The organism is Salipiger mucosus DSM 16094, assembly GCF_000442255.1.
GTDB lineage: Bacteria > Pseudomonadota > Alphaproteobacteria > Rhodobacterales > Rhodobacteraceae > Salipiger > Salipiger mucosus.
The window spans coordinates 111,125-164,178 of sequence record NZ_KE557281.1 but is presented as its reverse complement, the minus strand read 5'-3'; the positions used below and the strand labels follow the sequence as shown (position 1 = coordinate 164,178).

56 protein-coding genes, 5 tRNA genes and 1 pseudogene (1 of these 62 cut by a window edge) are annotated in these 53,054 nt (G+C 60.9%); 22 read left to right on the top strand and 40 right to left on the bottom strand.

The annotated features are described in order from the left end of the window. The 11 genes from iscB to SALMUC_RS20750 all read right to left on the bottom strand — a co-directional run. Positions 1 to 434, bottom strand: the beginning of a protein-coding gene (gene iscB / locus SALMUC_RS20790; RefSeq protein WP_037372484.1) for an RNA-guided endonuclease IscB. Its footprint begins 856 nt before the window's first position; 434 of the gene's 1,290 nt are visible here — the first part of the coding sequence; it begins with the start codon at positions 432 to 434; the stop codon falls past the left edge of the window. A 547-nt stretch (positions 435 to 981) separates the two neighbouring features. Beyond that, positions 982 to 1,065, bottom strand: a tRNA-Cys gene (locus SALMUC_RS20785). Between the two features lie 14 nt (positions 1,066 to 1,079). Next, a tRNA-OTHER gene (locus SALMUC_RS30070) sits at positions 1,080 to 1,217 on the bottom strand. Positions 1,218 to 1,223: 6 nt separating this feature from the next. Then, a tRNA-Lys gene (locus SALMUC_RS20780) sits at positions 1,224 to 1,298 on the bottom strand. 10 nt (positions 1,299 to 1,308) lie between these two features. Beyond that, a complete protein-coding gene (locus SALMUC_RS20775; RefSeq protein ID WP_020042904.1) occupies positions 1,309 to 1,884 on the bottom strand; it encodes a hypothetical protein in 576 nt (191 codons plus the stop codon). Between the two features lie 26 nt (positions 1,885 to 1,910). Then, positions 1,911 to 1,984, bottom strand: a tRNA-Lys gene (locus SALMUC_RS20770). Between the two features lie 107 nt (positions 1,985 to 2,091). Next, a tRNA-Asp gene (locus tag SALMUC_RS20765) sits at positions 2,092 to 2,166 on the bottom strand. Positions 2,167 to 2,537: 371 nt separating this feature from the next. Next, positions 2,538 to 2,705: a hypothetical protein gene (locus SALMUC_RS30065; RefSeq protein ID WP_020042905.1), complete on the bottom strand. Its 168-nt coding sequence runs from the start codon at positions 2,703 to 2,705 to the stop codon at positions 2,538 to 2,540. 195 nt (positions 2,706 to 2,900) lie between these two features. Further along, entirely contained in the window at positions 2,901 to 4,187 is a 1,287-nt protein-coding gene (locus SALMUC_RS20760) for a hypothetical protein (protein ID WP_020042906.1), read from the bottom strand. A 48-nt stretch (positions 4,188 to 4,235) separates the two neighbouring features. After that, positions 4,236 to 4,982, bottom strand: a complete 747-nt coding sequence (locus tag SALMUC_RS20755; RefSeq protein WP_020042907.1) for a hypothetical protein — start codon at positions 4,980 to 4,982, stop codon at positions 4,236 to 4,238. A gap of 81 nt (positions 4,983 to 5,063) precedes the next feature. After that, positions 5,064 to 5,672, bottom strand: coding sequence for a hypothetical protein (locus SALMUC_RS20750; RefSeq protein WP_021120755.1), 609 nt, complete (start codon positions 5,670 to 5,672; stop codon positions 5,064 to 5,066). 138 nt (positions 5,673 to 5,810) lie between these two features. Here SALMUC_RS20750 and SALMUC_RS20745 point away from each other — a divergent pair, with 138 nt between their 5' ends. Together SALMUC_RS20745 and SALMUC_RS20740 are read left to right on the top strand one after the other, a co-directional pair. Further along, the gene (locus SALMUC_RS20745) at positions 5,811 to 6,575 is read left to right on the top strand and encodes a hypothetical protein (RefSeq protein ID WP_020042909.1); all 765 of its coding nucleotides are present in this window, start codon (positions 5,811 to 5,813) and stop codon (positions 6,573 to 6,575) included. A gap of 102 nt (positions 6,576 to 6,677) precedes the next feature. After that, positions 6,678 to 7,211, top strand: coding sequence for a ribonuclease toxin HepT-like protein (locus SALMUC_RS20740; RefSeq protein ID WP_020042910.1), 534 nt, complete (start codon positions 6,678 to 6,680; stop codon positions 7,209 to 7,211). A 292-nt stretch (positions 7,212 to 7,503) separates the two neighbouring features. Here SALMUC_RS20740 and SALMUC_RS20735 read toward each other — a convergent pair whose 3' ends face one another. Then, positions 7,504 to 8,817, bottom strand: a complete 1,314-nt coding sequence (locus tag SALMUC_RS20735; RefSeq protein WP_021120752.1) for an RNA-guided endonuclease InsQ/TnpB family protein — start codon at positions 8,815 to 8,817, stop codon at positions 7,504 to 7,506. A 1-nt stretch (position 8,818) separates the two neighbouring features. Here SALMUC_RS20735 and tnpA point away from each other — a divergent pair, with 1 nt between their 5' ends. Continuing rightward, positions 8,819 to 9,235, top strand: a complete 417-nt coding sequence (gene tnpA, locus SALMUC_RS31895) for an IS200/IS605 family transposase (protein WP_084514039.1) — start codon at positions 8,819 to 8,821, stop codon at positions 9,233 to 9,235. A gap of 102 nt (positions 9,236 to 9,337) precedes the next feature. On the opposite strand, the gene SALMUC_RS31730 is transcribed toward tnpA, so the two are convergent. The 4 genes from SALMUC_RS31730 to SALMUC_RS20715 all read right to left on the bottom strand — a co-directional run bounded on the left by SALMUC_RS31730 (position 9,338) and on the right by SALMUC_RS20715 (position 11,551). Continuing rightward, on the bottom strand, positions 9,338 to 9,946 hold the full coding sequence (locus SALMUC_RS31730) for a nucleotidyl transferase AbiEii/AbiGii toxin family protein (RefSeq protein WP_342663048.1): 609 nt from the start codon (positions 9,944 to 9,946) through the stop codon (positions 9,338 to 9,340). Positions 9,947 to 9,971: 25 nt separating this feature from the next. After that, positions 9,972 to 10,367: a nucleotidyl transferase AbiEii/AbiGii toxin family protein gene (locus SALMUC_RS31725; protein WP_021120750.1), complete on the bottom strand. Its 396-nt coding sequence runs from the start codon at positions 10,365 to 10,367 to the stop codon at positions 9,972 to 9,974. Then, the gene (locus tag SALMUC_RS20720; RefSeq protein ID WP_020041720.1) at positions 10,360 to 10,965 is read right to left on the bottom strand and encodes a DUF6088 family protein; all 606 of its coding nucleotides are present in this window, start codon (positions 10,963 to 10,965) and stop codon (positions 10,360 to 10,362) included. Before SALMUC_RS20720 ends, SALMUC_RS31725 begins: the two co-directional genes overlap by 8 nt. 97 nt (positions 10,966 to 11,062) lie before the next feature. Then, complete coding sequence (locus SALMUC_RS20715) at positions 11,063 to 11,551, bottom strand: GNAT family N-acetyltransferase (protein ID WP_020041721.1); 489 nt, start codon at positions 11,549 to 11,551, stop codon at positions 11,063 to 11,065. Positions 11,552 to 11,656: 105 nt separating this feature from the next. On the opposite strand from SALMUC_RS20715, the gene SALMUC_RS20710 reads away from it, so the two are divergent. Genes SALMUC_RS20710 through SALMUC_RS20700 form a run of 3 tightly spaced genes read left to right on the top strand, consistent with a single transcriptional unit; the run spans position 11,657 to position 17,128 of the window. Further along, positions 11,657 to 13,060, top strand: a complete 1,404-nt coding sequence (locus SALMUC_RS20710; RefSeq protein ID WP_020041722.1) for a Wadjet anti-phage system protein JetA family protein — start codon at positions 11,657 to 11,659, stop codon at positions 13,058 to 13,060. Further along, positions 13,060 to 13,707: a DUF4194 domain-containing protein gene (locus SALMUC_RS20705; protein WP_020041723.1), complete on the top strand. Its 648-nt coding sequence runs from the start codon at positions 13,060 to 13,062 to the stop codon at positions 13,705 to 13,707. The genes SALMUC_RS20710 and SALMUC_RS20705 overlap by 1 nt, the downstream gene beginning before the upstream one ends. A gap of 1 nt (position 13,708) precedes the next feature. Further along, positions 13,709 to 17,128 (top strand): SbcC/MukB-like Walker B domain-containing protein, encoded by a 3,420-nt coding sequence (locus SALMUC_RS20700; protein WP_020041724.1) that lies wholly within the window; start codon positions 13,709 to 13,711, stop codon positions 17,126 to 17,128. 41 nt (positions 17,129 to 17,169) lie between these two features. Here the strand turns inward: SALMUC_RS20700 and SALMUC_RS20695 are convergent, their stop codons facing one another. The 3 genes from SALMUC_RS20695 to SALMUC_RS20685 all read right to left on the bottom strand — a co-directional run bounded on the left by SALMUC_RS20695 (position 17,170) and on the right by SALMUC_RS20685 (position 21,927). Beyond that, entirely contained in the window at positions 17,170 to 17,868 is a 699-nt protein-coding gene (locus tag SALMUC_RS20695) for a sugar transferase (protein WP_020041725.1), read from the bottom strand. 296 nt (positions 17,869 to 18,164) lie between these two features. Continuing rightward, entirely contained in the window at positions 18,165 to 18,773 is a 609-nt protein-coding gene (locus SALMUC_RS20690) for a hypothetical protein (protein WP_020041726.1), read from the bottom strand. Positions 18,774 to 18,930: 157 nt separating this feature from the next. Further along, on the bottom strand, positions 18,931 to 21,927 hold the full coding sequence (locus SALMUC_RS20685) for a hypothetical protein (protein ID WP_020041727.1): 2,997 nt from the start codon (positions 21,925 to 21,927) through the stop codon (positions 18,931 to 18,933). Positions 21,928 to 22,091: 164 nt separating this feature from the next. Between SALMUC_RS20685 and SALMUC_RS20680 the strand changes: the two genes are divergently transcribed. Together SALMUC_RS20680 and SALMUC_RS28425 are read left to right on the top strand one after the other, a co-directional pair. Beyond that, complete coding sequence (locus SALMUC_RS20680) at positions 22,092 to 22,727, top strand: DotD/TraH family lipoprotein (RefSeq protein ID WP_020041728.1); 636 nt, start codon at positions 22,092 to 22,094, stop codon at positions 22,725 to 22,727. Positions 22,728 to 22,739: 12 nt separating this feature from the next. Beyond that, positions 22,740 to 23,759, top strand: a complete 1,020-nt coding sequence (locus SALMUC_RS28425; RefSeq protein ID WP_020041729.1) for a type IV secretory system conjugative DNA transfer family protein — start codon at positions 22,740 to 22,742, stop codon at positions 23,757 to 23,759. 304 nt (positions 23,760 to 24,063) lie between these two features. Here SALMUC_RS28425 and SALMUC_RS30060 read toward each other — a convergent pair whose 3' ends face one another. Together SALMUC_RS30060 and SALMUC_RS29130 are read right to left on the bottom strand one after the other, a co-directional pair. Continuing rightward, the gene (locus SALMUC_RS30060; RefSeq protein ID WP_156883586.1) at positions 24,064 to 24,417 is read right to left on the bottom strand and encodes a hypothetical protein; all 354 of its coding nucleotides are present in this window, start codon (positions 24,415 to 24,417) and stop codon (positions 24,064 to 24,066) included. Between the two features lie 295 nt (positions 24,418 to 24,712). After that, the gene (locus tag SALMUC_RS29130; protein WP_021120748.1) at positions 24,713 to 25,009 is read right to left on the bottom strand and encodes a nickel-binding protein; all 297 of its coding nucleotides are present in this window, start codon (positions 25,007 to 25,009) and stop codon (positions 24,713 to 24,715) included. A 632-nt stretch (positions 25,010 to 25,641) separates the two neighbouring features. Between SALMUC_RS29130 and SALMUC_RS31260 the strand changes: the two genes are divergently transcribed. The 4 genes from SALMUC_RS31260 to icmT all read left to right on the top strand — a co-directional run bounded on the left by SALMUC_RS31260 (position 25,642) and on the right by icmT (position 29,767). Beyond that, a complete protein-coding gene (locus SALMUC_RS31260; RefSeq protein ID WP_245584730.1) occupies positions 25,642 to 26,163 on the top strand; it encodes a GlxA family transcriptional regulator in 522 nt (173 codons plus the stop codon). A 214-nt stretch (positions 26,164 to 26,377) separates the two neighbouring features. Continuing rightward, a complete protein-coding gene (locus SALMUC_RS20660; RefSeq protein WP_020041732.1) occupies positions 26,378 to 28,165 on the top strand; it encodes an SLC13 family permease in 1,788 nt (595 codons plus the stop codon). A gap of 132 nt (positions 28,166 to 28,297) precedes the next feature. Continuing rightward, complete coding sequence (locus SALMUC_RS20655; RefSeq protein WP_020041733.1) at positions 28,298 to 29,485, top strand: type IV pilus twitching motility protein PilT; 1,188 nt, start codon at positions 28,298 to 28,300, stop codon at positions 29,483 to 29,485. A 3-nt stretch (positions 29,486 to 29,488) separates the two neighbouring features. Beyond that, positions 29,489 to 29,767: an IcmT/TraK family protein gene (gene icmT, locus SALMUC_RS20650; protein WP_020041734.1), complete on the top strand. Its 279-nt coding sequence runs from the start codon at positions 29,489 to 29,491 to the stop codon at positions 29,765 to 29,767. On the opposite strand, the gene SALMUC_RS20645 is transcribed toward icmT, so the two are convergent. Both SALMUC_RS20645 and SALMUC_RS20640 read right to left on the bottom strand, forming a co-directional pair. Continuing rightward, entirely contained in the window at positions 29,743 to 30,090 is a 348-nt protein-coding gene (locus SALMUC_RS20645) for a hypothetical protein (protein WP_037372481.1), read from the bottom strand. The genes icmT and SALMUC_RS20645 overlap by 25 nt on opposite strands. Before the next feature lie 37 nt (positions 30,091 to 30,127). Further along, positions 30,128 to 30,565, bottom strand: a complete 438-nt coding sequence (locus SALMUC_RS20640) for a DUF6036 family nucleotidyltransferase (RefSeq protein WP_020041735.1) — start codon at positions 30,563 to 30,565, stop codon at positions 30,128 to 30,130. A gap of 247 nt (positions 30,566 to 30,812) precedes the next feature. Between SALMUC_RS20640 and parM the strand changes: the two genes are divergently transcribed. The 6 genes from parM (at position 30,813) to SALMUC_RS20610 (ending at position 35,695) form a co-directional block, all read left to right on the top strand. Then, positions 30,813 to 31,823 carry a ParM/StbA family protein gene (gene parM / locus SALMUC_RS20635; RefSeq protein ID WP_020041736.1) on the top strand — a complete coding sequence of 337 codons (1,011 nt, stop codon included), beginning with the start codon at positions 30,813 to 30,815 and terminating at the stop codon, positions 31,821 to 31,823. 10 nt (positions 31,824 to 31,833) lie between these two features. Further along, on the top strand, positions 31,834 to 32,367 hold the full coding sequence (locus SALMUC_RS20630; protein ID WP_021120746.1) for a hypothetical protein: 534 nt from the start codon (positions 31,834 to 31,836) through the stop codon (positions 32,365 to 32,367). Positions 32,368 to 32,381: 14 nt separating this feature from the next. Next, positions 32,382 to 33,053 carry a hypothetical protein gene (locus SALMUC_RS20625; RefSeq protein WP_020041737.1) on the top strand — a complete coding sequence of 224 codons (672 nt, stop codon included), beginning with the start codon at positions 32,382 to 32,384 and terminating at the stop codon, positions 33,051 to 33,053. Between the two features lies 1 nt (position 33,054). After that, positions 33,055 to 33,474, top strand: coding sequence for a lytic transglycosylase domain-containing protein (locus tag SALMUC_RS20620; protein ID WP_020041738.1), 420 nt, complete (start codon positions 33,055 to 33,057; stop codon positions 33,472 to 33,474). An 87-nt stretch (positions 33,475 to 33,561) separates the two neighbouring features. After that, positions 33,562 to 34,686 (top strand): secretion/conjugation apparatus DotM-related subunit, encoded by a 1,125-nt coding sequence (locus SALMUC_RS20615; protein WP_020041739.1) that lies wholly within the window; start codon positions 33,562 to 33,564, stop codon positions 34,684 to 34,686. 31 nt (positions 34,687 to 34,717) lie between these two features. Beyond that, positions 34,718 to 35,695, top strand: coding sequence for a hypothetical protein (locus SALMUC_RS20610; protein ID WP_020041740.1), 978 nt, complete (start codon positions 34,718 to 34,720; stop codon positions 35,693 to 35,695). Between the two features lie 12 nt (positions 35,696 to 35,707). Here the strand turns inward: SALMUC_RS20610 and SALMUC_RS28420 are convergent, their stop codons facing one another. From SALMUC_RS28420 to SALMUC_RS20580, 6 genes are all read right to left on the bottom strand, one after another. Next, positions 35,708 to 36,391, bottom strand: a complete 684-nt coding sequence (locus tag SALMUC_RS28420) for a Type 1 glutamine amidotransferase-like domain-containing protein (RefSeq protein WP_020041741.1) — start codon at positions 36,389 to 36,391, stop codon at positions 35,708 to 35,710. Then, positions 36,391 to 37,494, bottom strand: a complete 1,104-nt coding sequence (locus tag SALMUC_RS20600) for a hypothetical protein (RefSeq protein ID WP_020041742.1) — start codon at positions 37,492 to 37,494, stop codon at positions 36,391 to 36,393. The genes SALMUC_RS28420 and SALMUC_RS20600 overlap by 1 nt, the downstream gene beginning before the upstream one ends. Before the next feature lie 90 nt (positions 37,495 to 37,584). Then, complete coding sequence (locus SALMUC_RS20595) at positions 37,585 to 38,040, bottom strand: hypothetical protein (RefSeq protein WP_020041743.1); 456 nt, start codon at positions 38,038 to 38,040, stop codon at positions 37,585 to 37,587. Between the two features lie 55 nt (positions 38,041 to 38,095). Beyond that, positions 38,096 to 38,431 carry a hypothetical protein gene (locus tag SALMUC_RS20590; RefSeq protein ID WP_020041744.1) on the bottom strand — a complete coding sequence of 112 codons (336 nt, stop codon included), beginning with the start codon at positions 38,429 to 38,431 and terminating at the stop codon, positions 38,096 to 38,098. 110 nt (positions 38,432 to 38,541) lie between these two features. Beyond that, the gene (locus SALMUC_RS20585; protein WP_020041745.1) at positions 38,542 to 39,936 is read right to left on the bottom strand and encodes an AAA family ATPase; all 1,395 of its coding nucleotides are present in this window, start codon (positions 39,934 to 39,936) and stop codon (positions 38,542 to 38,544) included. Positions 39,937 to 40,009: 73 nt separating this feature from the next. Continuing rightward, positions 40,010 to 42,700 (bottom strand): cyclic nucleotide-binding domain-containing protein, encoded by a 2,691-nt coding sequence (locus SALMUC_RS20580; protein WP_020041746.1) that lies wholly within the window; start codon positions 42,698 to 42,700, stop codon positions 40,010 to 40,012. A gap of 94 nt (positions 42,701 to 42,794) precedes the next feature. Between SALMUC_RS20580 and SALMUC_RS20575 the strand changes: the two genes are divergently transcribed. Then, positions 42,795 to 44,426 (top strand): flagellar hook-length control protein FliK, encoded by a 1,632-nt coding sequence (locus SALMUC_RS20575; RefSeq protein WP_020665192.1) that lies wholly within the window; start codon positions 42,795 to 42,797, stop codon positions 44,424 to 44,426. Between the two features lie 6 nt (positions 44,427 to 44,432). Continuing rightward, a complete protein-coding gene (locus SALMUC_RS20570) occupies positions 44,433 to 45,110 on the top strand; it encodes a flagellar hook assembly protein FlgD (protein ID WP_020041747.1) in 678 nt (225 codons plus the stop codon). A gap of 126 nt (positions 45,111 to 45,236) precedes the next feature. Here the strand turns inward: SALMUC_RS20570 and SALMUC_RS20565 are convergent, their stop codons facing one another. The 3 genes from SALMUC_RS20565 to SALMUC_RS20555 all read right to left on the bottom strand — a co-directional run bounded on the left by SALMUC_RS20565 (position 45,237) and on the right by SALMUC_RS20555 (position 46,655). After that, positions 45,237 to 45,623 carry a RidA family protein gene (locus SALMUC_RS20565; RefSeq protein ID WP_037372572.1) on the bottom strand — a complete coding sequence of 129 codons (387 nt, stop codon included), beginning with the start codon at positions 45,621 to 45,623 and terminating at the stop codon, positions 45,237 to 45,239. A gap of 170 nt (positions 45,624 to 45,793) precedes the next feature. Then, positions 45,794 to 46,192, bottom strand: coding sequence for a DUF2306 domain-containing protein (locus SALMUC_RS20560; protein ID WP_037372478.1), 399 nt, complete (start codon positions 46,190 to 46,192; stop codon positions 45,794 to 45,796). After that, the gene (locus SALMUC_RS20555; RefSeq protein ID WP_020041750.1) at positions 46,167 to 46,655 is read right to left on the bottom strand and encodes a hypothetical protein; all 489 of its coding nucleotides are present in this window, start codon (positions 46,653 to 46,655) and stop codon (positions 46,167 to 46,169) included. Before SALMUC_RS20555 ends, SALMUC_RS20560 begins: the two co-directional genes overlap by 26 nt. A 30-nt stretch (positions 46,656 to 46,685) precedes the next feature. On the opposite strand from SALMUC_RS20555, the pseudogene SALMUC_RS28415 reads away from it, so the two are divergent. Next, a pseudogene (locus SALMUC_RS28415) lies at positions 46,686 to 47,320 on the top strand (transposase). Between the two features lie 21 nt (positions 47,321 to 47,341). Here SALMUC_RS28415 and SALMUC_RS30055 read toward each other — a convergent pair. Together SALMUC_RS30055 and SALMUC_RS20535 are read right to left on the bottom strand one after the other, a co-directional pair. After that, positions 47,342 to 47,623: a hypothetical protein gene (locus SALMUC_RS30055; protein WP_156883585.1), complete on the bottom strand. Its 282-nt coding sequence runs from the start codon at positions 47,621 to 47,623 to the stop codon at positions 47,342 to 47,344. A gap of 160 nt (positions 47,624 to 47,783) precedes the next feature. Next, the gene (locus SALMUC_RS20535; RefSeq protein ID WP_020040011.1) at positions 47,784 to 48,416 is read right to left on the bottom strand and encodes a hypothetical protein; all 633 of its coding nucleotides are present in this window, start codon (positions 48,414 to 48,416) and stop codon (positions 47,784 to 47,786) included. Positions 48,417 to 48,537: 121 nt separating this feature from the next. Here SALMUC_RS20535 and SALMUC_RS20530 point away from each other — a divergent pair, with 121 nt between their 5' ends. Further along, the gene (locus tag SALMUC_RS20530) at positions 48,538 to 49,113 is read left to right on the top strand and encodes a TetR/AcrR family transcriptional regulator (protein WP_021120740.1); all 576 of its coding nucleotides are present in this window, start codon (positions 48,538 to 48,540) and stop codon (positions 49,111 to 49,113) included. Between the two features lie 12 nt (positions 49,114 to 49,125). Here SALMUC_RS20530 and SALMUC_RS30050 read toward each other — a convergent pair whose 3' ends face one another. The 6 genes from SALMUC_RS30050 to flgF form a co-directional block, all read right to left on the bottom strand. Then, positions 49,126 to 49,311 carry a hypothetical protein gene (locus SALMUC_RS30050; RefSeq protein ID WP_021120739.1) on the bottom strand — a complete coding sequence of 62 codons (186 nt, stop codon included), beginning with the start codon at positions 49,309 to 49,311 and terminating at the stop codon, positions 49,126 to 49,128. A gap of 89 nt (positions 49,312 to 49,400) precedes the next feature. After that, positions 49,401 to 49,889, bottom strand: a complete 489-nt coding sequence (locus SALMUC_RS20525; RefSeq protein WP_020040013.1) for a hypothetical protein — start codon at positions 49,887 to 49,889, stop codon at positions 49,401 to 49,403. Positions 49,890 to 49,987: 98 nt separating this feature from the next. After that, the gene (flgH, locus tag SALMUC_RS20520) at positions 49,988 to 50,752 is read right to left on the bottom strand and encodes a flagellar basal body L-ring protein FlgH (RefSeq protein WP_020040014.1); all 765 of its coding nucleotides are present in this window, start codon (positions 50,750 to 50,752) and stop codon (positions 49,988 to 49,990) included. Then, positions 50,749 to 51,420 (bottom strand): flagellar basal body P-ring formation chaperone FlgA, encoded by a 672-nt coding sequence (gene flgA / locus SALMUC_RS20515; RefSeq protein ID WP_020040015.1) that lies wholly within the window; start codon positions 51,418 to 51,420, stop codon positions 50,749 to 50,751. Before flgA ends, flgH begins: the two co-directional genes overlap by 4 nt. Further along, complete coding sequence (gene flgG, locus SALMUC_RS20510) at positions 51,420 to 52,205, bottom strand: flagellar basal-body rod protein FlgG (protein WP_021120738.1); 786 nt, start codon at positions 52,203 to 52,205, stop codon at positions 51,420 to 51,422. Before flgG ends, flgA begins: the two co-directional genes overlap by 1 nt. A gap of 30 nt (positions 52,206 to 52,235) precedes the next feature. Next, on the bottom strand, positions 52,236 to 52,979 hold the full coding sequence (gene flgF / locus SALMUC_RS20505) for a flagellar basal-body rod protein FlgF (protein ID WP_037372475.1): 744 nt from the start codon (positions 52,977 to 52,979) through the stop codon (positions 52,236 to 52,238). Between the last annotated feature and the right edge of the window lie 75 nt (positions 52,980 to 53,054).

Below are 53,054 nucleotides of genomic sequence, written 5' to 3'. Positions count from 1 at the left end.
ATGATCGTTTCGACGCGGTGCAGCAGGCTCGGTGCGAGCCAACCCTTCTTACGCTTTCGGTCAGCGTTATTGATCTGAGCCTTGGTCCTGTAACGTGGCTTGCGGTAGCGCAGCTTGTTCCGCCGTCCACGACGGCGCTCACGGCGCATCTGCAAGCGGTCCCTGATTTGGTGGCCACGATGGGTCAGCTCCCCGCCCCAGAGAACCTTGTCACCCTGCACCAGTGCCAGACCCGTGGTCTTGGAGCCAGGGTCGATTTTCACTTCAACCGGGGCGGGCTCCGCATCAGGCACCTTCCGCTTGAGGATGATCGTGAAGGGATAACGACGAAACACCGCCGCCTTCCCATCGCGCAGCAACTGTCGCGCTCGTGCTGGCGACGTCGGCGACAAGGGTCGCCGACCGTCATCCAGAACTAAAACATAGTTGGACATTTCTGTCCCTTTCTGGCCCTCAGGCCGTTACGTTTGCCTCGACAAAGTTACTGGCGCTTTCGTGTGCCCAACTCACTGGACCTTTCAGCCCCTCCCGCTCGCGCGAGAGACTTAAAGCTGAGCGAAAGAGGCAATGGCTGGCGTTCACCAGTGCATTTCATCACGCCACTAACGTAGATTGGATTTCTCCTTTCTTAGTCTGCACCTCACCCGGCGCTCAGAACGCAATGTTGCGTTCGTTGCGCGTTAGGGTGAGGGGCGTGTTATGACTGTCTCCGAGTTTGACCTGCTCGGGCATCTTTCGATCTGCCATGACGCGATCCTTTCTTTGGGGCATCATGCCGAAAGAATAGTTGGATGGCAAGAATAGAATGGAATTGGCGCCCCGTTAGCCGCACCGGCTTGGACTCCAGCGCGTCTGACCCGCAGGGTGGGTCGGTGTTCCTGCGATTTCTATGCCGCCACGAGGCGAGGGCGGTGATGCGCGAGGCAATTTTTTCGACCTTTGCTCTTACCATCGGGACGGTCAGGCGAGGCCGCGCATGTCTGGAGGTGTAGGGCGGAGTTGAACCGCCTCCCTTTCGGGGCCTGGGATTTGCAATCCCGCACGTTACCGTTCCGTCACTACACCGTTTTCGTTTGTCTTGGAGCGTGCGGTTGGATTTGCACCAACGCCGTCCCCGATGATCAGCCGGAGATGGTCTGCGGGGCCCGGAGATCAGACCGGGTCCGTTTACCAGTCGCAGGTTTCACCCTGCCGCTCTTCTGCTGAGCTACGCACGCATATCTTGGAGAACCGGGTGGGGGTCGAACCCACGACCTTCGGGTTAAGGGCCCGCTGCTCTACCTCTGAGCTACCGGTACAAAATTATGATCAGGTCACGCCGGGCCGGCCGACAAGAAGAGGGCCCGCGTCCAGAAGCTCGACGCCAGGATCCTCAGCTTCGAGTTCGGCAAGCCGGTCGCCCGTGTTGTCTGGGACCTCCCTTGTGCGATGGAAGGCCGCCGCGGCGGCCGTGACGACTTCGGCTGCGGCTCCGCCTTCGGCGAGGGCAGCTTCCAGCATCTCGTCGTTCGCGTCCGGCATCGTCAGGCTCTCCGTCTCCAGGAAGAGCTCCCGGGCGCGCCCTTCCGGATGGTCCCTGGACGCCATCGGCTCCCGAATGGAGCGTTGTCCGAGGCTGAAGAAGGAGTCGAGAACGGCGCGTGCCTGATTATGCGTCATCTCGAGAGCAACGGTTGCCCTGAGGGCCGCGGAAAAGGTCGACAGATCGCGGCGTGTGTGCACCGATACCTCGGCGTCCTTGAGCTCGTCGGCCCGGCCGGCCAGGTCGCTGATCTGCGGCGACAGCCATTGCATCATGAGGCGGGACCGCATCTCGTCGGGAACCTGCATCATCACGAAGCTGCGGCCGGCACCCCCCAGGTTCAGGTCATCCAACGTCTGCATGTCCAACTCCTTTCTGCTCGACGTACTGGAGGACCCGGTGAGAATCGAACTCACGTCAACCGATTAAAAGTCGGTTGCTAAACCACTCAGCTACGGGTCCATATGAGAATATGAAAGTTGCTCTCGAAAACGGAAACACATTTCCGCTCTCGGCAGCATCTTTATTTCGAGCATAATTCACCTGTGGACCACTGATCATTTGCAAGTTGGCGACCTCAACGGGACTCGAACCCGTGTTGCCCGAGAGACAGTCGGGAGTAATTACCGCTATACGATGAGGCCCCGTGACATTTGCGGGAGAGGCCGGATTGCCTCTCCCGAAAGTCGCATTGCTGGAGCGACCGGGGGTGGTAAGTCCCCGGTCTCCAGCCATCGGTATCCACGCTCATGGAGCGCTACGTTCCCTCCGGACCACAACCCAATCTCCAGCATCCGCAGTATATGGCGGACCACGGGGATTTTGCCCCGCGTACCGGTTGTGGCACACCCGAACCCCGGGTGACTGACCATACGCTTCGAAAGCCGCCGGTGGCGCTCTCAGGACCTATGTGTCCCAGATCAGCTACGCTCGGTAACTGACTGATTAGAAACGAAGAAGCCCCTCGCTGGGGACCAGGAGGGGCTTCTTTCGAAGTCTAGCGATGTGCGCGTTTCTACGACATCACTTCCCCTCCTGGAGTCTGAATCTCATAGGCAAAGCCGCGCTTCTGCCACGCACGGTCCAAGCCAAGGACGACGTCCAGTTTCCGCACGCAATCGAGCATGCAGGCACGGATGGCGTCGGCCATCTGAGCAAGCTTATGTTCGATACGGCGGGTCATTGAACGTGTGTCTCCAGTCGGTGTGTGTCTGTGTTGAGAGGGAACATAGAAGGCCAATTCCCATATTGCAAGCATAGATTCCAATTTTTTCGGAGTTTTTTCTTACGCCCTTATTTTGAAGGCTACTATTCTCGCATTTCCTCAGGAAAATCTCGCCTGGGGATCTCTTTCAGCCCGAGGCCCGTTGTTTTCTTCTCAAGGTGTGCCCGGCTGCGGTGTCGGGAAGATGTGGCTTCTTTGCGGTTCCCAGATGTCCTCCGGGTCGTCCTCGTTCATGCCCTTGAAGACGACATGCGCGTAGTTTTCAGGATCCGGCCAGTCCGGGTGAGGCTCCACACCAGGCAACGCGTCGCAGGTCACCTCGATGATCTCGAGGTCCTCGGGGTCTGTCGTGCCATCCCAGCCGCCACGCGCGATGTACTCCTCAGCCGCGGCAAGGTCATCGAAGAGATAGACACCGAAGCCCACATCCCCATGTCCGCCTTCGAAGCCTTCGATCAGGATCGACTGAAGGTCGGCTTCGTGGGTGACGTGGTAATAGGTGTGCCACGGCTCCGCCTCGGCAGTGTAGTCGGATCCGACGACCCGACGCTTGGGCTTCCAGTGGATCCCGTTCGCCTCCTCGCCCTGGCCGAAGACCTTCAGGACACGCTCTCCGCCGGCGGGATCGTTGAGCGGAACCTGACGCTCGGCCCTCGGAATCTCTTCGTGGCAGTCGACGACAACGATCTGGAAATCCTCGGGCGAGAGGTGGCCGCCTTCTCCGCCGCGCCGCTGCACGCAGAGAGCTGCCTCCAGTGTCGAATAGAAGGCCTGGCCGTACCGTCCATCCACGAGTTCGCTCTGGAACCCATCGCGCATGACGTCCTCCACCCAGCTGTTCACCACCGGTGCAAAGTATGTCCGCTGTGACGGTGACGTGACGGCATGCTGCCGCGTGAGGGTATCGAGCGCCTCACGCACATCATGGCCGGCATCCGAGGCTTCCTTCAGAAGGCGCCTGGCCTGCCGCATCGCGCCGGCGGAGGAATTTTCAGGATCTTTGCGCGCCCGCTCGATCTGCTCCTCGATCAGCTCACTGGTTGGTACGAGATCGTCCGGCTGCGCACCGATGGAGGCGGCCATTGTTCTCGCGTCCTTGACCTCGATCCGGAAATCCAGGTCCGGAGTGCTGATCACCACCAGGCCGAACCCGTTCTCCAGAGTCTCCCGGCGGACATCTGCCAGCATGTCACTATCCAGGTGCATGCCGGCAGCGGCGTCAGGTGAATCCGCAACGATGAGTTCGAGACGGCCAACATCCGCCAGGCCTTGCTCACGCAGCGCAGCCACGTTCTGCGAGGTGACCATGACGACGTCCTCGAAGGTGTCATCGAAGGAGAAGCTCAGCCGGTCGACAGGCCTGGTGTCGAAAGGAAAGCCGCCTCCGTCGTCCGCGGTGTACTGCAATGGGACGAGGAATGTCGGGTGCTCAGAGGCCATAAGTGTCTCCGTCGGGGTGTGGACTTGTGAAGTGACGAGGCTCAGAACTCAGGGCCCGGCCGGGCCCTCCGGTTCATTCTTGTCGCAAATGACCGGCTCGAGACGTTCGAGAACGTATCCTTCAATGTCGTCCATCATTGTCGCGTTCTCGTACTTCTGGGAACAGCGAGACAGGATCGAATGTGCTTCGGCATCGTTCTCGAAGGCGATGTCGCAGGCTTCCCGAAGTGTCCCGATGTCGCAGGATGCAAATCCCACGAAAGCCCCCGGGACCGTCTCCAGGTCAACCTGCAACTGCTGAACCGCGGCCGGGCCCATGTGGCGCGCCATGGTTGCAACCTCGCGCGCCCAGCCGCGGGTTGCCTGTTCCATGGCGATCTCGTCGAGATCCTGCATGGTGAGCATTTGGCCGCGGTCGAGTGTCCAGCTGCCGAAAACCCTGTCTTCGGCCATGCCGGCCGTGCGCTCCTGGCGACGGCGATCTTCGAGACGGATTTCAAAGGAGGCGTTCCGGGTCTTCAGTACGGCACCATTCCCGTTCCGCAGCTTCGCCGACTGCGCATCGCCACCGAAGGCGGCCCGCGCGGCTTCGGCCTCCTCGACGGTGCTCATAAGCCAGATGTCGATCCCGCCCAGGTCCCCGAGGCCGTCGTCCATCTGGCGAACGATAGTATCGGAGGTCACGGGCTCGAAGCCATCGGCAGTCGCGTGCTCGTCTACGGTCACGATGGGGCCTCCCAACTCCTTCGAAAGGTAGTACAGCGGTACGACGGTGTTGATCTCGGGTGCGGGCATGAATGAGTCCTCTTGTGCATTGAATTGGTCGGGACCCGGTAAAACAGGATCCCGCTATCTCTCGACCAGGGGCCGGATCGATCACATGCCCGGGGCCGCGACCTGCGCGAACCTGAGCTCATCCTCGAGCATCGCGTCATCGGTCGCTTCCCGAAGCTCATGGATCGCTTCCATGCCGACGGATTCCGCCATTTTGGCAAGGCGCTTTCCAAAGCGGTGCACCTGGAGTTCGATCTCCTCGTCCGGCATGGACCGCTCTTCGTACTGTTTCTTCGACAGGTTCCAGCTACCGAAGACCCGATCTTCGACGGCTCCGATTTCGATGGCCGGCTTGCGATGATCGATCAGCTCGATGCCTGGCTCCTTTGCGGGCTCGCAGGTGAGAACCAGTCCGAAGCCATAGGCGTTCTGGTATGCGGCCGCCTGCTTGTTCGGGGACTCCCGCATGCCGAGGCCGACCGCCCGGGCCTCCTCGACCGTGTCCATGAGCAGGACCTCGATCTTCCCCAGGTGCTGCAGTCCGTTCTTCGAAAGCTCGGCGAGGTTTTCCGCCGTGATCGGCATGGCATCACGGGGGCTGGTATCCTGGTCGAGGGTGACCGATCCGATGTCGGGCACCTGGCCACCACCGGACGCACCCGGAACGTAGAACATCGAGATGATCATTTGAGGGGCAATGTTCTTGGGCATGTTTCTCTCCTTGTTTCCCGGCTACATGCGGCCCGGCCCGCAACAAAGAACAGCCGTCGAGTCCGATTTTGACTATTTGATTAAATCACGGGAAAGTGCTCGCGTCTATCCTGCGGCGGAAACAATATGGATAGAATAATGGAACGCCACATCATCACGGCCGGCTACGGCCGGGCAGGGACCACGCTGTTCTACAACATGCTCCGCCACACCCTGAAAGGCGGCTTCGAGCTTCCCGAAAAGGAGGTCCCCGCCATGCAGTGGATCGACAAGCCGGGCAACTTCTGCACCAAGCGCCCCTTCGACATCTTCGAGATCCCCAATATCCTGCAGAAGAATGCCGGCCGGAAGCGTGTCGACCTGATCATCTCCCTCAGGGACCCGCGGGACATGCTGGTCAGCTTCCACAAGTCGGTGCCGGACGACTACTTCGTGTCAGCCGACTACTGCTACTTCTCCCCGAAGGGCAGGACGCCAACCAAGACCGCGCCCGGGATCATCCCGACCCAGGATGCCATTGCCAAGATCGCGACATCCGGGCTCTTCCCGAACGGGGTCTTCCTGTTGAAGTACGAAGACCTTGTGGCCAACCCGGAAAACATCAAGGAGAAGCTTTCCGCAGGGCTCGATCTCGAGTTCGAAGGCAACTTCTCGGACTTCCACACCCAGGCCATCCCCGAAGACCTGAGCCGCGCCCTGAACGGTGTCCGGCCGGTGCAGAAGGAAGAGATCCCCAAGTGGAAGAAGCCCGAGCACCGGGAGCGCATCATCGAGCAGTTCACCAGTTTCCCCGAACTGCACGACATCCTGATCGCGCTGAACTACGAAAAGGATGAAAGCTGGTTCGAGGAGTTCAAGGCCCGGGAAGTCCAGCAAGAGCAACCGGAAGCGCGTTCATCTTGAACTGGGTCCCGCAAAAACTGTATGCTTTTCGGAAACCGTGAATGATGCCGGCGCCACTCCCCGAACAACAGTAGGGGTGCGGCGTCGGAGATTTGGATAAGCATGCGAATTGCCAGTGAGAGCGCCCTCTTCCTCAGCGTCAATCAGCACCTCAAGAACATCGACACCGACCTGCTCAAGGCAAGTCGAGCTCTTGAACGCTACCGGCAGTCTCCTGATGACCAGCCACTCCGGAACATGCTCGTTGAGGGAAGCATGGCCCGGAGCGTTCACAACGCATATGGTGGGTTCGAGAAGATCTTCGAGGAAGTCGCCGAGAGAATTGACGGCGGGAAACCTACCGGAGACCAATCAGACGCCAAGCTGCTTATGCAGATGAGAGCTGAGACGTCTCGCCGGCCAGCGCTGATCACAGACGAGACGTCAGCTCTTTTTGAGGACCTACGACAGTTCCGGAACAAATTCAGATCTTCTTATGGTGCGGATCTGCGCCACGAAGCCGTCATCGAGAAACTCGAGTCCGTACAGGCATGGCTCTTTCCAAGATTCTTGAAGGCCCTGCAGGATCTCGCCGAGAAACTCGAACACGGCCCGGACGCGACGCAGGAAGGTCGTCCTGCCTGTACGCCGCGGTGACGCCAGATGCCGGCCGGACAGGCCACCGGAGATCGGATCGGGGACAGATGCGGAACTCGCCGCCCGACACGATTTCAGGAAGTCTCTCGACTCTGGAGCCGTGCCGTAAGCGGCTGTTCAAGAACTTCGCTGCGGACATCCAGTGCGACCTGAAGGTCAAGCGGAGCGATGTCGGGAAAGCGGTCGCGGCCCTTGCCAAGGAAGGCAGCTTCGCCGCGACCCGGAAGGATCGCAACCCGCATCCCCGGCAAGGACGATTACATCGTTAGGATATGAACTACTCCACCCAAGCCTACGGCTCTGGGTGAGAGTTTCCTGGAGAATCCAGAGGCCTGCACCCGACCCACGGGATTGACTGTCCCGATTTTGCTAGCATCCAACGCAGCTGCGTGGCTCCGGACGCGTGATCGCGACCGATGACACGCCCGTCCGGGAGCCGGTGTTTCCGGTCGCCCAGCCCCTTTTTCTCACAGGTCCATGCAACGGGACATCGTTGCGATGGTTTTACCTGGCGCGTTGGTATCTCGATGTAATCCGCACCAGTCTCTTCCACTTTGTAACGGATCATTTTCAGAAGATCGGCAGGCGCGGTATCCAGCGCCTCCCGATTGTTTCCCGCCTTCTGCCTGACGTTCTTGCCAGGATTTTCGACGGATCCCTTTGCTGACCGCGTCATGTTCTGGACGGTCAGTTTCTCTGTGCCGAAGCGTTTGCAGCGCTTCGCAATGTAGGCGCTGGTCTTGTGGCTACGGTCCTTGCGTCGATTGGACAATCGACGATGGGCCCGGGCCAGCTCGCGCCGTTTCCGGCGGTGGCGTTTACTCGGCTTCTTCCACTGTTTCTTCTCCTCTTTCGGCAAGGCGTTGTATTCATCGAGGATCGCCTGGGACAGTTCCCGGTTCTTCTCGATGATCTTGTCTTTTTCGCTTTGCCAGAACCGCTCGTTGGCCAGTTCCTCGTACTCGTCGTCCTCGATCCCCCAGACCAGCGTGGCATAGGTTTCCTGCCCCCAGTCCATGGTCATTGCGTCGTGGGCGTCCTGATCATGGTCTCGACGAGGTTGACATTCGATCACGACGGACGCGTACCACCCGTCGATTTTCTTGGTGATGGTACAGGTTTTGGGCGCTCCCTGGGTTCGCGCCTTTCCCCTGATCTGCATCGTCCCGATGCCGCTCAGACGAAGGCGTCCGTGCTTCCAGTCCGCGCCTGGGAAGACCCTCCATCCGTCCCCATGCGCCTTGTAGGTCCACCCCTTGAAGCGTCGGCCAGCCTTGAACCTGGGAAATCCCGGCGCCTCACGTCCCTCCTTCACCCGCCGAAAGAAATGTTGAAACGCTTCGTCCAGTCTTTTGAGCGTTCCCTGCAATGCCTGGGCGTTGATGGCGCCGTACCCTAGGGGGTCCTGCTGGCGGATCTGCGTCAGTGACTTTTCCTGGTCGGCCTTCTTGACCGAGATTCCGCGTCTGCGGTAAGCGGTGATCCGCTCCTCGAGCGCGGCGTTATAGAGATCGCAGTGCATCCGGCGGGTGTTTTCAAGCAGCTCTTCCTGCTGCTTGTTAGGATAAACCTTGTATGTGACTCTCCGACGCGCCATTGTTCCCATTATGTTCTCGGATCAGTCTTTTGTCAAGCTACGTCACAGCATCTATTCGCTCAACTCCCACCTTGTCCTAGTCACGAAGTACCGGCGGCCGGCGATCAATTCAGACATACTCGCGAGGCTCGAACAGATATCTTCCAGAAGAGCGACGAACTGGGGTGGATCGTTGCGCGAGTTCAACGGTGAGGCGGATCACATTCATTTGCTTCTATCCCTTCCTCCAACGCTTGACCTGTCGAAGTTTGTCAACTGCCTGAAGACGACATCCTCCCGGATCATACGGCGAGAGTTCCCTGAGCATCTCTCCAGATTCTATTGGAAGCCTGTCTTCTGGTCCCGGTCATGTTGCATAGTTAGCTGCGGAGGAGCCCCGCTTTCCGTGGTCAAACAGTATGTTCAAAACCAAGACAATCCGGAATAAGCTCTCAATAACCGCCTTCACCTCCACCCAAGCGCTGCGCGCTCTGGATGGAGCACTGGCGGCGGTCTTGGTAGAGCTTCGGCTCACGTCACGCGGCGATGGCTACGTGCCTGGTCCCGTCGTCAGGTCTCGGCATCGCTGCTGCAGGTCGGCGCAGGTGCGCATGAGCTCTTCGAAGGGCTCGGGCGCATCCATGAGAAGGCCGTCACCCACCATTGCGTCATAATCCTTGGCAAGAGCATATCGGGCATCCCCTTCTGGAACCAGTGTCAAGTTGCCCGATACAGCCGCAGCATAGTCGATTAGTTGGTCTTCTCGATCCTTCTCACGGAAGAACATCGCCTTGTGGGCGGCTACCGCGGCTCCGAGAGCTCGATCTTTCATGGCCTTGTCGGCATATCCGGCGCCGGCAAGCTGCGTGAGGTCGTACCAGTGACGTGCAAAACGGTCTCCACGGAGCCTGCCCTGCAAGCAATAAACGTGTGCCGCAGTAGCCTTTTCCCAGAAAGTTCGCTGCGCCGTCATGACCCGCGGAGAGGCTGTAGGGAAGATGACTCCGTCTACGTGCGGGGCTGCGTCACAAGCTAATGGGAGAGTTTCGTTCGGCTCGCCTGTCGCGCGGGCACCGAACTCGAGTTTGACCTCGGGCCGCACGTAGTCCGATGTTGGTCCTCGGGCTGCGTATTGGACATGGATCTCGTCTTCGGTCACCCGTATATCCCCATCGGGCTCGACTTTACGCATGGCGTCCTCGAGCAAGTGGGGCCGCGCACTCGGCGACCCATGCGGGAAGACGCTCACGGACCTCCTTTGTCCACTTGCCCCCTTGGCTACGCGAGCGCGGCAGGGCATCCGGCGCGTCACCGACGAGATCTCCTGCCAGCTCCCGGATGTCGTAGGTCAGATCGACATCCTCGGAGAAACGACGGATCACCCCGTAGGCTTTAGAAAGCGAGGTTCCACCCTTGAAGACCAGGGGCGTTCCGATCTCGGACTGGAATAAGGTTTTGAGACACCAGACGACCCAAATATCCTTCTCCAGAAGGTGCGACGGCCTGCCGGAGTTGGTGGCAGCCAACTCCAGAACTTCTCGCCTATCTTCGTAGTCTAGGTCGAAGTAGCTCTCAGGCATGCGCCATCCGGCTCACGGTGCCGGCGAGCCAGCCGGGCATGCGGCCGGCCACGCGCGCCAACTCGTGTCGCTCTTCGGCATTCAACTTACCCCTGAGACGCGTCGCAACGGCATCTGCCTGATCCGGGCCGACCCAGGCGAGCGCGCGGATGATCTGACCCGCCTTCGCGTTGCCAAGAGCCAGCTGCCACTTCGGGGCGTGACGCAGTTCGATTACTTGTTTGCCAAGCGTGATGCGCCGCGCGCGGCCGGATGTCAGGTAGACTAGCCGTGTTGGCACCTGCGTGGTGAACCCCAGCATATTTGCGGCCATGGCCCCGTTTTCCGCGAAGCGTTCGCCGCGCTGTTCGGCAAGCGCTGCCAACGTTTTTTCCACCGAAGGCGCACGTTTACCGAAACGGCTTTCGACAGGAAGAACATAGACGCCGCGACTGGCGCGTAGCAGGGCGCCGCGCTTGGCCAGGCGCGACAGCGTCTGGTCGACCGCCGCACGGTTGGCCAGATGCAGCAAACCTTTGGCTGTCACAGGTGCGCCTTCGGGTAGGGCCCGTGCATGCGCAAGTACCTTCTCGGTAAGGCGTTCCAGCTGCGTCGTCATGGTTTCGCTCCTTTGTGTCAGTAGTATAGTGCTACTTCTGACAAGCTTCAAGCATTACGACGACTGCGACACACTTCGATAGCTGTCGAGCCGGCTTTCATGGCCCGCCGGGCGCGACGCTCTCGTCCGGGTCGGCACTGTCATCCACAACCACCAGATCTTCCGGGATCCGCTTGAGCCCGCCGGGGAACCGGCGCTGTGCGTCCCGGATCGCGTTTGCCAGGTAAAGCCGGCCGTCCTCCTCGAGCGTGCTGAGCTCGAGCGTCTTGCCGGCGTCATGCGCCTGCTCGACAGCCTGCATGAAGAGCTTGCGGCCCAGCCCCTGTCCGCGGTGGTCCGCATCAACGGTCACGTAGGGCAGCCAGTACAGGCCCTCGTCGTAGGGACTCTGCTGCAGAGCGGCGATCCCCACGACGAGATCGTCCGGCGCGACGGCAATGAAATGCAGGTGGTCGTCGATGTAGTTCGAGACGAAGTACTTGAGCCGATCCTGGATGTCCGCGTTCGTCTGCTGGAAGGCGTAACGGTCTCCGAACGCGACGCCGTCCCAGCGCTCGAAGCGGTAACTTGTTTCAAGATCGTCCATGAGCCCTCCAATAAGCAGAATTCTGCACGCCGGGACGCCTGAGACAAGGCCAGGCCCTGCCGTGAGCGTTTACAAGATATGGTATCCGCCGTATCTTTAACACCAATGACAAACACGACGAGCAGTGGCATCGAGCATATCTTCGGCGATCTGCACCCGGACGCGTTCAAGCTGTTCTCGGGGCCGCAGCGGCATTTCTACGCGCGCCTGCTCGAACACCTTTCCGAGGAGCTCTTCGAGGACGCCGGTCTCTCGCCACGCGGAGAGGTGATCGCCGCCATAAAGGAGTTCTGCCGCCAGCATGCGGACCTCGACCCGGAGGCCAAGACGGATCTCGGGGTGCGGGCGAACGCGACCTATGCCCGCCTGCTGGAAACCGGATGGCTGCTGGAACAGAGAACCGGCTTCCAGCGCTTCACCGATATCGATGCCACGGCCCGCCTGCTGCTGGATTTCCTGCTCGACGTGAAGTTCGGCCGGCTGCGCTCCTACGGCGGGGAAGTCATCAATGTCCTGGCGCTCGTCGAGAGCGTCGAGCGAGATCCCCAGGCCAGGTCGGAAGCCCTGCGCGGAGCGGCCAAGGCATCGCGCGGCTTTCTCAACCACCTGCGCGGGCTCAGCGCCAGCATGCGCAAGGCCGAAGAGCTGATCGCCACCCGGGCCTCCTTCGCCGACCTCTTCGAGAGCTTCTTCACCGATTACGTCCAGCGTCACCTGATTTCGGACTACAAGCTCCTGCACACCCGTGCGAACCCCTTCCGGTTCCGGGTGCGCATCCTCAGTCTGAGCCGGCGGATGCTGGAGGACGATTTCAGGATCCGCGAGATCGCGGAGGCGTACGTTCGAGAAGGGAAGGCCGCGGACGCCGCAGCGGGACGCAAGGCCGTCATCGAGGATCTGCGCACCGTCATCCGGGTGTTCAGCGGAATCGACGACTACCTGGAGGTCATCGAGGAGACGAACCGGCGGGTCGAAACCAAGATCCGGAACACCATCCGGTTCCTGGACACGATGACCGAGACGAACACCGAGGTTCTCGAAGACGTGCTCCGCAAGGTCGGGGCCACTGCGGACGATGTCACCATGCCCTCGGACGAGGCGTCCGGCACCCGGCTCCCGGAAGGCAGCGCGCATCTCTTCGCGGCAAGTGCGAAGCGGCCGGAGATCAAGCCGACCCCGATCCAACGGCCCCGGAAATCCGACGCCCAGCGCGCGCACGAGGCCGCGATCCTCGCCTACCAAGAGCGCAGCCGGGTGCAGCCCGACCGCATCGATGCCTACCTGCGCGCCCACGTCGAGGGGCAGGGCGCCGTTGAAGGCCGAGAGCTTCCGATCTCCTCGCTCGATGACTTCTTTGTTTTCGAGCGCCTGAGATCTCTCGACTACCTCGGAGGGCGTCTGTCCGACGACTGGGAGATTTCCGATTGTCCCGGCACGGTCGAGAACGACTGGATCGTCTGCCGCAATTTCCTCATCCGCCCGCGCGGCCAGCAGCAAAAGGTGCACTGATGGAGCTTCGAGAGTTCGCGCAGGTGCTCGACAAGTCGGACGACCCCGAGGCGCTGGGCGAGGCGATCCGCATTGCGATCCAGGCGCTCTTCTTCCACCAGGTGATCTACGATGACACCCACTCGGTGCCATCGGCCGCCGTCCAGGCCATCAAGGAGCACCGCGGCTTTTTCGAGAAGTACTTCGCCGTGGCCGGCTACGACCTCGAGATGGACGCGCGAACCCAGATGATCGCGCTCAAACCGCAGGAGCGGGACAAGCCGCCCTACGCATGGCGTCTCATGCGGCTGAAAAAGGACGAGACCCTGATCCGGATCGCTCTTCGGTACCTGTTCGAACAAGGCTTCGTGGACGGCAAGATGGATGGCACCGGGCGGGTGGAGACCGACACGGTCGAGATCTCGGAGACCTACCAGCGGATCGCGAAGTCAGCGCCGCCGGGGGAAAACCACCTCGTCGACACGCTGCTGCGTGATCTCACACGAAAGGGTGTCCTGAGGATCGGCGACAAAGACCGCGAGACGCGCGTGACCCGCATGACGATCCTGCCGGGCATCCGCGTGCTTGTTTCCGACGGCTACATCGAGCGCCTGCGCGACTGGCTCGAGAGTGAGCAGGCCACGCCGTTCCTGGAAAAGGCGAGCTGACATGTACGAGCTGAAACGGATTTCGCTGCACAACTGGTACCTGGTCGACGTGCTCGACATTCCGATCCGGGATCATGCCGCCCTGATCGGTCAGACCGGCGCCGGCAAGAGCTCGGTGCTCGATGCCATCCAGACCGTCATCTCCGGCAACAACCGAAACGTCCTCGAACTGAACGCCGCCGCCGGCGCCCAGCGCGGGCGCAGCGTCCGGGATTACGCGCTGGGCTGCGTGAGTGATGTGAACGAGGGCAAGCCTCGCCGCGAACGCTGTGAAACAACCCTGGCGCTGACGTTCCACGACCGCGATCTCGACCGGCACATGGTCCTCGGCCTCCTCCTGAAAGCGGAACAGGACCTGTCCGAGCAGACCAAGCGTTTCATCATCGAGGGGTGCGATTTCAGGATCGAGGACTTCGTCGAGGGCGGCGCGGTGGTCTCTCATGAGAAGATGCTCGCTCGCATCCGGGCAGAACACGGCGAGAAGGCGATCTCGTTCCACCAGAACAGCACGCGCTTCGTGAACGCCTACCTCGAGAAGATGCGCCCCTCGGCACCGCCGGATGCCAAGCGGTTTCTCCGCAGCTTCGCGAACGCGCTCCAGGCCCGGGAGATGTCGGACCCGACGGATTTCGTGCGCCGCTTCGTACTCGAGCCGCTGCCGCTCGATGTTGCCGGCGTTCGCTCATCGATCTCCATTTGGCGGGAAATGTCCGCCGAGGTCGAGCGGATCGAGGGCATGGCATCCGACCTGACCACAGTGGTCCGGAAATTCGAAAATGGCTTCCAGATCAGTGCAATGGAGGCTGAAATTGATGTGGCGTCTCATGCGGTCGACCAGGCCGAACAGGAGATCGAACTGGGCCGGATGCGAGATGAGGTGACCCAGCTCACCGCCGAGCTCGCGTCGGTCACCGCCCGGCAATCCGATCTCGAAAGCGAAACCGGAGACCTCCAGGGGGAACGGGATGGCCTCCGTCAGAAACTCTCTGAAAATGATGCCTCCTCGGAACTCGCCCACCTGGATTCAGAGCGCCGGCTCCTGGAGGAACGCAAATCCGTTTTTCGGCAGAAGGTCGAACTTGGCCTGCAGCCCTTCGCCGACCTGCGGCACCTGAAGTCGGCGGCTGGCATCGCCCCCGTCGCCCAGCGCGTGGCGGAAGCCGGCGCCGAGGTGTCCCGGATCGTTTCCGGAAAATCCGCCGAAGAGTGGGTGTCCGTCGCCCCGGAGATCTCAGGACATCTGAACAAAATCAAGGAATCGTCCGGCTGCCTTGATGCGATACATGAAGAGTTGGAAGACGCCCGAGAGCGGGTCATGCGACTGCGTGCGGACATCCGCGAGCATGGCGACGACGGGCGTGTCGAGCCGGGCGCCGTTCTCAGCCGGCAGGTCCGGGCCTTCCTGGCCGATCTGAAGGACGCCGGCATCGAGGCCCGGTGCCTGCCGGATCTCGTGACCGTGTCCGATCAGTCCTGGGCCTTCGCGCTCGAGGCAATCCTGGGCCCCAACCGCGAGGCCGTCATCGTCGACGAGGCGCGGCTGGATGCCGCCTTCGATCTTCTCTACCGCAATCGGAACACCTACGACGGTGTGCGCCTGATCGATCAGCGCCGGCTCACGCGGATGCAGCCGCGGGTGACCGAGGGGTCCATCGTGGAGATCGTCTCCTCCGGCGATCCCGTCATTCAGAACTTCCTGGAATTCAACGTGGGCCGCTACGCGCGGGCGGAAACCGAAGAAGAGCTCCGGTCACTTTCCAGTGGCATCATGCGCAACGGCAAGACCGGGTCGGGAGCTACGCTGCGGGTGTTCAGGGACCGCCGGCCTATCCTGGGAAAGACCGCGCAGAAAGCCACGCAGGGCGAGCTTGCGCTCGAGGTCGAAGAAAAACGCGAGCAGCTCGAGGACACGCAGGCCACCGTTCGGGACCTCGAGGGCGCCCAACAACGCCTGCGGGCGGTCCTGATGGTCGATCCGGAAGAGATCCTGAATTCCATGGACAGCTTGCGGAGCGTACTCGTCGAGCTGAGGTCTCTGGCCCAGCGCCGCAGCGCAATATCGGCACCGGACACAGCGGATCTCGACGAGAGGCTTCGCAAGATCGATGACCGCCTGAATGTCCTGAAATCCGAAACCCAGGAGCTGGAGAAGCGGCGCCGCACCCTCGACGTGCAGTGCGGGATCCTGAATTCGAAGATCGAGGAGAGCCAGGACAGGCTTCTCGAGTTCGGGCGCCGGAAATCCGAGGTCGAGGCCGAAGCCGCTTCTCGTGTCCCTGAAAATGTCTCCGCGCTGATCGAGACATCCGGGTACGACGTGCCGGTCACGACAGAGGAGCTCGCGGAGATCCTGAAAATGCCGGCCGCCGAGGCTTCCGGGAAAGTCGCCGTGTTCCGGGAGCGTATCGCCGACCTGCGCGCGGAAATCACGAGGGACGGCTCCGCGAACGCTTTCCTGGTGCGTGGCAACAACGGCCTGATGGCCTACGCGCAGAAGTGGATGGTCGAGGACGCGCCGCTCGGGGAAGACTCTGAAAACGCCGACCGGTTTGTCTGGGCGCATGCGCAGCTGGACCGGCTTCAGAACCACGAGCTGCTGCAGTACCGCGAGCGCCTGGAGCGAGCCCGCGCCGAGATGGAAACCAGCCTCACCGAGGGCCTGATCGGGCGCATCGGCGAGCAGTTCGCTCTGATGGAGGAGCAGCTCGACAGCCTGAACCGCAGGCTCGCAAAGTATGCCTTCGTCGGACAGACCTACCAGTTCCGCAGCGCTGTCTCCGCGCAGTTCCTGCCGATCTACCGGTTGGTGACCGCCGAGATACCGGCTGACCAATCCGTGCTCGACGTGGCTGACGACGAGAGCTTGCAGGCCCTAGATGCGCTCCTCGAAGGGGAGGGCGACGACGTCCGCAAATACGAGGACTACCGGAACTACTTCAACTTCGAGCTCTTCATCGAACATCCCGATCCCGAGGATTCAACGAGGATCGTCAGCACGCCCTTCTCGTCGGTCATGGGCAAGCTCTCCGGCGGCCAGCGCCAGGCGCCGTACTACGTGGCCATCGCGGCCTCGCTGGTCAGCGCCTACTATCCCAAGGCAAGCGCCGGCGACTTCGAGGGCATGGGACTCATGGTCTTCGACGAGGCCTTCAACAAGCTCGACATCCCGAATACCCAGCGCCTGATGGATCTTTTCCGTTCACTGGGCCTGCAGGTGATCGTGGCCGCGCCGGAGGAGAAGCGCTCCTCGCTCATCGAATGCGTCGACAGCGTGATTTCGGTGAGCCGCATTCCCGGATCGGCGGACGTGTTCATCGACAGCGTGGCCATCGGCGCCCGGGCCAAGGAGCGCATGTTCGCGGAAAACCCGGTGCACCAGCCGACGGAAGCCTACGAGGGGACCCTGCCGGCCGGTGAATAGGAGAGCTGACCGTGGAAGATCGCGGCCACTGCCGCAATTCTCTATCGCCCGGTGCGATCCAGAACCGAAAGCCCCGTCAGCAGGATGAGCCGGATGTCCGTCATGAGCGAAACGCGCGAGACGTAGTCGACGTCCATGGCAACGCGCTCCTCGTAGCTAACGTCGTTGCGCCCCGAGACCTGCCAGAGGCCGGTGATGCCGGGTTTCATCGCCAGGTATGCGGTCCGGGCGGCACCGTACTTTCGCATCTCGTCCCGCACGACCGGCCGCGGCCCGACGAAGCTCATGTCGCCCTTCAGCACGTTCCAGATCTGGGGAAGCTCGTCGAGGCTGGTGGACCGCAGGAAGGCTCCAAGGCGAGTGATGCGGGGATCGTCGCGCAGCTTGTGATCTCGCTCCCATTCCGCGGCCGCCTCGGGATCGTTCGCCAGATGCTCGGCCAACCGGGCCTCTGCATCGACAACCATGGTGCGGATTTTCCAGCAGCGGAACACCTCTCCGTTGCGCCCGATCCGGCGGTGTCCGAAGAACCCCGGCCCGCCGTCACGGGTCGTCATGGCCCAGAGCACCGCGATCACCGGCAGCAAGACAGGCACGAGCGCGATGGCCAGCGCCAGGTCCAGGAGGCGTTTTGCGAAAAGGGGATAGAAGCTCCGACTGTCGTCTCGGATGGCATCACGGGTTTTTCGGGATTGGTAGTATCGGTTTGGAAATCCGTCGGAATAATTCGTGGCCGTCATCGTATACTCCCCAAAATGACGTTATACACACACGCTCGACGCCCCTTGCGCCGCGCAATTATTGCGCGGCGCATCCCATAGGAGATCGTCTTATGATAGTTTTTTTTAGGCTATTCACGCCACTTCAGGATGTCCACATCCCAACGGCCACCCAAGAAGGAATTTTTTCAGGCGAAGGGGGTGTCGTACAAATTTTAACCGTGATAACGGGGAAGGAGAGCATGTTGCGCCGACACACGTCCTCATTGGCGACGCATTCTCTGATTTTTCCCTGATTGCGCCACGAATCCGGAAAATCACATTTTGAAGGCAGACGGCAGCTTTTCCTGGACGCGCTGGATGTCATGCATCGCCTCGTCGAGGGCCAGTTCGGCTTCGTAGATGGACGCCCCTTCGGACACCACATCGCCATTGCTGTCATGAACCTCGAACCGGTATACCTCGTCGGCCAGATAGGTGTTCATCAGCATGATTTCGTCGGCGAGACGTTCCAGGACATCGTGGTAGAGATCTTCCGTCATCTCTTCCCGACCAAAGTAGGCCATCGCATCTGAAAACGGTGCACTGACGAACCCGACCAGGACCCCTTGCTTGTCGCCCAGGAACGGCTTGCTGTGAAGCTGGAAAAAACCGGTGCTGCTGTCGGGGTCTCCTGCCGCCATCGCATAGAGGGGCAGGGCGATGATGTCCTTCGCCTCGGCCATCTCGCTCTTCATCTTCTCGAGGCTTGTCATGTCCTCGGGGTCGTCGGATGTCAGGCGCTCGAAACGTCGCTCGGGCGCGATCCTGATCATGCCGAGGTTCTTGAAACCGGCATCCCTCGGCGAGACGGCATCCGCGTCCGGCCAGACGAAGACGCTGTAGCCGTCCTGATACGCTGAATATGTTCGGTCGTCGCTGGTCATGGTTATCTCCTTTTTGACCCACGTGACCGAGACAATGCAAGTGTCAGGCGGCGAAAATCAGGAAGATGGCAAGAGACGCCACGCGTGAGAAACTGGACTCTAACATCGATTTTGGAAGCTAAAGACGGACGTGTTAGCTTCCAATAGGCAGGTGAATTCAAGAGTTCAGAAGGGCAGCTTCCTCGGCCACCTCGTAGGGGTGCAGATGAACCGCCCCTTGGTCGAGGCGCTCTCTCAACGTCGCCGCCCCGGAAAGCAGATCAAGCGTGCTGCTGTCGGAGCGGAAGCCGTCCTTTGCCATCACTCCTTCAAGCTCACCCGTCTGCCTGTTCACGAGCGACCAGCACGCTGACACGTGGTAGCCTCGCACGCTCCCCGGATGCCCTTCGGGATCGGGGATGACCCGTCCCGCGTAATGGGTTTCGCTGATGGCGTAGCAATCCTCCAGGCTTGCGTCCTCGCGGGACTCGTACGTCCCGTCGTCTGACGTCTCGACGCCAAGCATCTGCCTGTCCATGTCGTCGAGCGCCATGTCGGCTTCGTTGACCACAGAGATCATGTAATCACGAAGCGCATCGTCGAGAGGCAACCCACCTCGAAAGAGGATGTTGGCCCGGGTTTTTCCGTCGATCTTGGGTTCGTCCATCCCGGACGCGGAAATGCTGGCGACGCTGGGCGTGTTCTCGTGTTGAATCGTCCAATGGCGATCATCGCCGGATGTCGTGGGGACACGTGCGACCGTGAAACCGTTGCTTTCCAGGCCATCGACATGATCATGGCCGATCTCGAGCAGGATGCCGTTCGCGACACGGTAACCGTCGGCTTCGATGGAATTGTCCACAGAATGGGACCGGCTGGTTGCGACCCGCCAGGTCCTGTCCTCGAGCGTTTGCGCCAGGTGCTCGGCCCCGCCCGGAAAGACATTCTGGAGCGTGATCTCCCCGCGGGGGCGCTTGCCGGCGATCCAGGCCACGCGACCACCCTCGAGAGAGCCGTCATCTCCGGGGGAGATCCCGACAAAGCGCGTGGGCCCGTCCAGACGGATGATGGGGGCCTCTTCGCTTCCGACGTTCTTGAGCGCTTCCGGAACAAGGCGGCCATTGCGCACCAGGTTCTGCGGAAACCAGTCGTTATCGTAAGTGCTCGAGGACGTGGACTGGAATGGGACGTAATCCGTGCTGTCACGCATTCGATCCAGTTCCCGCAGAACCGCGATGGAAGCTGCCGCCCCCTGAACGTCACGGTTCATACTCTGCATGCCGGACAGGATCGAGGCTTCCCGGAAGACGTCGAACCCGTAACCCACGATCTGTTGTATCGGCCCGCGGCGCCGCAGGGATGCCAGCGGTTCGACCTGGCCGTTTTCAGTCTTGAGGAAGATCAGCTTGCCTTCGCCTGGGACGTCGGCCGCGACCAGGGATGCTCCGATCCCCTCTATCTCGGGAGATCTGGAAACGATCTTTTCGCGAAACGCGTTCGCCTGGTCTTTCCGGATCGCGAAACCCACCGGGCGGAGATCACCGTATCCCTGCATGGAGAGACGGGTGATCTCACCGCTGAAATCGATGTGCTCCAGGGAACTGAAGGACTCGAGCTGGATATCCTGCCGGGTGATGACCGGCGTGAGAGCCGTCTGATCGACGGGCTGTTCACTGATCAGGCGTCGCCAATTCGCGCGTGAGACGGCCACGTCCGGATCGCACTGCCTGGCAGCCGCGGTGATCCGGTTGGCACCGGACAGGATGAATTCACCGTCACCCGTGGTATCGGGGTCTGAGCGGTGATCTCGGACAAGGACGATCCCGTCCTCCGACACGGCAACATCGACGTTCTCGTCTCCGTCCTCGTAGACGAAGGTGTCCATGAAGTTCCTGATTTGGCCGGCCGGCGATGCGACAAGCTGCCCGAGGTCGTCAGACAGGAAGCCGTTTCGGGACTTTCTGACGGCATCTCGCGCGTGAAGGTTGCCGACAGTCGCGGCCGAAACGGCAACGAGGTTGGTAACCTGCGCTTCCATGCCCTCGCAGAAAGCCGCCAGCTTATCGTAGGTCGATACCTGGTCTGAGGCGGTGGAAAGCCATGCAGGATAGATCTGGATGGCTTCGGACCCATTTTCATGATGTTTCCAATATGATCCCGCTTTCGTGACATCCAGGCGCCCGTTGCCCGTCTCCCGCGCAATCGAGATCTCCCAGCTGTCGATCAGGTCGGCATCGACGGCATAAGGGATCTTCTCGTTCTCGGACTTGGAGACGAAGAGCTCGTACTCGCCGACCTGCGCCAGTTTTCGTTTCGTGAGTTCGACGGTTTCCCGGTGAAGGACCTGGCGGCCGACGCCCGGCTGGCGCTGTTTTCGAACACCCTTGGCGTCCGCGAACTCCTGGAGTTCGTAGTCGTACTGCAGCATCGGCTTGTTGCCCGGCCCCTTGGCCTCCTTGATCGAGGCGCTGCGCAGGTCGGTCTGAGCGACCATCAGGATGTCGCGCTGGGCGTCGAAATCAGAATCCGTGACGTCGTTCACCAGGCACCAGACTTCGCTGTGCCCATTTTTCACCGAGTTGGCGTAGCCTCGCCCGCCGATGCAGTTCTTCAGGGCCACGGCCACCGTCTTCAGACCGCGGGGGACCACCTGCCGCCAGACGAGCCCGCTTTCCGTGTCGATCCGGACAGGCTCCTCGTCTTCCCGCGCTTGAGCAAAGACGGCGTTGCGACTGCGTCCGGCATGCCGGATGTTATGGCGGGCCATGGTCTCGAAGAGATCGTCAGCCAACTCGTAGGCACCGCGCACGTCGTAGTGCGAAAGAGAATTCAGGATCTTCGATGCGCTGTCGGCCCGCGTCCCGGACTGGTTGGCCTCTTCGTCCAGAAGGCTCTCGAACATGTCCCGGATATGTGAGAGCTGATCCTCGCTTCCATGGCTCAGCGCGAAAGTGTGGACGGACTCTCCTTCGGAGAGTTTCTTCGCGGCCCAGTCGGGAACACCGCGTGCCAGCGGAGATCCGCTCTGGATCTCGATCACGTCGCTCGGGCGAGATTTCAGGAAAGGCACTGCCCTCTTCTTCACCCATCGGGAAATCCGCGGATCCTTCGTGACACCACGAAAGATGCGGCCCAGTTCCTGGTCGATGCGCTGCTGGTTGACGACGTCGTACATGGATTGCTCCCTTTGGCGGGGAAGTAGACCAATGTCTCGAAAAATAGAAGAACAAATCACGGCTGCGCCCGCATTAAACGCGACCTAACCTTGTTGTGTTTTCTTCTGTCCAGTTGGCTTTCCGGGAGTGCCCGGGCGGCAGAAACACAATCGCAGGAGACGACATGAAATACTTCACGAAGACCGCGGCCATCCTGGCTCTGCTGGGGACCACCGCTTGCACGGACGCATTCGATCTCGGGTCGCGGGATCGCAACCATCCCGAGACCGGGAAATGGGACTCCGAGGCAGCCAGGCAGATCGACGACACGCTGTCAGAGGCGGCCGAACGCTCGGCAAACGCGAACGAGACGCTCGCCCAGATCGAACGCACACGCACGGCCCCGACCGAGGACGCCATGGACGCGGAGGATCTGAGTGATCTGCCGCCCGAGCTGCGCCGCCCGACGACCATCGAATGGGTGGGGCCCGGGGTCGACCTCGTCGGAGAACTGGCGCGCAACATCGGCTACAAGTACGCCGTGGTGGGGCAGGAGCCGGCAGTGGACATCATGGTTTCGATCTCGGCCGTCGACGAGCCGGCCATCAAGGTCTTCGAAGACCTTGGATACCAGGTGTCCAAGCACGCCGAGGTCTTCGTGGATCCGAATGCCAAGCGCATCGAGTTCCGCTACCACAGCGACCGGGTCGCCGAGGCGTCGAAAGCGCCGGCATCCAGGATGTCGGCACCGTCATTCGATTCCAGCTCGCGGAAGGCACCGACCAAGGTGCGCCGGCACAAAGAGAAGCTCGGCAAGTAAGGAGCTTCCGCAATGACACCGACCAAGATGGTAGCGCTGGCTGCAGGGGGACTCCTCCTGTCGGCTTGCGTGGAAACGATGCCCTTCGACACGGCGCCGAAGATCTCCTCGGCGCACCAGATGGGGCGCGACAGCAAAGCTCGCATGCCGGGCCCCAGGGCGGACGTCAACGAAGGGGCCCGGCATCTCGAGGACATCACAAAGGCCGAGACCAGTTCGCTGGGCGAGCTGCAGTCCATCGAGCCGCTGGGGGATGAACTCGAGGAAGACGCCTCCGAGGAGGACAAGCTTCGGCGGCCGGCGATCAAGGAGACGGCGCAGTCCTACGGGGCCCGTGGTGGTCTCGCGCATGCGACCCGCCAGACGAACCTCATGCTGCGGGAACGTGCAGACAAGCTCGACCAGATCTACGACTTCCGGAAAGTCATGATCCGCGGCCCTGATAACTCGGTGGTGATGCCACCTGTCATCTCCGACGCCGAGGACACCTACGAGCTTTCGGACGCCGGCAAGACCGTTCGGGTCGCCGACACGGTCTACGAGATCATCTCGCAGGCCCGGTTCTCGCCCGTGCCGCCCATGTGGCATTCATACCTGCTGCGCGAGTACTCTACGCCCAAGCGCCCGCCGGATGAAATCCTGCCGCGCACCGACGGGGAACGGGAAATCTGGGAGCACCATGTCGAGGAGGGCTGGAAGGCCGGCGTCAAGCAGGCCAACGAGATCTTCCAGGCAGATCTGAACGAGCTCGACCGCGACTACAGCGGGATGCTGAAGTTCACCGAGCTGCTGGCGGAAGGCAAGGTCAGTGCACCGGTGGTTTCCAAGGCGCCCATGGGCGTGACCGGGACCGGGGCAGGAATGCGCGTGAACGACCGGGCGATCCGGATTACGCGGGATCCGCAGCTGCAGACGGACTCCTCACTCTGGGTGCCGACGATCACGAATGGATCCGCCGGCGAGTATGCCCGGCCGAACGACGAGGACAGCGAAATCCACGACTATCCCAATGACGCGGATCGGCAGTACTGACCGACGACATCGTCTCCGCCTCCCGACCTGCGACGGGATCGGGGATGTTCGAGGGGCCCGGCCGGCAGCGGTCGGGCCCTGGCTGTTTTCAGAGAAACTGCCAGGTTACAAAAGTACGGACGCAGCGAGGGATCTGGGGAGTCAGCATCGGCCCTTGGGATCGGGAAAAGAGGGGCGATGCCGCGCTGCGTCCGCAACCCAAGCCTGAACTTGCTGCGACTTTGAATCAATAAACACTTTCAGATCGACTTGAGGTGTGGCGCGCTCACAGGAGCCAACCGTTGCCCAGGTGTCCCGAAATGGATCACATCATCGTATAAGTGGGACCTGAGCCGTCGGGCCGAGCGAGAGTGACCTGATCGCCCTCGATCAAGACAGTCCTGCAAGACGTCCCTGCATAAGCTTCCGGTTGGGTCAGGGTACGGCACCACTGCCCGTCTTCGACTGTCCAGGTGCCGGAGACTGCTTCGCCAGTTGCTTCCTGGCCGGTGAGAGTGCCGTCGGCATTCACGATGAGGGTGGTATCAGAGTTTGAAAGGGTTTTCCCGGATAGCGCTGAAGGTCCGTCTGCCGGCGTTACCATTGCGGTATCGGACGGCATGTCCGCATTGCATCCAGCAATGACAAGAGCGACGGGGAGCAAAGAAAAATGTTTCATCGAAATCTCCTTCTGCGTGACACGATCACGGGAGGACCCAAGCATTTCGGCGTCACAGCTGTCAATGAGTGCTGACTTCGGGTTGGCGCCGCTCTTCAGATTCCACTTCAAGAGCGGTGTGCAAGCTATTTTTGATGCTCACGAATCCGGCTCGAAGAAGATGACGGAACTTCAGATGACCGTTTCCAATACCTGGCCGTTCTCTATGTCGCCAGTTTCGTCAGCGACACCCATACACTTGGGAGGGCCGGCTGAATCACCGGCCCTCTATGAATTTTGGGGTGCGGCAGTGTTTTTATACAGCCGTTACCGGCTCGGGATCTTCCCGCTTGACGGCAGTGCCGAAAGCTCGGCGAACGTCCTCACTTGGCGCACCGATGCGTTGACCATGTTCTCGAATGGCCTCGCGGTCGCTCGCTTCGTATATGCAGACCGATCCAATCCGGCCATCTTCCTCGGTCACCGCGTAGCTGCGGATCCAGCGCAGCCGATCCTGCATTTCCTGGCCGACCTGCAGCGATTTTTCATTAGTCGCCGCGAGTTCGTCTTCGTTTGACCAGATGCCATGACGGCGAATGATGTAGAGATCCATCTCTGCCTCCTCTCTATTTCGTTCACGTTCAAATACTGGCGCAGGATCAGGCGAAATGGCACCGGACGATACGGACGGAAAACAGGGAGGATCGTGCCATCGCATGCTCAACGGGTGAACTTTCGACCCAGAAATGCCAGTATTGCGGGGATGACGGAGGGAAAACACAAACTGGACGTCGCGGTCATTCTGGTCAACGAAGGCTATGCGTCGACGGCCGTAGGTCCAATAGAGGTCTTCTCGGCCGCCGGGACGATGTGGAACGAGATGTGCGGGGATGTTCCCGAGCCGCGGTTCCGTGTCACAACCGCCTCCATCGACGGCGCACCGGTGGACAGCGCCTATGGACTGCGCCTCGCACCCGACCGAGCCATCGCGGACCTCGGGCCGGTCGACCTGATCATGGTCTCGGCCTCGGGCCCGGTGCCGGATGAATGGATGACGCGCTACGCCTCGATCCCGCCATGGTTGGCGGAGCGGTACCGGACGGGGACGACAGATCGCCGGGGTCGTGTTCAGGCGTCGCATTCCTGGCCGAGGCCGGTCTTCTCGAGGGGCGCAGGGCGACGACACACTGGGGTGTCGCCGAAGGCTTCCGGCGTCGATACCCCGGGGTGGACTGGCAGACCGACATGCTGATCACCGAAGATGCAGGCCTGTATTGCAGCGGTGGTGTCAACGCTGCCAGCGACCTGAGCCTGCACCTCGTCGAGCGCCTCTGCGGTCGTGACTTGGCAATCCAGTGCTCCAAGGCACTTCTCCTCGACATGCCGCGACCGAGCCAGTCCGGATATGCGCTTCTGCCGCTCGCACGGCCACACGATGACGAAAAAGTTCGGGACGCCGAGCATCACCTCAGCAGACACTTCCACCGCGACGTACCGGTCGAGGAAATCGCAAACAAGGCAGGCATGAGCCGGCGCAACCTTGTGCGTCGGTTCAAGGAGGCAACGGGTCACATGCCCGGGGTGTACCTTCAGATGATCCGCGTTTCTGCGGCGCGCAAATTGCTCGAAGACGGTGCACCGTCGATTGAGCAAGTTGCGCTCTCGGTCGGCTACGAGGATGTCGCCTTCTTCCGCCGCGTCTTCAAACGCCATAGCGGAGTCACGCCGTCCGCCTATCGCGACCGTTTTCGCCTGCGCGGGAACTAAAACCGCGCCACTGCGCGGGCTGGACCGGCAGTCCCAACAAAGGTCCTGATGCCAGTTTCACGCCAGTCACATCAGGCTCCAATCGCCCATTTCGCCGACGCGATGTTTTGGTTGCGCCTGAAAGATTCCAGGAACAGTTGCGACAACACAGGGCCGTCGAACAACGCGTGCTGACCGGCTCGCCGATGCATGGAACGTCAGATAGACTGACCTCATGGATACCTTGACTGGACTGGTCGCTCTTTCAAACGAATACGAGGCTTTCATCGCGCTGGCCCTGGTCATCGCGCTGTTTGCGGTGATGATGATGGAGCTATATCCACCCGAAGTCTCGGCCGCGGGCTTTGCCGCGGTGTTCGTGGCGCTCGGCTACGTCAGTTCGGACGAGTTGCTGACGGTCTTTTCCAATCCGGCGCCATTGACCATCGGAGCGATGTTCGTGTTGTCGGGGGCGCTGGTGCGCACCGGCGTGCTGGAAGCGATCTCCTCTGTCGCGATTTCGCAGGCGCAGTCTCGACCGAAGATCGCGCTGGGCGTGATCCTGGGTGCGACGGTGCTGGCCTCGGGGATTGTCAACAACACCGCGGTTGTTCTGGTTCTGATCCCGGTTGTGATCCGCCTGGCCGCCACGCTGAGGATCGGCGCCACCCGCATCCTTATGCCATTGTCCTACGCGGCGATCCTTGGTGGGACCTGCACGTTGATCGGCACCTCGACCAATCTTCTGGTGGACGGCGTGGCCCGAGATCAGGGTTTGGCACCGTTCAGCATTTTCGAGATCACGCCCATCGGTATCCTGGTGGCTGTTTCTGGCGGGATGACACTGGCGCTCGTCGGGCGGTGGCTTCTGCCCGACCGCGAGGCCAGGGATCCGGACCAGATGTTGAGCGAGACGACTTTTCTATCTGATGTGGTCGTCGCCGAAAAATATGCTGGTCAAACCCTGGACGATATCGCGCCATTCAATCGGTCCGGCGTGGAGGTGATCGCGCTGCGCCGAGACGGCAAGCGCCTGACGCGTCCCTCCGGTGATTATCCCGTCGAAGAAGGCGATATGGTAATCCTGCGTGCGCCGACGTCCGAGATCCTGACCATGCACGAAGACTCTGGCCTCAGGATGGACCGACACGATGATGAAATGCGCGAGGATGACCGGATCACGGTCGAGGTGGTCGTATCCCCGCGCAAGGCGACCCGCACGCGCAGCCTGAGCGGCATGGCCCTGAGACAGCGCTACGGAGTGAGGGTGCTGGGAGCGCATCGTCCCGGACAGGATCCGGGCCCGACCCTTGAAGAGGTACAGCTGCGTCCAGCGGACAAGCTGCTTCTGGAAGGCCCCGCGGACGTGTACCAGATGCTCGAGGACGAGGCCGAACTGGTCTCGGTCAGCCGACCCACGGGGCGGGCCTTCCGCCGCCGTCGCGCGCCGATGGCCCTGTCCGCTCTGGCCGCGGTGATCGTGTTGGCGGCTTTCGGACTATTCGACATCGCGACACTGGCCATCCTGGCTGTCTGCGCCAGTCTGGTCTTCCGCTGCATCGACGCCGACGAGGCCTGGAATTCAGTCGATGGATCGATCCTCGTTCTGATTTTCGCCATGCTGGTCGTCGGTCAGGGGCTTCTGAATACCGGGGCGGTGGAGCTGTTGGTCGACCAACTGTCGGGACCGATTTCCGGGCTTCCACCTTTCTACGCGCTGCTTGCGGTCTATCTGCTGGCCTCCGCCCTGACCGAAGCGGTCACCAACAACGCGGTCGCAGTCGTCTTTACTCCCATCGCCATTGGCCTGGCAGAAAGCACTGGTCTGGATCCGAGGGCACTGACCGTGGCGGTGATGTTTGGCGGCTCAGCCAGTTTCGCCACGCCCATCGGATATCAGACGAACATGCTGATCTACGGAGCCGCGAATTATAAGTTTACCGATTTTCTGAAAATCGGGATTTTTATGAATATTGTTTGCGGTGTGGCGGCCTGCGCTGGAATCGTTTGGGTATACGTGTGACGCTTGGCAGTGATCTTCTCTGAAAAGACTGTGCTCGTCGCATTGTTGAAATGTCTGCTTCACGGCCCGGTGACTTTTCCCAAGCCTTAACGGTCTCCACCCACCTTCAGATCAAAAGACCTGAAGGCCAACATGACCGAAGAACACACCTTCTCGCGCGGTTTCCAGGGCGGCAGCTTCGAATACGACGGCCGCCTGGGCGAAGACGCGTTCGACGATCTCCTCCTGTGGTGCGTGGACAAGAAAGCTTCCGACATCACGTTCCAGTCGAACCTGCCGGTGATCGCGGAGATCGGTGGCAAGAACATCAAGGTCACCGAGCGGACGCTCAGCCACCCGGAGGTCGAGGGGATCGTCCGCTACATCTACGGCGAGAACGGTCCCGCGGAAATCAAGTCGGGCTTCGACCTCGATCCGTCTCACGAGATCAAGGTCCCCGGGCGAGGCCGGCGGCGTTTCAGGGTGAACATCACCGGTGGCAGAACCATCGGCACGGACGGCATCCAGGTTACCATCCGGACGCTTCCTGAAATTCCGCTCGACATCAGCAAGCTCGGGATCGAACAGGACATCATCGACAACTTCCGGCCGGCACAGGGCATGGTGCTGATCACCGGACCGACTGGCTCCGGCAAGTCGACGTTGCTGTCGTCCGGAATCCGGATGATCCTGGAAAGGGAGGATGCCAACGAAAAGCTCCTCGAGTACTCCAAGCCCGTGGAATACGTCTACGACAAGGTCCAGATGCCGAGTTCCCTCGTGTTCCAGACCGAAGTCGGGACGCACCTGCGGTCTCGGACCGGCAGCATTCACGACGACCAGGGCGTCTTCGCCCATTGCGTCCGCAATGCGCTGCGCCGGAAACCGAGCATGATCATGATCGGCGAAAGCCGCGACAAGGCCACGATCCAGGCGTCGGTCGAAGCGGCGCTCACCGGCCACGTTCTTTACTCCACGATGCACACCATCGGCGTTGCCGAGACCCTCCGGCGCGCCGTGATGCCCTTTCCGGGGGACGAACGTCGCGCCATGGCCGTCGATATCCTGGAAACCCTTCGGATGATTGTCACCCAGCTTCTGCTGCCGCGCGTCGGCGGCGGGATGGTCGGGTGCCGCGAATACATGATTTTCGACGAAGGGGTCCGGGCCCGGCTGCTGCAGACCGATGTCGACGACTGGCCAACCGAGAGCCGTGCAATCCTGGCGGAGGGCGCCTGCAAGGGACGGAGCATGAGCGAGTCCGCCCGGGCCCTGTTCGAGGCCGGCCAAATTTCAGAGTCCACCCACCGCCACATCAGTAGCCGAACAGAGGAGGGCTGATCGATGGCTCACTGGAGAAACACCTTCAAGGCACCGCGCTTCTTCTTCTTCGACGCGCGCCTCGCGATCTTCCTCGTGGCATTCCTGCTTCACATCCGGCCCTGGACCCTCGTGGTCATTTGCCTGATCTTCGGGCTCTTCTACTGGGTGGAGCGGTACGGATACGACTTCAAGTCGGCTCTGCGCGCCATCCGTCTCTACTTCTCCGGGCCACGACGAAATCCGCAGCCGCAAGAGAAGATGCCGCATCCGAAGGATTACGACCGGCGACCGCTGTTCTGACCGCCCTGCTCCAAGTGGCCACGAGCAAAAAGAGCGTCCAGTCGCTTCACCTGAAGTGGGAGCTCCGTGCGCAGCTTGCCAAGATCCATGTGCCATGGGGCGCCCCACCGCTGCTGGATTGGGTCCCGGTATTGGCCTGATGGAGCAGGGCGGTCCTTGACCTGTTCTCTGCAGAAATCGACCACCTTTCGAAGGCGATCCTCCGGATCGTCGATCCGATGCCGCGCAAGTTGCGCAACGTACCCAAGCTGGCGCAGAAAGCTCTCGCCATCGGTACTCGCCGGGAAAAAGCGGCCGGTCACCACATCCGCAAGAAGCGACATCGCACGAGCTTCGCGAGCCCGTGCGGAGGCCGTTGGGCTATCGAAGGCCTGGCGTTCTTGTCGCATCCCTGATTATCTCTGCTGCATCTTCAACGTTGTACCTTAGGAAGGTAATATCTCCGACGTAAAAATCCAACGCTTCAGTGACCCGCTGTTCAAACCTCTCGGGGTCTATCAGACCATGCGCGGCAAGCTCCCGGATATCCTCGCGGTCTCGATCTTGAAATCGGGCGACCTTTGACACTGCCAGGTCAACCGGATCCATGACGTGGATGACGATATCACCGACCCGGCAAATCTCGGGTGAATTCTCTTCCCAGCCCGGCGGAAACGACCCGAAAACGTCACTTAGGCCGCCGTCCACAGTCACGATCCTTAGGTCAGTGGGATCTTCTGATTTCTGGACTTCGAAGACCTGCATGTCAGATGGTATTGCAACGCGGTGAGACCATTTGACATCGACCTGATCCGACATCCGATGCCCAGTATAATGATTTACCGCGACGCCTCCGGCGACATAGGCATGCAATGGGGTTGGAAGACGGCCCAGACGTTCGGATAGCCGTCCAAAATGCGCCTTCAACGCCTGCGTCAATCTCGGTTCTTCCATGGTGACCGCCTCAAGCCTGCCGAACCGAAGACATAGGCAACGCGAGCAGAACGACAACGCAACACGAGATTAACGGTCCACACCTACTTGCCGCCCAAAGGCAGGTGAAACGATGACCGAGAATTCGAAAAAATCAGAGATCCTGAACGTCGCGGTCGACGACGGCTACGCACAGACCAAGCTGGTCGGGGAGCATCCCGAGACGGGTGAAATCGTCCAGGAGATCATTCGCTCCTCCGTGCGCCAGGGACGGTCGGGGCTCAGTTCGTTCAGCGGCGGCGGGATCGATCAGTACGAGACGGAAGAAGGCGACATCTTCACGGTCTCGAACGAGATCGAGTCCGAGAACACGCAGTTCGACGGCTTCCATACCTCGCAGCTCAACAGGGTCCTGGTGAACCACGCGCTCGTGAAATGCGGGTACGGCGGCAAGTCCGTGAACCTCGTGACCGGGCTTCCGGTCGCGGACTACTTCCTCGACGACGAGCGCGACATCGAACACATCGATGCGAAGACCTCGAACCTGAAGCTCGGAGTGAGTGGACCAGACGGCCGGGCGATGCCCAAGGTGGAGGACGTGCGCGTCGGCTGCCAGGCGGTCGCGGCCTGGTTCGACTACGTGCTGGATGACAATCTCGACCAGCGCCACGACGCGACGGGTTCCATCGCAATCGTGGATATCGGGGGCCGAACGACCGACGTTGCCGTGGTGGTTGGCGGAAATGCCATCGATCACTCGCGCTCTGGCACTGAGAACATCGGCGTTCTCGACGTCTACACCGAGGTCCGCAAGGCGATCCACCGTGAATTCAAGATCAAGGAGAAGTTCCCGCTCGACAAGCTCGATGCCGCGGTCCGCACCGGAACGATCCGCCTGTGGAACAAGGAACAGGACATCAGCGAGCTGGTCGAAACCGTTGTCAGCGAGCATGAGGGCAAGATCGCCCGCGAAGTCGAGCGCCGGCTTGGTTCGGCGGCCAACCTGGATGCCGTCGTCTTCGTCGGCGGCGGGTCCGCTCTGTTCACGACCATCGCGGGGTACTTTCCGAACGGGCATATGCCGGAGGATCCTGAATTTTCCAACGCGAAGGGACTCTACAAGTTCATCCGCGTGAAGGGGTGATCGGTGATCCATGCCGCGCGCCAAGAGTGTTCAGATCTATCTCAAGCCGGGACTCGAGGAGGATGATCGCCTCCTTGCGTTCTGGCGCGCGTGCCAGCGCAACAGCCGCCCCCAGGAAGTCTTCCGGCGACTGCTCAACGTGGGGTTCGCCGAGTTGATCGACCGCGGCGAGATCAGCCCGAAAATGCTATCCGAGATCCAGGCTGAACTGCAGGGTCATGTTGTCGACCCCCTGGATCAGCCGGCACGACCGGCGCGCAGGCCGGCCGCGGCTCCGGAGCCTGACAGCAAAGACCCTATCGCGTCTGGGCCCGAGGAGGAGACCACGGAAGACGTCGCTGATGACCAGGTACTCCCGGAGGAAGCTGACCCGACCGATGACGCCAAGGATCCTGAAAATCCGGCGCCGGACCCGGACCCGGACGAGGAGGGCGCCGCAAGCAACACCGGCGGCGCGCGCACTCCGGATTCTGGAAATGAGCCGTCCGACATCGCCCAGCGCCCGGCCCCCGGCCGACATGCCTTCATCGGCGACATCATGTGAGGACGCCCGGCAGCATGAAAGCGAATGACCTCAGGACCCTTGCGACGGACTGGCTTGCGGCGGCCTATCCGGACTCCATCCTCGTGACCGAACTCAGCATCGACGATTGGGGATCGGCATCGCTCGACCTGGCCGCCATCACGCCGAGCCATATCGTCGGGGTCGAGATAAAGGGGGAAGGGGACAGCCCGGCTCGCCTGGAACGCCAGGCGCTCACCTATCCAATGGCCGCGCGAGAGATGTGGCTCCTCTGCGACCCCTCGATCAAGGACAAGTGCTTCGCCAAACGCCCAGCCGGATGGGGGCGCCTCGAGCTCTGGGAGGGCAAGGTGCGTCCGGACAACCGGGCCAAGAAACGCGGGCCGATGACGAAAAGAAAGAATGGCAACCATTTCTGGCCGAGCGTGCGGGACGACAGCCGTTATGTTCCGGACCGGGCCTCGAAACTCATGCAGCTCGCTCCGCACGCCATCTGCGGCGCTCTCTGGAAAGACGAGCTCCTGACCATCGCTCGAAAGTACGACCTTCTTCCCCCGCGGCGGAAAGCCTACGTGCACGTCCTCACCGAGATCCTGATCGATAACCTTCCCGTCACCGTCATCCACGACGAGATGATCGCCGCTTTCCGCTGCCGTCAATGGCGCAAGACGGTGCTCGATCTGCGCGGTAGACAGAAAGGATCCTGAAATGCTGTCGCTGGTGACCGCCGCATGCATCGGACAGGCCGCGGCCGCGTACAATATCGATCCGGTGGTGATCGCGGCAATCATGCGCACCGAAGGTGGTACGGTCGGGCAGTACACGGAGAATACCAACGGGACGCGCGACCTGGGGCCGATGCAGATAAACGATGATGTCTGGGTAGGCGAGGTGGCCGATCACTTCTTCCGCGGCAATGAGCGGCTCGCGGAGCGGGAGCTGCTGAACAACGGCTGTTTCAACGTGCGCGCCGGCGCCTGGATCCTGCGCCGGAATATCGACCTGTCCGATGGCGATGTCCTCGAGGGGGTCGGTCGGTACCATTCCTGGACCGTCCGTCACAAGGAGAGATACAAGGGCGCCTTCATGCGCAGCATCCGGAGCATCACCGGAATAAGTCGGAATTAACGTTCATCTCATACTCTCGTTTTGCACCAATGGAGAGTAGTCGCGATGGCATCCCAGCAAGGAGGAGAGAGTCAACAGGACAAGGAGATGATGTACCTTGTCGGGTTCGGGCTGCTCGTGTTCATCGTCTGGCTCATCTGGACCTTTGCGCGAAACGTGATCGTCTGGGCCATGTTCGCCCTGGATATCGCCCAGTTCTACGTCGTGAAGGGCTTTGCCATGATCGGCCTGGGATCGTTCGGACGAACCGCGAACGGCTACCTCGAATTCATGAAGGGGACCTTCGACGGTCGCGTCGACCCCTTCGAAGTCGAGTACGCGGAAATGATGACCATGTCCGAGATGGCCGGCGGCATTTTCCGATGGGTCTTCGCGATCTTCATCCTGGCCATGGCGGTGCATGTCCTGTTCAAGATGAAGGGCGGCGGGTTCTCGCGCCAGTTTTCACTGGCCGGCGGGTTCGGCCCCTCTCTCGCCGACTTCCAGTCCCAGCACTGGAAGGTGTTCGCACCTGGGGCAGCTTTCGATCCCGACAATGCAGACGAGGTTGAAGGCCCGGCCGCGACCCCCATGGAGTGGATGAAAGCGAACAACGTGAGGATGTCGGAAGAGGAAGATGGGCTCGATTTCGATGCGGCGACCCGCGCATTCGAGAACCAGCTCGGGGCCCCCTGGCAGGGGGTCGAAAAGGCCGACACCTACGTCAAGGTGCTTTGCGCAGCCTTCTACATCAACGCCAAGCGCGACAAGAACGCCCGTGGCTTCAAGGAAAAGATCGCGGTCGCCTATACCACCATGAAGCCGGAAGAGCGCGACAAGCTCCTGGAGTCCATGTTCGAGAAGGTCAACGCCGATCCGAAGTTCGGAAAGATGATGGAGAAGTACGCTTCGAAGCACGCATACACGAACACGGCGCTCTTCCGTCTCCTGACCTGGTCGCGGGCACATGGCGGCGTGTTTGCCTCTGCCGAGTTCCGCTGGCTCAAGGCGGTCGACCGTCCGCTCTGGTACACGCTGAACAATTGCGGCCGCCGCTCCTACCACATCGAAGGGGCCGGCGCCGTTTGCCACTTCAACGCCGAGAACATCGTAAAGGGGCCGCTCGTCGACCCCCACGTCGACCAGGCTGTCGACGGCCTCGATGACTATCTCGAGGGCCAGGGCCTCATGGATCTCGAGGCATTCTTCGACAGCCAGCAAAACGACTTCTGATTTTTCTCAACGTATTCCGGGAGACCCATTCATGACCAAGACATCGCTTGTTGAGAGCATTCTGTACAACCCAGAGACCGCGATCTATCGCGTTTCAGGAATTCAGGACAATGCCCTCACGTTCTCCCTTCAGGATGACGACTGGACAGCAGCTGTGGAACGGGGCCTTTTCCGCCATCACCTGGTGATCAGGAACGGACACGCCCGGGAACGGATTTTTTCCGGCCGCCACCGTGATGCCGTCTCTTTCCTCTATGTCCTCCGGAGCGGGCTATACCACCGCCAACGTGATCGGGAAGAGCGCGAAAAAACGGAGTACGAGACTGAGCTGCACAAGCAGGCCGACAAAGCCCGGAGGGATAAAATATGGGCCGTCGGCCTTGTCGTGGGGCCGGGTCTCTGCGTCTTGGCCGTAAGCCTCCTGGCAGTGATCGGTTCGAACCACTTCCAACGGCACCTGGCCAACACCGAGACAGACCGCCCCGCTACCCTCGAGGCGGCCCCCGAGAACACAGTGCCTGATCCCGAAGCAATCGAAGCGCCGGCCCCCATCCGTACCATCTCCGCCGATGACATCTCCGGGGAGCGACTGAAATCCTACCTCGAGGACGGAGATCCCGTGCCCGAGAGCGAGGCCCCGCGCTATGAAGCTCCCGTTCCGGAGGCGCAACCGACCGCAGCTGACGATCCTGAAGATGCACCGACCCCGGGCGATCTGGTCAAACTGGCTCCCCGAGAAGAACAGCAGGCATCGCCATCGGAAGGCTCGGAAGACATTCTCCAACGCTTCTACGGGAACGCCGGCGCTGCATCCCAGGCAGAACAGGGGTCGAAAAACCTGACCTACATCTGGGAGTCCCGCAAGGATGACACCGGGATCTCCGACATTCCCGCGCCGGACACCTTCACCGGCATCCGTGGAGAGGCGAAGCTCGCGGTTCCGGGCGGTGGAAACGTCGAAGCACTCTCCGAGATGCAGGACTTCGGCATGAACGCGCGCGGCGACTGACCGTCCGGGACGCTACCGCGGAACGTTCGACGGGACGAGTTCCGGACCGTCGAACGTCATCAGCTCCCACTCATCTATGACCAGAAAAGAGCCCAGATCCGGATCCGTCCGGATCAGCTTCTCGATCCTCGGGCCGATCCCGAAATAAGGGCACCTCCGGTGCGGGAGAATGCGCGCGTCGATCCATCCGACCCCGGTCTCGACGATGTCCGGCGCGGCGGACGGGTTGTCGAGCGTTCCGGCATGAGAGATATCTCGACCGAAAATGAGTGCACCAGCACTCGATCCGAAGACATGGAACGGCTCCGGACCTTGCTCCGCGCGCTGGGCGAGGAGGTCACCGAAATCGACCTGGGCCGCGGCGTGATTGAGAACATAGGTGTTGCCGCCCAGGATTGCGCAGACATCCGCGGCCGCAAGACGGTCGGATAGCTCCTGGCGTGCGCAGGCACGGATGTCGCAGAGATCCACGTTTAGATCGAACCGGGACATCGGCAACGGTTTGTCGGGAGGAACCGTCCGACCCATGCCGCGCACCGCGGTGTCGATAACGAGGGCGCGGGCTCCTTCCATCCCCTGGCAGAGCCGACCCACGCTATTGGAGACGGAGTCTATGGAAGAGAGGAGATGAAGAGACAGACCGCGCGGAACATCTTGCGCCACCGCGGTCTGTTCCTGATTTTTGACGCCCACCATCAGGCCGGGGCGGGAGCGGCCTCGAGACTGGTCTTGAAGTCCTCCCACATCGTGTCGAGGCGCTCACGGAAATCGTCGTTCTTGCGCAGCTTGGTGAGCGGAAGCTTGAAGTTTCCGAACTGGGTCGCGGCCAGCGAAGAGATCCGCGGATCGGTTTTCGCGAACTCGCGGGAGACACGGTTGAACTGGGCCTGATCCTCGATAGTCGCCAGAACGCTGATGGCCCGGACACCGGTGATGCGAAGATCGCGCTCGAAAGTGCTCTTCACGTTCTTTGTCGGCTCGACCTCGTAGAAGTGTTCCATGAGGTTGGTGACCCTGGAGACGTAGTCGTCCATCTCGTCACCGTGCTCCGCAGCGAATTCGACGAACTCCTGCCTCTGCTCCTGGGACTTGCTCTCGAAGGCCTGCACGAAGGGCACCAGGCAATCGACGATCCGGCTCTTCGCGAGCTCCTTGTCGGAGGCGAGAGTCTTGTACTCGCGACGGATGTCCTGCCCATCCTTTTCGCTGTCCATGAAGGCCTGCTCGAAGCCGAAGACCCTGGAAATGTCGGCCACGGCCGCGATGAAATCCTCGCGGACATCTTCCGGGACACCCTCGTGAACGAGATACGACTGGAACTGTGGAACGAAGCCGAAAGGCAGAGCCTGGACTGGCTTCGACACACCATCGTCGTGCCCCGGGCTGGGGGGCATCTTCGCATCCTGATTTTCTGCCGGCGACGTGTCCGCTGCTTCGGACTCGCGGATCGCTTCCGCATCCGACGCTCGGATCGCGTCAGTCATCGCATCAGACCAGGGCTCCAGGGTTCCCTTGTAAACGATGCGGTCACGGTCCTGCTGCGTCTCGATGCTCTTGAGCTGAAAATCAGGAAAGACCTGCTTCAGCTGGGACGCCTTCAGACCACCGGTGGCCTCGAACACCGCTTCGCCATCCATGCTCTTCTTGGCGTACCCGACCTTGTGAAGCGCCATCTCGGTCTCCTCGTCGAAGTTGCCGTTCATCGAGCGAAAGATCGCGGTGCGCTTCTGGGTGTCGGGGTCCCGTCCCATGAGAAGCTGAACGCCGTAGGTGGTGATGTCGGGCCAGTTGAATGCCATGTGCTTTCTCCAAAATATGAAACTTTGTTCCGTGGCCCGTAGATGCGAGGCCACCAGCAAGAGACTATGATTTTTGAGGACGTCCGGATTTCAGCGCGGCTTGAGAACCCTGCTCTTGGATCGGTCAAGCGGGCAGGCATTGTACCGTTCGTCCGCGATCCAGTGCAGCGTCACCGCGTCGACGATCTTCCTGCCAGTGTCGTCCTCCCACTGGATCACGTCATCATTGGTGATCCCTGTGGCGGCCGGCAAGTTGAAGGCAACTCCAACATCGATCACCGGGAAGCTGATTGTCATCTGCCCGATGAACTTGACCTTCGGGACGGCCAGTTTCTCGGCGACGACCGGAGAATAGATGTCGAACAGGTCCTCGCAGCCTTCGACAAGCTCTGGCGCGAAGTCGCACTGGAGGTAGGATCTCGGCGCCTCCGTCAAAGCCTTTTCCGTGGCCTCGCCCGAGAGGACCTTCTGGCCAAGCCGGGTATCGATCAGAAGGCCTTCCTCGTCCGTGCTGTATGCGCCGATAATGGCCCCGTGAAAGAGCATGACGGTCCCCTGCGAAATGGTCCGAGCAAGATACCCGGCGGGAATTTTTCGGGGATTAACGCGCCATGACCGTCGTGCTTTCGGTGCCTTGCGGAAAGGTCGCGGCATTGAAGACGGTCGTTCGGGAGATGATGCTCGTATCCAGAATCGGCGCCAGGATGATCACCGAGGCGCCCTCGGGCTGAGGCGTGTAGACGCCGGTCTCCAGAAGTTCGGACACCGCATCTTCGGAATCGTAGAGAAAGGTCGGGGCCCCGTGGTAGTAGCCGACCATCAAGACGGGGTCGGAGTACGACAGGCAGTACTTCTTGGAAAGCTCGCACTCACCGGCCGGAATGGCCTTCGCACGCAGTAGCAGATTGTTCGTCGTGTTGATCAGCCCGTGAAGCATTCCGGCCTCCGCGCTGATCCTGATTTCGCATTTTCTGACATAGTGTTATCCGATGTTCTTCAACGCCGGATAACACTATCGGGATTAAGCCCGAATGAAGACTGCGCCTGTCATTCGGACATGTGACGCCCGAGTCCGAAAGGAGCCTGCTCGAGCTCCAGATGCTGTCCGAGCGCCTTGTCGCCACAGAGTGTCCGGAACGCCCGCTCGACCATCCGGATGGACGCTCCGGGGAAATCGAGGATCGACTTCAGTTCATCCTTCTCGAGTTCATCGAGCTCTGGCAGATCTGCCACCGAGATCCCGAGACGACGCGCTTCGGTTTCCGCGATGCCCTCGAAGATCTTGTCGAAATGGCTGGAGTCCGGGTTTGCCATCTCGATCACCATGAAACGATCTTTCAGGGCTTCTGGAATCCTCTCCAAAGAGTTCGCCGTGGCTAGGAAGCTGACGGCGCCGAGGTCGACGTTGTTCATCAGACATGCGTCGTAGTAGGTCCCATCCCCGTTCATCATGCTCAGCAGGGCGCCGCACACCGATCCATTTTTAGATTCCACGCTAGCCTTGTCGATCTCGTCAAGGATGACGCCCGGATTGGCGCATTTCTTCTCGAGCATGGCCTGCACTGGCCCGCAGGCCCTGTTCGTCGCCCATCCACGCGCCACCGGGAGCAAGCCGCCCGAGTCCGTGGTCCCCCCGCAGGGAACCAGGCAATAGGGCAGGGACAGCAGCTCACAGATGTCATGCAGGATTCGTGTCTTCCCGCTGCCGGGGGCGCCGACGATCAGAATCGGTGGTAAGATAACGTGGCTGTCATCCCGATGTCCTCGCGCGATCAGGGAAAGTTGACCACAGACGGTGTCGACCACGTTCCGAGCCCAGGGGAACCGCTCCACCAGGGCCTGGTGCATATCATGGACATCGCCCAGGATTCCTTTCATGGGGAGAGACTTGCCGAGTACCGACCTGTAGCGCCGCTCGAGCTCTTGACCGTCCCTGCTGCCCGCATCTCCGATGGCGGCGCAGACAACCCGGCCCTCCGGGGGCGGAGGAGTGCTGACCGGCACCTGGGTCGGCATCCGGTCGTCGTCCTCGATCAGAATGCTGTCCCATGCGCCCATGTCTTCCTCCCAGGACGCGATGGCCTGCCTGATCCGCTTCACGAGGCTCTGCCCACTGTGCCGATAGGACTTGTGAAGCACGTGCAGGCCCTGCATGAACTGGTCCTGGGCGTTGGCATACCCACAGCAGGACAGGTACCACAGGATGGTCAGGCGCGCGGCCTTGTTGCTCTGCTTGAAGCCTTGGGCCAGCTTGAAGAGCTTCTCGTCGCTCGCACCCATGAATTCGGCACAGGTTTCTTCCCCGCCGGGGATACGAGAGGTCACGCTGTCCCGGTCGGCCGGATCCAGCGTGCTATCCAGGAAGCACAGGTAGTCAAAAAGGATCGGCTGGGCATCTTCCGCCGGTATGCGACCGTAGTCGCACATTTCGAAATCGAGCATCTAGGTCTCCGCAGATTGCGGATTAATCCTATTTTAACTCGCTATCGACTGTCAATCCGATCTTCCGGGACGCTCACTCGGATACGGACCTCAGGAAATGGTCAATTCTTTCCCGGATGTCGTCGGTCCTTTCTTTCAGCGTGGCCGAGCTCTTGCTGAGGTCCTCGGCGCCGTGCCGGGACGCATCCACGAGCTGACTGATCCCGTCGAGGCTCGCGGAAACCTCCCGGGCCTGCTTCGAGGTCTGGCCCACATCGTCGGCGATGTGGCGGGTCGCCTCCGTCTGGGTCTCGACCGCGCTGCGGATTTCCGTGTGCTCCCGGCGCATGCGTTCGATAACATCATTGATGGACGACAGAGCGGAGACCACGCCCAAGGAAGCGGTATCGATGTTCTCGACCTTCTGGCGGATATCATCGGTGGCTTCGGAGGTCTGGTTGGCCAGGTTGCTCACTTCCGTTGCCACGACACCGAAGCCTTTCCCGGCACGGCCGGCCCTGGACGCCTCGATGGTCGCATTGAGCGCCAGGAGACGGGTCTGATCCGCGATACTGCTGATGGTCCCGGCAATGGATCCCACCTCGTCCACGACATGGTTGAGTTGCTGCAGGGTCTCGTTGGCATCCTTCATGTTGCACACGGCTTCTCCCAGGGATCGGTCGGACGTCTCCGTGTGGGTGTCGATCAGCTGCGCGGCCGTGCGCAGCTCGCGCGCCAGGCGTTCGATCTTTTCCACGCTTTCCCGGGTCTCGTTGAAGGTCTCCAGGATGTTCCCGGTCCCGTCTGACGCGCTCCGGGAGCCTTCGAGCAGCTTTTCGGACACGTCCGACACGGTATCGACCGAGCTGATCAATTCTCCGATCAGGTCGTCGAAGCGAACGCGGAACGCCGCAATCGAGCGCTTGTTCTCCTCCTGCCGCAAGACCTTGCGCTGCTGGTCGTTGATGCGCTCGGCAACAATCCGTTCCTGTTTCTGGATGGTCGATTGCAGTTGGTGAATGGCCCTCGCCAGAACGCCGACCTCGCTTTCCCGGGACGCGAATGGAACTGCGAGGCCTCGCTGCCCCTCGGACAGACGGCGGATGGCATGAGACAGGTGATTGATCGGCTGAAGTGTCCAGGAGGACAGCACCATCGCAACCAGCGCCGCGGTGACCGCGCAAACCGCGATGGCAATCAATCCCCACCGGTGCATGGTCGAGACGACATGCGCCATTGCATGACGCGGCTCCCAGGAAAAGACATCTAACCCGATCCCGGCGGTTGATATCCGGGCGGCGGAAACCGTGAAGGCGCGCTCCTGAACGTCGACAACGCCATCCGACGCGGACCTCAGATCCGACGCCCGGCCCGGGAAACCGGGAACCTTCGCGTCCTTCCCGGACACAGCAACGAGTGTCTGCGGCGCCTCGAAGAGAGCGGGGTAGACCGCGGACAGAACCAACCCGAGGCGCTCCCCGTCTTCATTGACGACGTTTTCGCCCCTGAAAAACGCGGTTTCGCCATTGTCGAGAGAGCGCTCGACGAACCCCTCCGCCATTTCCCCCTTGGCGAAAGCTGCCTCGAGAAGGGCCCTGACAGGCTCACGTGATGCTTCGGAAACCGGCGGGACCTGGGGGCTTGCAGCATGGACGTAGTAGACCTCAAGCTGTCGATGAGATCTCAAGCCCAGCGCATCAGGGTTTTCCTTGTACTCCCGCAGGACGAACTTGCGCATCCCCTCGGCGGCTGCACTGATCTCCGATATCTTGGCCTCGAGGCCGGAGCGAATGAACTCGGCGCGCTGGTTCACCATCTCCCGATGCGAGGAAAAGAGGCCTGTCTCAGCATAGGTGATGCCGATGCTGGCGGCTACCGAGAGCACCAAGAGGACGACGACGAACACGAGCGCGGCAATCCTGTTGGCGACCTTCATGTTCTGGATGAACTTGGGAACCTCGTACTTGTAGTGCCGCGAACTGTAGAGCTTCTCCTGATCCTTGATCGCGGCGCGGAGGGTATTGTTCTGGTCCATGAGGACCTGGAACTGACCGACACTGAGTTTCAGCAAGCACGACGGTCCCTCGACGACCGCACTCGCCCGGCGCGTTGCCCCGCTCTCCAGTCCGGCTTCACCGAACAGTTGTCCCGGGCGCAGGCGGGCCAACATCTGCCGGCTACCGTCGGCCGCTTCCTTCTCGATGCGAACGGAGCCACTGATGAGGAGATACACGAAGTCCGCCGCATCATCCTGTTTGAAGATCGTTTCGCCGTCCTCGTAGAAGGGGCAGGTTGCCATGTTCAACGACGCAGCGACGTCGGTCAGGGACGTGACGATATCGTTCGCCGGGGCCTGCTCCAGTGCCCGGACAAGCGCTTCCTGACGCAACCCTTCGAAGGCATCCGCATCGGTTTCTTCGACCCGATCCAGAATGGAGGCCTCGATTTTCAGGATCCGTGCATCTCCGGCGGCCTTCGCGCTCAGGTGATGGACCGCGTCCCCATCACTGATAAGCTGTGCGTCGGCGCCGACCACATCTCCGGAGCGATACATTCCGACGCGCTCGTGCCCTGCGAGGAACTCGTTGCCGGTCAGCTCTATCTCCCCGGAAATCACCAGGTAGATGTGCGTGTCTGCATTCCCCTGGAGGAACAGGTACTCACCATCCTCCAGCGCCTGCAGGTCCGAGCTCTCTGCAAACTGCCGGACCTCCTCCGGTGGGAGGATCCCCAGGTAGCCTTGTCCTTGAATCGCGGTCTCCGGGGAGAATGCCTCGAACGCCATGAATGAGTTCCTCAATGCTCGATGGCCCGTTTAACGGGTAGAAATCCTTTGCCGATACTATCCAAGGAAGGTTTAATTGAGAGAAATTGTTCGCATGGACGTATTCCAGATTATGTCGGCATCCCGCAACAAGGCGGGAGGGCGCGCACTTTCCGAGGCATCAGCCGGAAAGACAGCGGTTGTTGCCGAAAAGGGGATGACACCTCCGGGAAAAGACGGTTTCGCCGGCTTGGCAAAAGCTGCGCGGGAGGCATCGAATGCTTTCCCCTCGCGACAGGACACTCTGCCGGACCGTCATCCGGTCCCGGGGCACGGCGATGCGCTCTCCGAGGCGTCAGGAGACCTCGACGCGAAGCTGGAGAAAGTGCTTCGACGTCTCGAGGGCGTGATGGGGAAGCTCGTTCCCGTGGCGCCGGGCAAGTCGTCCGACGAGGCATCCGTGGTTCGGGCCGTGCAGACGCGCAACCTTTCAAACCTTGAAAAGGCACTCGAAGCCTTCGAGGCGAAGATCTCGAGCAGCACCGGCAAGGACGATAACGGCGCGCTCCTGGAAAACATGAAAACCGAAGCCCTTCCGGAAGTCATCGGCGGCCTACTCGCAAAGTTCGACGCCGAAAATGAGACACGGTTCCTGGAGAACTTCACGCGATCCGTTGAGGCTCTGAACGCCGAGCTGGAGACCCTTGAATCCGACGCGGAGAAGATAGCGCTTCTGGAGAAGATGTTCGGCACCGGTGGTGGCCTGGCTTCGGATCTTGCCGCAATGATGGGCGTCGAGCGTCCTCTCGGCGGCGACTCGGCCAAGCCTGCACCGTTCACCCGCTTTGCAAGTCTGCGGGCAGATGATGACCCGAGGTCGACGGCAGGGATGAAATCCGAACGCGCTCACGTCATTCCTGAGCCACGTCCTCCGGAAATGACGCCGCCCAAGCCGCAGTCCGCGACACCGATCAAGGACTTTCCGCATATCCAACTGGCAATGGCTCCCGAGGACCCCGCGCCGCGGTCACGTACATCTCCCGCTCCGTTGACGATGCCGGGCCTGGAGCAACCGAAGTCGACGGACGAGACGGGGATCCTGAAATTTCTCGAGAGGATCGGGGCGGCCGGCAAGGCGGGCAGGGATCTGATGTCTCCGGCCGCATCGTCGGACGTGACCACCCCCCGGTCCGCGGAGACGCTCGCCAATCGCACGGATATCCTGAATTCCCTTGGAAGCACGGCCTCCGGCGGATCGGTTTCCCAGGAGGATTTCGAAAGCCTGCTGCAGAAAGCGTCTCAGGCGAGATCCCCGGAGGCGTCCTCCGCCAGCGCATCATCCGCCCAGGCATCCAGGTTCTCGGGGATGATTGCGAACCAGCTCCGCAACGCGCAGTTCACCCAGAACCGCATGAAAGTCGAACTCGCTCCGCGCGGACTGGGCGAACTTGAAATCGACGTGGAGACCGACGCGGCCGGCAAGATGCGGGCAACGATCCGTGCGGAGAACCCGATGGTTCTCGATATGCTGCGCTCGGACAAGTCCCAACTTCACGAGCTTCTGCAGAGCAAGGGTTTCGAGCTGTCCAGTGACGACCTCGAGTTCTCGGAGCGCGACTCCGAAGGCAGCACCGGCGGAGAGGGGCAACCCGGTGACGCGACCGAAGAAGCGGGCATCCCGAGCGAAGACGATGCCGACGACGCCCGGCAAATGATTTCCACGACCAACGTAGACATAAGGATTTGAACACCCATGGACGCCATTACTCAGAACACTTCCGGCCAACCGGCCCAGGCAACCACGAAATCGGAGCAGGCCGCCAACAAGCTGGATGCCGACTTCGAGAACTTCCTGTCGCTGCTCACGGCGCAGCTGCAAAATCAGGATCCGCTGGAGCCGACGGACTCAACGAAATTCGTCCAGCAGCTGGCCCAGCTTTCGCAGGTGGAGCAAAGCGTTCAAACGAACTCCAACCTCGAAAACATCCTGTCGAAGCTCAGCGCCAGCACCTCGCTGTCCGATGTCAGCCTGATCGACAAGTCCGTGGAGATCCGCGGTGACCGTTTCCGGGTGGAGGACGGTAATGCGGAGGAGGCCCAGTTCTCGTTGACCGGGGCAGCCGACGACAACGTCGAGGTCCACGTCACCGACGCCGAAGGCAACCGGGTCCGGACGCTCAACATGGGCAACGTCACCCCAGGCACCGAGACATCGATCTCGTGGGACGGGAAGAACGACAACGGCAACACCGTGGCCGACGGCACCTATTCCTTCTCGGTGAATGCGACGGACGCGAACGACGAGAAGGTCTCCTACGACACCTATGTCACGTCCAAGGTCAACGAGGTGACCTTCGTCGACGGCATGTCGAAACTCAGGCTCGCCAACGGGGAAGAAGTCCCGTCCTCGGCCATCTGGAGCGTGAGCTGAGGGCCGGCTACTAAGAAGCACTACTTCTGGCGCATTCGTCAGGAGTGGTGCCACTGAACGGGCGTTCTATGTGACGGCCGAGATTCCGCCGAGAGCGGAGGCGACCTATAGGCCGACACGGCTATTTCATGCTATAATAGCATCCGCTTCGACCTCGACTTTCCATCGAGCGTCAATGAATCTCGAGACCTCGACAAAGGTGCTTGCCGGTCGGACCTCTCCGAACACTTCGCCGTGTGCTTTCGCCGCGTCTCTCCATGTCTCGATGTCTGTAAGCATGATCCTCGTACGGACGACGGCGGCCAGAGGCGCACCGGCTTCTCGCAGGGCTTCGCCTATGATTTCGAGACACCGTCTGGTTTGCGCATAGACGTCGGGAGACACCTGATCAGTACCATCCGACGTGATCGGCGCTGTACCAGCCACGAAAATCCAGTTCCCCTTGCGAACCGCCCGGCTGAAGCCGATTTCGGGCTCAAGGTGCGATCCTGAAGAAATGAGCTGCTTGGTCATCATGGTCTCGCTGATTAAAGATTTCCTGAGTTGGAAAGGCGATTGCGATATGTGGACGGATGTCGTGAACAGCGCCGCTCCGGTCGATGGCAGGTGTTCCGGGCGCCGCACTCGACACCGCCGCAGTGTTCTCTTCGGAAGCCCTATTCTCCTTTGGGCTGATCTGGACCTCATGCGCCAAACAAAACTGCGTGCATGGTTCTCCCCGGGATCAGGGTGAAAGCGCCGGTGAGCAGTAGCGCCATGACGTAGAGGTAGAGCGTCGCGGAGCGGTGAGCAGCGATCCTGCCGGCACGTGCGGCACGGATAGCGTACCAAAGGGCGATCAGCGTGATCGCAGACAAGACATGGATCGGCGAGAATGGCCCGATCAACCTGAACTCGTGAATCCAGAAACTCGAGCCGGCGACGAGGGCCATTATCGAAACCCAGCCATAGCCAAGAATCAGATGCACCTTCGTGCCCTTGGGCATTGCGAACTGCAGCGCACCGACACCCATCGCAGCCAAGGCAGCCAATGCATGGGCAGAGATGACTGTCCCCTCATTCCAAAGCGGTTGCACTGTCATGGCGGCTCCTTCCATAGATGAACGAGAGAGCGAGGCCTTCCGCCAGAACCACGAAGATCCAGAAGAAGAGCTCGAGACCTACCAGCATCAGCGGCTCGCGGAACATGTTGAAGGGCGTGTGAAACTCGAAATAGAGAACCATAAGCGCCCAGAGGAGCACGGAAAACCGCAACCCGCGCTGGAGCCTCGTGGTGCCGAGCGCCGGTTCGATCATCATGAAAACAAGACCGTGGACAGCGCCGACACCGAGCCCGTAGACCATGTAAAGCGGTCCGTTCTCGAACATCAGCGGGCGTGGCTCCATCTCGAAGAGAACGTCGATGATCTTGGCAGATTGGAGATCAGGGTCGAATAGGATCGGCGCGCCCAACTGGAAGAAAAGCAGGTTGCTTACGAAATTGGCGAGTGTGAAGGCCACGAGGCCGGCGGCGTTGTTGCAGAACTCAGCGGGTGAAGGATTCACATCGGGAATCCATGCGATTAGACGAGCAGCATGAGCAAGCCCAAGCCCGCCCGCTACCGCACGACGAACTGGTCCGCCTACAACGCTGCGCTCCGCAAGCGCGGGTCTTTGCTGATCTGGCTGGACAAGGAGATGGTCTGGCACGCGCCGCATGAGGGCCGCCCTGGGCGCCCGCCGGTGTTCTCGAATGCGGCGATCCAGTTCTGCCTGTCGATCAAGGTGCTGTTCAAGCTGCCGCTCAGGCAGACCGCCGGGCTGGTCGCCAGTCTGCTGCGTCTCGCGGGGCTGGACTGGCCCGTTCCGGACTATTCGACCTTGAGCCGGAGGCAGAAGACCCTGAAGGTGCAGATCCCCTATCGCCGTGCNGCACGGCGATCATCCCGATCCGCAAGAATGGCCGACCGTGGAAGGATGATTGCCCAGCCGCCCGGGCCCGCAACGAAACCCTGCGCGCCACACGTCACTACGGTCGGGCGTTCTGGAAACGGTGGACGGGATACCACGCCCGCAGCCGCGTGGAGGCCAGGATGCGATGCCTGAAGGCCTTCGGCGAGCGCATCGCCGCACGGGATCCTGATCGGCAAACCGCCGAAATCCACATCCGGGTCGCCCTTATCAATCGCTTTAATGCCCTCGGCACCGCCGAGATCGTCCGCGTGGCCTGAAACTAAAGGGGAAAGGGGAAGTCACGCCTCAAGCCGCCTTTCTGCAACAATGCCGAGGCCGGCGAAGGCGGCGAGAAGAAATTTGAGCATCAGGGTTTCTCCTTTCCAAAGAGGCGTTCCGACAATCGCGAGGAAAGCCGGAGAAGCCGTTTCCTCAGGGATAGACCGAAGGTGCGGGTGCTCCCCTGAATACGGGCATCCGAAGGCGTGCGCGCCTGACTTTGGCAATGTCCATTCCGCGCCCGTGGCGCAGGGTAGCTGCAATGTCAGTCCTGTCGATGCCAATGTCGGTAAGTCGATCATCCGGGAGCGCCTCGAGCCGGCGCTTGTCGCGCGCGATCCGGACCTCAGTGCCGATCCATTTCAATATCCAACGCAAGAGGGACCGGACCCGGTTACTATTGCTCTCTGTTTCAAACATGTCGTTCTTCCTTTTTGGTCAGGACTTGGCGACGGGATGCTATCACGCTGTCTGCATCGTCAGGCTCAGCACGCTCACGAGAAAAATCGCAAAGGCAGAGGTTGCGACCGCCGCCACACGCCAGGAGCTGACCAGACGCGCAAGGAGCAGGGTCCCGATCACCCAGTAGAGCTGCGCTGTGAAGAAGCCAGGGAAGTAACCGCCTTCCAGTATCACCCAGTAGGTGTGGGAGATCGCGTTGCCGATGGCGCCGTATACGATGAAAAAGAGCATCGGGATTAGAAGGAACCGACGTCCCGCCGCAAAGACGGCGATGAATGCAATCGTAAAGCCGAAGTAGGAAAGCATGTTAATCCCGACGAACAGCCCTGTGGAGAACGGCTCTGAGCCGAAGAATACCGGGAACCTCTCGCGGAAGCCAGTCATGAACTCCTCGCTGAAGTGCAGGAACTGCCAGGCGAGCACACCGAAATAGAGTGGGTAAAGCGCTTCCCCGTCCGGCAACTGGACTTGTCGACGGTGCATCCAGAAAAAGATCGACCACGTCACGAGAAGACCGGGCACAAAGGTCGCGAGCAGGGCTTGGCCGCCTGCCCAGACAAATACGCCAGCCATCGCGAACGCGATGATGGTGCCGATACCGAGGTCCTGACGGCTCAAAAATCCGGGTGTCATGTCTTTCTCCGATCCGGGGCGATCCCCGGGCCACCTTTATTTTGCCAACGCTCGTTGACTTCCGCGCTGACAAATGAACGACGCGCTTGTAAAAGTCAACGGTTGTTGGCATATTTCGTCTATGACCAAGGCACCCGCCAAAATTCCCAAGTCTGACAAGACCCGCCAGGCCATCCTCGAGGCCGCGCAAAGACTGTTTTACGAACGCGGCTACGATGGCGCTTCGGTGAGACAAATCGCCAAGGAGGTTCCAATCGATCCGGCCATGATCATGCGATACTTCGGATCCAAGGAAGGTCTGTTCTCGGCGGCGGTGCTGATCGATCTCAAGCTGCCGAACCCAGAAGATATCCCGCAGGACAAGGCTGGAGAGAGGCTCGTCAGGCATTTCCTAATGCTGTGGGAAGGTGAGCGGAGCACACTCGGCCTACCGATCCTGCTTCGCTCGGCCGTCTCCAACCAGGACGCCTCCGACAAGATCCGTGCGATATTCGAGAAGCAGGTCGCACCGACGATTGCGGGCATCACCTCGTTGGATGATGCTGACACACGAGCAGGCCTGATAGTCAGCCAGCTTTTTGGTCTCGCGCTTTGCCGTTACATCCTCAGACTGCCACCGGTGGTCGATATGACGGAGGAAGAGGTTGTCGCTCGGATTGGGCCGATCATACAACATCATATTGGCAGCTCAGTTTGAGCGGCCACCCAATCAGTCGCCTATCGAATTTTGCTTGGGCTCCGGCGCAATACGGCGACAGGAAGACAAAGATCTGGACCACTTGCGTGGCTTCACAGCGGGCAAAGGCTCCGGATCGCCCGCCACCTTGAGCTTCTGGGTGATCGGCACACCATCTGTCTCGCGCGCCTGGATCTGGTCTTCGAGCAGCTTTTTCATATAGCGAATATAGCACGAGAGACACCTTTCCTCTAGGGGATCGGTAGTCTCTCCACTGGCGACCCGCCTGAATGTCCGCCCGCGACACCTCAGCCGCGAGCGACGTCGCGCTTCGTCAGACTGATGAACAGGACATCCTCGACATCCTGATAGTCCTCCTCCAGCGCGGCCAGCACGTGCCCCGACAGCTTGTCGGAGTCGATATCCGGCCCGTTCAGGATCGGGCTCTCCGCCAGGTGCATCATCGATGAGATGATGTCGTTTCGAACCTGGGTGGCACCCTGTTCGCTCCGGAAGAAGTCGGCCTCTTCGGACTCCGGCATCGACAGCCCGACCTGGGCAACCACGTAGGTGATGGACCGTGCCTTGTAGATCGGCACCATGACCCGTCCGACTTCGACCACGAGGTTTTCGGTTTTCTTGGGGGCCGGCTCTCCATGTCCGTCCCCGGAAGCCGTTTCCTGCCCCGTGGACGCATGTGCCGGCGTTCCGTTTCCGATGAGAAACGTCCCGGCCGCGAACCCCGCAGACGAGAATACCATGACTGTTCCCAGGAGGATGCCCAGCGTCTTTTTCATTATTCTTTTCCCAAACTTATGCCAGGCAGTTAAGTTGGAAAGTTAACGACGGGTTCAACCCTTACCACGAAGAGGCCGGGTTGAACCCAGTGCATATCTCAGTACGGAAGGACGATATCCAGAGCTTCCTGGCCGTACCTCGGCTTCTGCGCCCGGGAGATCGATCCCTTCCCACCATAGGCGATGCGGGCCTCCGCGATCTTGTCATAGGCGATGGTGTTCTCGGCCGAGATGTCTTCCCGCCGCACCAGGCCGGCCACGCGCAGTTCCCGCAGTTCGTAGTTCACGCGCACTTCCTGCCGACCGGCGATCACGAGGTTCCCGTTGGGAAGCTTGTCGATCACCATCGCGGCCACCTTGAGCGAGATCTCTTCGTTGCGATCCACGGACCCGGACCCTTCGCTGCTGTTCGTGGAGCCCAGATCGACGACCGGGCCGTCAGCGGGAAGCTCTTCCGCCCCGACGCCGGGGAGAACTTCCGTGATCCTGCTGCCGTAGCCGAAGAACCCGGGGAAGCCGACTTCCGTATCGGACGAGCGCTCCACCTCCGTCTCGTTCGACAGCGACGCCTCATCCTGGATTTCGATATTCACTGTCAGGATATCCCCGACCTTGTCAGCGCGCTGATCATTGAAGAACGAACCGGACCCCGCGGCCCAGAGAGAGGTGCCCTCCGCGCGCTCCAGGGTCCGTTCAGGCTCCTGATCCGGCATCGGAACGCTGATGCTGTTCGCCTCCGGGTGCGTGGCCCCGTCGATCCTGATTTCGGACAGTTCCGGCTCCTGACCGACGTTCTGAAGTTCGCAGGCGGAAAGGGTAAGTGCAGCCAGGGAAACGGCTGTTGCGATCCTGAGATGTTTCAACGAATGACCTCGACAATTCCTTCTTTCGAGGCGACGCCTACCAGGGTCTTGTTGCTGACAAGGTTAACGACCCGGACGTCCTGCCCCTTGAAGCCGGCCGCCAGGGCTTTCCCCTTCGCGGACAGGTCGAGCCCTTCATTCTGGTAGCTGATCGTCACGATCTCACCGCGCTGGATGATAATCGGGGGTGAGATGGATTGCTCCTGGACCGCACGGCCACGCATGAGCACCCGTTGAACCTGCATGCCGACCAGGTCATCCGCTTCGAGAACTGCATAGGACCCGACCCGGCCGGCTGGAAGAGACCGCGTCTCGAGATCGTTCTCTGCAATGATCGCACCAGCCGACAGGCGACGAGCGGGCACGGGAACCTCGACGGCAACGATGGCAACGCCGCTGACGCGCGTGATGCTGCCTTCCTCGAGAACGACGTTTGCCAGGAACTTTCCGGAGGCCGGATCCATCCACCAGTCGTTGATGACGACAGCCTCGGCATCCTCCTGGCCGGAGAGCTTCACCTTGAATTCAGCATCCGCCGGGATCTCCGCACCGACCTCCTCCATCGCACGTTCCTCGACGAGATCCGTGATGGTCAGTGCTGCCGCCGGCATCGCGGTGAATGCGACACAGGCGGCAGCTGCGATTGTTCTGAGAAAACCGGTCATCATCAGCGGATGTTGGACGACGTGGACATCATCTGGTCGGCGGTCTCTACAACCTTCGAGTTCATCTCGTAGGCGCGCTGGGCGCTGATCAGGGAGGTGATCTCCTGGATGGTGGAGACGTTGGACTCCTCGACGTAGCCTTGGCGGATACCACCGAAGCCCGGATCCCCGGGGACGCCGGCGATGGGGGCCCCTGATGCCGGTGTTTCCTGCAGCAGGTTCCCGCCCAGCGCTTCGAGACCGGCTTCGTTGGTGAAGTTGGTCAGGGTGATCTGCCCGAGCTCCTGCGGCTCGAGTTCGCCGTCCACGAAGGCACTCACGACGCCCTCCTGGTTGATCGAGACATCGACGGTTTCCTCGGGAACCACGATGCCGGGCGCGACCTCGTGACCTTCGTTGGTCACGATCATCCCCTCGGGAGAGAGCTGGAAGGCGCCGGCGCGGGTATAGGCCGTGCTGCCGTCCGGCATGTTGACCTGGAAGAGCCCGCGACCATCGATGGCCATGTCGAGATCGTTGTCAGTCTTCGCCAGGCTGCCCTGCGTGCTGATGCGGGTGACGCCCGCTGCCCGCACACCGAGGCCAACGTCGACACCCACCGGGCGGATGGACCCGCCCTCGGCAGTGAGTGCGCCCGAGCGATCATGCTTCTGGTAGAGAAGATCCTGGAATTCCGCCCGACGCCCCTTGAAGCCCGTGGTGTTCATGTTTGCGATGTTGTTCGACGTCACCTCGACATTTGTCTTCTGAGCCTGCATGCCCGTCGCGGCAATACTGAGTGCTTTCATTGTCTTATGATACCTTCTTCATGTTTGGGATTATTGCTTGCGTCCGAGGGTCTGGATCGTCCTCTTGCGAAGATCATCGACGTTCTCGGCGAGTTTCGAGGACCGCTGGTAGGCGCGCTGGACTTCCATGAGCTTCGTCATTTCGGTGATCGGCTCCACGTTCGATTGCTCGACGAAGCCCTGTGCAACGCGGGTATTCGGCTCGGCCACGAGCGGAGGCTGGCCGAGTTCTTCCGGCGCCGCGAACTTGCCGTTTCCGAGGCGGTCGTAGCCCTGGATATCATCGACGCTGAAGACACCGATGGTCGCGATCTGGTTGCCGCCCTGGTCCGAGATCACCCCGTCAGACGAGATCGATATGGTCCCTGCATCCATTGGAATGCCGATGGGCGCACCGCCAGCACTCAGGACGGGGCTTCCGTCCACGGTCACCAGATCCCCCTGGGCATTGATCGACATGCGGCCGTCACGACCGAAGACGGTCTGGCCGCCTTCTCCCTCGTAGCCAAGCCAGCCTTCCCCCTGGAGCGCGATGTCCAACGGATTGCTGGTCTGGGTGAGGCCGCCTTGACGGGTATCCATGTAGCTTGCCTTGTCGATGACGAAGGAGACCTTGTCCCGGCCGGTGCCCTGGCCGTGAAGGTACTCCTCGAACCGCGCATGTTCGCTCTTGAAACCTGCGCTGTTGGCGTTGGCCATGTTGTTCGCGGCGACCGCAAGCTTGCGGCGCAGTGCCATCGATGATGACAGTGAAACGTACGAGCTGTTATCCATGAAACTCTCCTTGAACGGAAACCCTACAGGCGCCCGGTTAAGCATTCTTATATTTACATGGAAGTTTAGTTTACA

What these genes read in the sequence shown, in the direction of transcription:
- SALMUC_RS20775 (WP_020042904.1), bottom strand. Translation starts at nt 1,884, where the DNA reads ATGCAGACGTTGGATGACCTGAACCTGGGGGGTGCCGGCCGCAGCTTC.
- SALMUC_RS30065 (WP_020042905.1), bottom strand. Translation starts at nt 2,705, where the DNA reads ATGACCCGCCGTATCGAACATAAGCTTGCTCAGATGGCCGACGCCATC.
- SALMUC_RS20760 (WP_020042906.1), bottom strand. Translation starts at nt 4,187, where the DNA reads ATGGCCTCTGAGCACCCGACATTCCTCGTCCCATTGCAGTACACCGCG.
- SALMUC_RS20755 (WP_020042907.1), bottom strand. Translation starts at nt 4,982, where the DNA reads ATGCCCGCACCCGAGATCAACACCGTCGTACCGCTGTACTACCTTTCG.
- SALMUC_RS20750 (WP_021120755.1), bottom strand. Translation starts at nt 5,672, where the DNA reads ATGCCCAAGAACATTGCCCCTCAAATGATCATCTCGATGTTCTACGTT.
- SALMUC_RS20745 (WP_020042909.1), top strand. Translation starts at nt 5,811, where the DNA reads ATGGAACGCCACATCATCACGGCCGGCTACGGCCGGGCAGGGACCACG.
- SALMUC_RS20740 (WP_020042910.1), top strand. Translation starts at nt 6,678, where the DNA reads ATGCGAATTGCCAGTGAGAGCGCCCTCTTCCTCAGCGTCAATCAGCAC.
- SALMUC_RS20735 (WP_021120752.1), bottom strand. Translation starts at nt 8,817, where the DNA reads ATGGGAACAATGGCGCGTCGGAGAGTCACATACAAGGTTTATCCTAAC.
- tnpA (WP_084514039.1), top strand. Translation starts at nt 8,819, where the DNA reads ATGTTCTCGGATCAGTCTTTTGTCAAGCTACGTCACAGCATCTATTCG.
- SALMUC_RS31725 (WP_021120750.1), bottom strand. Translation starts at nt 10,367, where the DNA reads ATGCCTGAGAGCTACTTCGACCTAGACTACGAAGATAGGCGAGAAGTT.
- SALMUC_RS20720 (WP_020041720.1), bottom strand. Translation starts at nt 10,965, where the DNA reads ATGACGACGCAGCTGGAACGCCTTACCGAGAAGGTACTTGCGCATGCA.
- SALMUC_RS20715 (WP_020041721.1), bottom strand. Translation starts at nt 11,551, where the DNA reads ATGGACGATCTTGAAACAAGTTACCGCTTCGAGCGCTGGGACGGCGTC.
- SALMUC_RS20710 (WP_020041722.1), top strand. Translation starts at nt 11,657, where the DNA reads ATGACAAACACGACGAGCAGTGGCATCGAGCATATCTTCGGCGATCTG.
- SALMUC_RS20705 (WP_020041723.1), top strand. Translation starts at nt 13,060, where the DNA reads ATGGAGCTTCGAGAGTTCGCGCAGGTGCTCGACAAGTCGGACGACCCC.
- SALMUC_RS20700 (WP_020041724.1), top strand. Translation starts at nt 13,709, where the DNA reads ATGTACGAGCTGAAACGGATTTCGCTGCACAACTGGTACCTGGTCGAC.
- SALMUC_RS20695 (WP_020041725.1), bottom strand. Translation starts at nt 17,868, where the DNA reads ATGACGGCCACGAATTATTCCGACGGATTTCCAAACCGATACTACCAA.
- SALMUC_RS20690 (WP_020041726.1), bottom strand. Translation starts at nt 18,773, where the DNA reads ATGACCAGCGACGACCGAACATATTCAGCGTATCAGGACGGCTACAGC.
- SALMUC_RS20685 (WP_020041727.1), bottom strand. Translation starts at nt 21,927, where the DNA reads ATGTACGACGTCGTCAACCAGCAGCGCATCGACCAGGAACTGGGCCGC.
- SALMUC_RS20680 (WP_020041728.1), top strand. Translation starts at nt 22,092, where the DNA reads ATGAAATACTTCACGAAGACCGCGGCCATCCTGGCTCTGCTGGGGACC.
- SALMUC_RS28425 (WP_020041729.1), top strand. Translation starts at nt 22,740, where the DNA reads ATGACACCGACCAAGATGGTAGCGCTGGCTGCAGGGGGACTCCTCCTG.
- SALMUC_RS30060 (WP_156883586.1), bottom strand. Translation starts at nt 24,417, where the DNA reads ATGAAACATTTTTCTTTGCTCCCCGTCGCTCTTGTCATTGCTGGATGC.
- SALMUC_RS29130 (WP_021120748.1), bottom strand. Translation starts at nt 25,009, where the DNA reads ATGGATCTCTACATCATTCGCCGTCATGGCATCTGGTCAAACGAAGAC.
- SALMUC_RS31260 (WP_245584730.1), top strand. Translation starts at nt 25,642, where the DNA reads ATGCTGATCACCGAAGATGCAGGCCTGTATTGCAGCGGTGGTGTCAAC.
- SALMUC_RS20660 (WP_020041732.1), top strand. Translation starts at nt 26,378, where the DNA reads ATGGATACCTTGACTGGACTGGTCGCTCTTTCAAACGAATACGAGGCT.
- SALMUC_RS20655 (WP_020041733.1), top strand. Translation starts at nt 28,298, where the DNA reads ATGACCGAAGAACACACCTTCTCGCGCGGTTTCCAGGGCGGCAGCTTC.
- icmT (WP_020041734.1), top strand. Translation starts at nt 29,489, where the DNA reads ATGGCTCACTGGAGAAACACCTTCAAGGCACCGCGCTTCTTCTTCTTC.
- SALMUC_RS20645 (WP_037372481.1), bottom strand. Translation starts at nt 30,090, where the DNA reads ATGTCGCTTCTTGCGGATGTGGTGACCGGCCGCTTTTTCCCGGCGAGT.
- SALMUC_RS20640 (WP_020041735.1), bottom strand. Translation starts at nt 30,565, where the DNA reads ATGTCGGATCAGGTCGATGTCAAATGGTCTCACCGCGTTGCAATACCA.
- parM (WP_020041736.1), top strand. Translation starts at nt 30,813, where the DNA reads ATGACCGAGAATTCGAAAAAATCAGAGATCCTGAACGTCGCGGTCGAC.
- SALMUC_RS20630 (WP_021120746.1), top strand. Translation starts at nt 31,834, where the DNA reads ATGCCGCGCGCCAAGAGTGTTCAGATCTATCTCAAGCCGGGACTCGAG.
- SALMUC_RS20625 (WP_020041737.1), top strand. Translation starts at nt 32,382, where the DNA reads ATGAAAGCGAATGACCTCAGGACCCTTGCGACGGACTGGCTTGCGGCG.
- SALMUC_RS20620 (WP_020041738.1), top strand. Translation starts at nt 33,055, where the DNA reads ATGCTGTCGCTGGTGACCGCCGCATGCATCGGACAGGCCGCGGCCGCG.
- SALMUC_RS20615 (WP_020041739.1), top strand. Translation starts at nt 33,562, where the DNA reads ATGATGTACCTTGTCGGGTTCGGGCTGCTCGTGTTCATCGTCTGGCTC.
- SALMUC_RS20610 (WP_020041740.1), top strand. Translation starts at nt 34,718, where the DNA reads ATGACCAAGACATCGCTTGTTGAGAGCATTCTGTACAACCCAGAGACC.
- SALMUC_RS28420 (WP_020041741.1), bottom strand. Translation starts at nt 36,391, where the DNA reads ATGGTGGGCGTCAAAAATCAGGAACAGACCGCGGTGGCGCAAGATGTT.
- SALMUC_RS20600 (WP_020041742.1), bottom strand. Translation starts at nt 37,494, where the DNA reads ATGGCATTCAACTGGCCCGACATCACCACCTACGGCGTTCAGCTTCTC.
- SALMUC_RS20595 (WP_020041743.1), bottom strand. Translation starts at nt 38,040, where the DNA reads ATGCTCTTTCACGGGGCCATTATCGGCGCATACAGCACGGACGAGGAA.
- SALMUC_RS20590 (WP_020041744.1), bottom strand. Translation starts at nt 38,431, where the DNA reads ATGCTTCACGGGCTGATCAACACGACGAACAATCTGCTACTGCGTGCG.
- SALMUC_RS20585 (WP_020041745.1), bottom strand. Translation starts at nt 39,936, where the DNA reads ATGCTCGATTTCGAAATGTGCGACTACGGTCGCATACCGGCGGAAGAT.
- SALMUC_RS20580 (WP_020041746.1), bottom strand. Translation starts at nt 42,700, where the DNA reads ATGGCGTTCGAGGCATTCTCCCCGGAGACCGCGATTCAAGGACAAGGC.
- SALMUC_RS20575 (WP_020665192.1), top strand. Translation starts at nt 42,795, where the DNA reads ATGGACGTATTCCAGATTATGTCGGCATCCCGCAACAAGGCGGGAGGG.
- SALMUC_RS20570 (WP_020041747.1), top strand. Translation starts at nt 44,433, where the DNA reads ATGGACGCCATTACTCAGAACACTTCCGGCCAACCGGCCCAGGCAACC.
- SALMUC_RS20565 (WP_037372572.1), bottom strand. Translation starts at nt 45,623, where the DNA reads ATGACCAAGCAGCTCATTTCTTCAGGATCGCACCTTGAGCCCGAAATC.
- SALMUC_RS20560 (WP_037372478.1), bottom strand. Translation starts at nt 46,192, where the DNA reads ATGACAGTGCAACCGCTTTGGAATGAGGGGACAGTCATCTCTGCCCAT.
- SALMUC_RS30055 (WP_156883585.1), bottom strand. Translation starts at nt 47,623, where the DNA reads ATGATCGACTTACCGACATTGGCATCGACAGGACTGACATTGCAGCTA.
- SALMUC_RS20535 (WP_020040011.1), bottom strand. Translation starts at nt 48,416, where the DNA reads ATGACACCCGGATTTTTGAGCCGTCAGGACCTCGGTATCGGCACCATC.
- SALMUC_RS20530 (WP_021120740.1), top strand. Translation starts at nt 48,538, where the DNA reads ATGACCAAGGCACCCGCCAAAATTCCCAAGTCTGACAAGACCCGCCAG.
- SALMUC_RS30050 (WP_021120739.1), bottom strand. Translation starts at nt 49,311, where the DNA reads ATGAAAAAGCTGCTCGAAGACCAGATCCAGGCGCGCGAGACAGATGGT.
- SALMUC_RS20525 (WP_020040013.1), bottom strand. Translation starts at nt 49,889, where the DNA reads ATGAAAAAGACGCTGGGCATCCTCCTGGGAACAGTCATGGTATTCTCG.
- flgA (WP_020040015.1), bottom strand. Translation starts at nt 51,420, where the DNA reads ATGATGACCGGTTTTCTCAGAACAATCGCAGCTGCCGCCTGTGTCGCA.
- flgG (WP_021120738.1), bottom strand. Translation starts at nt 52,205, where the DNA reads ATGAAAGCACTCAGTATTGCCGCGACGGGCATGCAGGCTCAGAAGACA.
- flgF (WP_037372475.1), bottom strand. Translation starts at nt 52,979, where the DNA reads ATGGATAACAGCTCGTACGTTTCACTGTCATCATCGATGGCACTGCGC.